The 56,252-nt window shown below is 71.0% G+C and carries 51 protein-coding genes and 4 pseudogenes (2 of these 55 only partly in view); 35 read left to right on the top strand and 20 right to left on the bottom strand.

All coding sequences use genetic code 11. The annotated features are described in order from the left end of the window. The 3 genes from sigJ to LG395_RS01460 all read left to right on the top strand — a co-directional run. On the top strand, positions 1 to 761 hold the 3' portion of the coding sequence (gene sigJ / locus LG395_RS01470) for an RNA polymerase sigma factor SigJ (protein ID WP_225808131.1). Its footprint begins 169 nt before the window's first position; the window shows 761 of its 930 coding nt (coding positions 170–930); the start codon falls outside the window, past its left edge; its stop codon occupies positions 759 to 761. An 84-nt stretch (positions 762 to 845) separates the two neighbouring features. Next, the gene (locus LG395_RS01465; RefSeq protein ID WP_225808130.1) at positions 846 to 1,784 is read left to right on the top strand and encodes an NADP-dependent oxidoreductase; all 939 of its coding nucleotides are present in this window, start codon (positions 846 to 848) and stop codon (positions 1,782 to 1,784) included. Continuing rightward, positions 1,781 to 2,263: a cupin domain-containing protein gene (locus LG395_RS01460; protein WP_225808129.1), complete on the top strand. Its 483-nt coding sequence runs from the start codon at positions 1,781 to 1,783 to the stop codon at positions 2,261 to 2,263. Before LG395_RS01465 ends, LG395_RS01460 begins: the two co-directional genes overlap by 4 nt. A gap of 100 nt (positions 2,264 to 2,363) precedes the next feature. Here the strand turns inward: LG395_RS01460 and LG395_RS01455 are convergent, their stop codons facing one another. The 3 genes from LG395_RS01455 to LG395_RS01445 all read right to left on the bottom strand — a co-directional run bounded on the left by LG395_RS01455 (position 2,364) and on the right by LG395_RS01445 (position 3,823). Continuing rightward, positions 2,364 to 2,630 carry a WhiB family transcriptional regulator gene (locus tag LG395_RS01455; RefSeq protein WP_171151467.1) on the bottom strand — a complete coding sequence of 89 codons (267 nt, stop codon included), beginning with the start codon at positions 2,628 to 2,630 and terminating at the stop codon, positions 2,364 to 2,366. Between the two features lie 74 nt (positions 2,631 to 2,704). After that, positions 2,705 to 3,190 (bottom strand): DUF1269 domain-containing protein, encoded by a 486-nt coding sequence (locus LG395_RS01450; protein WP_225808128.1) that lies wholly within the window; start codon positions 3,188 to 3,190, stop codon positions 2,705 to 2,707. A gap of 282 nt (positions 3,191 to 3,472) precedes the next feature. Continuing rightward, positions 3,473 to 3,823 (bottom strand): UBP-type zinc finger domain-containing protein, encoded by a 351-nt coding sequence (locus LG395_RS01445; protein WP_171151463.1) that lies wholly within the window; start codon positions 3,821 to 3,823, stop codon positions 3,473 to 3,475. A 718-nt stretch (positions 3,824 to 4,541) separates the two neighbouring features. Between LG395_RS01445 and LG395_RS01440 the strand changes: the two genes are divergently transcribed. The 5 genes from LG395_RS01440 (at position 4,542) to LG395_RS01415 (ending at position 9,311) form a co-directional block, all read left to right on the top strand. After that, positions 4,542 to 4,988: a hypothetical protein gene (locus LG395_RS01440; RefSeq protein WP_225808127.1), complete on the top strand. Its 447-nt coding sequence runs from the start codon at positions 4,542 to 4,544 to the stop codon at positions 4,986 to 4,988. 214 nt (positions 4,989 to 5,202) lie between these two features. After that, the gene (locus LG395_RS01435) at positions 5,203 to 6,012 is read left to right on the top strand and encodes a DUF5819 family protein (RefSeq protein WP_225808126.1); all 810 of its coding nucleotides are present in this window, start codon (positions 5,203 to 5,205) and stop codon (positions 6,010 to 6,012) included. 139 nt (positions 6,013 to 6,151) lie between these two features. Continuing rightward, entirely contained in the window at positions 6,152 to 7,300 is a 1,149-nt protein-coding gene (locus LG395_RS01430; RefSeq protein ID WP_225808125.1) for an HTTM domain-containing protein, read from the top strand. A 536-nt stretch (positions 7,301 to 7,836) separates the two neighbouring features. Continuing rightward, complete coding sequence (locus LG395_RS01420; protein WP_225808124.1) at positions 7,837 to 8,325, top strand: GNAT family N-acetyltransferase; 489 nt, start codon at positions 7,837 to 7,839, stop codon at positions 8,323 to 8,325. A gap of 641 nt (positions 8,326 to 8,966) precedes the next feature. Further along, complete coding sequence (locus LG395_RS01415; protein ID WP_171151453.1) at positions 8,967 to 9,311, top strand: MerR family transcriptional regulator; 345 nt, start codon at positions 8,967 to 8,969, stop codon at positions 9,309 to 9,311. A 26-nt stretch (positions 9,312 to 9,337) separates the two neighbouring features. Here LG395_RS01415 and LG395_RS01410 read toward each other — a convergent pair whose 3' ends face one another. Together LG395_RS01410 and LG395_RS01405 are read right to left on the bottom strand one after the other, a co-directional pair. After that, positions 9,338 to 11,023, bottom strand: a complete 1,686-nt coding sequence (locus LG395_RS01410; RefSeq protein ID WP_225808123.1) for a ribonuclease J — start codon at positions 11,021 to 11,023, stop codon at positions 9,338 to 9,340. Between the two features lie 233 nt (positions 11,024 to 11,256). Continuing rightward, the gene (locus tag LG395_RS01405; protein WP_225808122.1) at positions 11,257 to 11,928 is read right to left on the bottom strand and encodes a hypothetical protein; all 672 of its coding nucleotides are present in this window, start codon (positions 11,926 to 11,928) and stop codon (positions 11,257 to 11,259) included. 715 nt (positions 11,929 to 12,643) lie between these two features. On the opposite strand from LG395_RS01405, the gene LG395_RS01400 reads away from it, so the two are divergent. From LG395_RS01400 to LG395_RS01390, 3 genes are read left to right on the top strand one after another with little or no spacing between them, the layout of a single operon-like run. Then, positions 12,644 to 12,970: a PadR family transcriptional regulator gene (locus tag LG395_RS01400; protein ID WP_225808121.1), complete on the top strand. Its 327-nt coding sequence runs from the start codon at positions 12,644 to 12,646 to the stop codon at positions 12,968 to 12,970. Next, positions 12,967 to 13,323: a DUF1048 domain-containing protein gene (locus tag LG395_RS01395; protein WP_171151414.1), complete on the top strand. Its 357-nt coding sequence runs from the start codon at positions 12,967 to 12,969 to the stop codon at positions 13,321 to 13,323. The genes LG395_RS01400 and LG395_RS01395 overlap by 4 nt, the downstream gene beginning before the upstream one ends. A gap of 1 nt (position 13,324) precedes the next feature. Then, positions 13,325 to 13,651 carry a DUF1048 domain-containing protein gene (locus tag LG395_RS01390; protein ID WP_225808120.1) on the top strand — a complete coding sequence of 109 codons (327 nt, stop codon included), beginning with the start codon at positions 13,325 to 13,327 and terminating at the stop codon, positions 13,649 to 13,651. Positions 13,652 to 13,910: 259 nt separating this feature from the next. Here LG395_RS01390 and LG395_RS01385 read toward each other — a convergent pair whose 3' ends face one another. The 3 genes from LG395_RS01385 to LG395_RS01375 form a co-directional block, all read right to left on the bottom strand. Further along, a complete protein-coding gene (locus LG395_RS01385; protein WP_225808119.1) occupies positions 13,911 to 15,863 on the bottom strand; it encodes an APC family permease in 1,953 nt (650 codons plus the stop codon). 162 nt (positions 15,864 to 16,025) lie between these two features. Next, a complete protein-coding gene (locus tag LG395_RS01380) occupies positions 16,026 to 16,229 on the bottom strand; it encodes a hypothetical protein (protein ID WP_225808118.1) in 204 nt (67 codons plus the stop codon). A 352-nt stretch (positions 16,230 to 16,581) separates the two neighbouring features. Next, the gene (locus tag LG395_RS01375; RefSeq protein WP_225808117.1) at positions 16,582 to 18,153 is read right to left on the bottom strand and encodes a Na+/H+ antiporter; all 1,572 of its coding nucleotides are present in this window, start codon (positions 18,151 to 18,153) and stop codon (positions 16,582 to 16,584) included. Positions 18,154 to 18,385: 232 nt separating this feature from the next. Here LG395_RS01375 and LG395_RS01370 point away from each other — a divergent pair, with 232 nt between their 5' ends. The 5 genes from LG395_RS01370 (at position 18,386) to LG395_RS01350 (ending at position 23,676) form a co-directional block, all read left to right on the top strand. After that, entirely contained in the window at positions 18,386 to 18,823 is a 438-nt protein-coding gene (locus LG395_RS01370; RefSeq protein ID WP_225808116.1) for a hypothetical protein, read from the top strand. A 257-nt stretch (positions 18,824 to 19,080) separates the two neighbouring features. Continuing rightward, entirely contained in the window at positions 19,081 to 19,170 is a 90-nt protein-coding gene (gene kdpF / locus LG395_RS01365; protein WP_171151403.1) for a K(+)-transporting ATPase subunit F, read from the top strand. A gap of 8 nt (positions 19,171 to 19,178) precedes the next feature. Beyond that, positions 19,179 to 20,879 carry a potassium-transporting ATPase subunit KdpA gene (gene kdpA, locus LG395_RS01360; protein WP_225808115.1) on the top strand — a complete coding sequence of 567 codons (1,701 nt, stop codon included), beginning with the start codon at positions 19,179 to 19,181 and terminating at the stop codon, positions 20,877 to 20,879. Then, positions 20,876 to 23,002: a potassium-transporting ATPase subunit KdpB gene (kdpB, locus tag LG395_RS01355; protein WP_225808114.1), complete on the top strand. Its 2,127-nt coding sequence runs from the start codon at positions 20,876 to 20,878 to the stop codon at positions 23,000 to 23,002. The genes kdpA and kdpB overlap by 4 nt, the downstream gene beginning before the upstream one ends. A 5-nt stretch (positions 23,003 to 23,007) precedes the next feature. After that, positions 23,008 to 23,676 carry a potassium-transporting ATPase subunit C gene (locus tag LG395_RS01350; RefSeq protein ID WP_225808113.1) on the top strand — a complete coding sequence of 223 codons (669 nt, stop codon included), beginning with the start codon at positions 23,008 to 23,010 and terminating at the stop codon, positions 23,674 to 23,676. A 197-nt stretch (positions 23,677 to 23,873) separates the two neighbouring features. Here the strand turns inward: LG395_RS01350 and rpsN are convergent, their stop codons facing one another. Together rpsN and rpmB are read right to left on the bottom strand one after the other, a co-directional pair. Beyond that, positions 23,874 to 24,179, bottom strand: a complete 306-nt coding sequence (gene rpsN, locus LG395_RS01345; RefSeq protein ID WP_225808112.1) for a 30S ribosomal protein S14 — start codon at positions 24,177 to 24,179, stop codon at positions 23,874 to 23,876. Beyond that, positions 24,179 to 24,415, bottom strand: coding sequence for a 50S ribosomal protein L28 (gene rpmB, locus LG395_RS01340; RefSeq protein WP_225808111.1), 237 nt, complete (start codon positions 24,413 to 24,415; stop codon positions 24,179 to 24,181). The genes rpsN and rpmB overlap by 1 nt, the downstream gene beginning before the upstream one ends. Before the next feature lie 81 nt (positions 24,416 to 24,496). Between rpmB and LG395_RS01335 the strand changes: the two are divergent. Continuing rightward, positions 24,497 to 24,643 (top strand): annotated as a pseudogene (locus LG395_RS01335) (cobalamin biosynthesis protein CobW); the annotation flags it as partial. Between the two features lie 174 nt (positions 24,644 to 24,817). Here the strand turns inward: LG395_RS01335 and LG395_RS01330 are convergent. Both LG395_RS01330 and LG395_RS01325 read right to left on the bottom strand, forming a co-directional pair. Continuing rightward, positions 24,818 to 26,098 (bottom strand): amidohydrolase, encoded by a 1,281-nt coding sequence (locus LG395_RS01330; protein WP_225808110.1) that lies wholly within the window; start codon positions 26,096 to 26,098, stop codon positions 24,818 to 24,820. Positions 26,099 to 26,146: 48 nt separating this feature from the next. Next, positions 26,147 to 26,482 carry a TRIC cation channel family protein gene (locus tag LG395_RS01325; RefSeq protein WP_225808109.1) on the bottom strand — a complete coding sequence of 112 codons (336 nt, stop codon included), beginning with the start codon at positions 26,480 to 26,482 and terminating at the stop codon, positions 26,147 to 26,149. 636 nt (positions 26,483 to 27,118) lie between these two features. Between LG395_RS01325 and LG395_RS01320 the strand changes: the two genes are divergently transcribed. Next, positions 27,119 to 27,292 carry a CsbD family protein gene (locus LG395_RS01320; RefSeq protein ID WP_171151391.1) on the top strand — a complete coding sequence of 58 codons (174 nt, stop codon included), beginning with the start codon at positions 27,119 to 27,121 and terminating at the stop codon, positions 27,290 to 27,292. 42 nt (positions 27,293 to 27,334) lie between these two features. Next, positions 27,335 to 27,526 (top strand): annotated as a pseudogene (locus LG395_RS01315) (sensor protein KdpD); the annotation flags it as partial. A gap of 110 nt (positions 27,527 to 27,636) precedes the next feature. Here LG395_RS01315 and LG395_RS01310 read toward each other — a convergent pair. Together LG395_RS01310 and LG395_RS01305 are read right to left on the bottom strand one after the other, a co-directional pair. Next, on the bottom strand, positions 27,637 to 28,059 hold the full coding sequence (locus LG395_RS01310; RefSeq protein WP_225808108.1) for an STAS domain-containing protein: 423 nt from the start codon (positions 28,057 to 28,059) through the stop codon (positions 27,637 to 27,639). A gap of 82 nt (positions 28,060 to 28,141) precedes the next feature. After that, on the bottom strand, positions 28,142 to 30,250 hold the full coding sequence (locus LG395_RS01305; protein ID WP_225808107.1) for an ATP-binding SpoIIE family protein phosphatase: 2,109 nt from the start codon (positions 30,248 to 30,250) through the stop codon (positions 28,142 to 28,144). 584 nt (positions 30,251 to 30,834) lie between these two features. Here LG395_RS01305 and LG395_RS01300 point away from each other — a divergent pair. Continuing rightward, a complete protein-coding gene (locus LG395_RS01300; RefSeq protein ID WP_225808106.1) occupies positions 30,835 to 31,239 on the top strand; it encodes an ATP-binding protein in 405 nt (134 codons plus the stop codon). Between the two features lie 364 nt (positions 31,240 to 31,603). Here the strand turns inward: LG395_RS01300 and LG395_RS01295 are convergent, their stop codons facing one another. Together LG395_RS01295 and LG395_RS01290 are read right to left on the bottom strand one after the other, a co-directional pair. After that, the gene (locus tag LG395_RS01295) at positions 31,604 to 32,089 is read right to left on the bottom strand and encodes an STAS domain-containing protein (RefSeq protein WP_225808105.1); all 486 of its coding nucleotides are present in this window, start codon (positions 32,087 to 32,089) and stop codon (positions 31,604 to 31,606) included. Continuing rightward, positions 32,089 to 33,570, bottom strand: a complete 1,482-nt coding sequence (locus LG395_RS01290) for a PP2C family protein-serine/threonine phosphatase (protein ID WP_225808104.1) — start codon at positions 33,568 to 33,570, stop codon at positions 32,089 to 32,091. Before LG395_RS01290 ends, LG395_RS01295 begins: the two co-directional genes overlap by 1 nt. Before the next feature lie 841 nt (positions 33,571 to 34,411). On the opposite strand from LG395_RS01290, the pseudogene LG395_RS01285 reads away from it, so the two are divergent. The 6 genes and pseudogenes from LG395_RS01285 to LG395_RS41600 form a co-directional block, all read left to right on the top strand. After that, positions 34,412 to 34,923: pseudogene (locus LG395_RS01285) on the top strand (transposase). 89 nt (positions 34,924 to 35,012) lie between these two features. After that, complete coding sequence (gene pcaDC / locus LG395_RS01280) at positions 35,013 to 36,302, top strand: bifunctional 3-oxoadipate enol-lactonase/4-carboxymuconolactone decarboxylase PcaDC (protein WP_225808103.1); 1,290 nt, start codon at positions 35,013 to 35,015, stop codon at positions 36,300 to 36,302. A 36-nt stretch (positions 36,303 to 36,338) separates the two neighbouring features. Beyond that, entirely contained in the window at positions 36,339 to 36,974 is a 636-nt protein-coding gene (locus tag LG395_RS01275; protein WP_171151357.1) for an MBL fold metallo-hydrolase, read from the top strand. Between the two features lie 44 nt (positions 36,975 to 37,018). Next, a complete protein-coding gene (locus tag LG395_RS01270; protein ID WP_171151355.1) occupies positions 37,019 to 37,798 on the top strand; it encodes an exodeoxyribonuclease III in 780 nt (259 codons plus the stop codon). Between the two features lie 15 nt (positions 37,799 to 37,813). Next, the gene (locus tag LG395_RS01265; RefSeq protein WP_171151353.1) at positions 37,814 to 38,233 is read left to right on the top strand and encodes a DUF6278 family protein; all 420 of its coding nucleotides are present in this window, start codon (positions 37,814 to 37,816) and stop codon (positions 38,231 to 38,233) included. 217 nt (positions 38,234 to 38,450) lie between these two features. Next, positions 38,451 to 38,667: pseudogene (locus LG395_RS41600) on the top strand (amino acid ABC transporter permease); the annotation flags it as partial. 39 nt (positions 38,668 to 38,706) lie between these two features. Here the strand turns inward: LG395_RS41600 and LG395_RS01260 are convergent. Together LG395_RS01260 and LG395_RS01255 are read right to left on the bottom strand one after the other, a co-directional pair. Further along, the gene (locus LG395_RS01260; protein WP_225808102.1) at positions 38,707 to 40,272 is read right to left on the bottom strand and encodes a CocE/NonD family hydrolase; all 1,566 of its coding nucleotides are present in this window, start codon (positions 40,270 to 40,272) and stop codon (positions 38,707 to 38,709) included. A 108-nt stretch (positions 40,273 to 40,380) separates the two neighbouring features. Further along, a complete protein-coding gene (locus tag LG395_RS01255) occupies positions 40,381 to 41,127 on the bottom strand; it encodes a hypothetical protein (protein ID WP_171151350.1) in 747 nt (248 codons plus the stop codon). Positions 41,128 to 41,236: 109 nt separating this feature from the next. Here LG395_RS01255 and ggt point away from each other — a divergent pair, with 109 nt between their 5' ends. Next, positions 41,237 to 43,039: a gamma-glutamyltransferase gene (gene ggt, locus LG395_RS01250; protein ID WP_225808101.1), complete on the top strand. Its 1,803-nt coding sequence runs from the start codon at positions 41,237 to 41,239 to the stop codon at positions 43,037 to 43,039. Positions 43,040 to 43,206: 167 nt separating this feature from the next. Here ggt and LG395_RS01245 read toward each other — a convergent pair whose 3' ends face one another. Together LG395_RS01245 and map are read right to left on the bottom strand one after the other, a co-directional pair. Continuing rightward, a complete protein-coding gene (locus LG395_RS01245; protein WP_225808449.1) occupies positions 43,207 to 45,750 on the bottom strand; it encodes an ATP-dependent Clp protease ATP-binding subunit in 2,544 nt (847 codons plus the stop codon). 200 nt (positions 45,751 to 45,950) lie between these two features. Further along, on the bottom strand, positions 45,951 to 46,727 hold the full coding sequence (gene map, locus LG395_RS01240; protein ID WP_225808100.1) for a type I methionyl aminopeptidase: 777 nt from the start codon (positions 46,725 to 46,727) through the stop codon (positions 45,951 to 45,953). Positions 46,728 to 46,788: 61 nt separating this feature from the next. On the opposite strand from map, the gene LG395_RS01235 reads away from it, so the two are divergent. The 8 genes from LG395_RS01235 to LG395_RS01200 all read left to right on the top strand — a co-directional run. Then, positions 46,789 to 47,040, top strand: coding sequence for a helix-turn-helix domain-containing protein (locus tag LG395_RS01235; RefSeq protein ID WP_225808099.1), 252 nt, complete (start codon positions 46,789 to 46,791; stop codon positions 47,038 to 47,040). Between the two features lie 423 nt (positions 47,041 to 47,463). Continuing rightward, positions 47,464 to 48,306 (top strand): nitrilase-related carbon-nitrogen hydrolase, encoded by an 843-nt coding sequence (locus tag LG395_RS01230; protein WP_225808098.1) that lies wholly within the window; start codon positions 47,464 to 47,466, stop codon positions 48,304 to 48,306. After that, positions 48,303 to 49,586: an aspartate aminotransferase family protein gene (locus tag LG395_RS01225; protein ID WP_225808097.1), complete on the top strand. Its 1,284-nt coding sequence runs from the start codon at positions 48,303 to 48,305 to the stop codon at positions 49,584 to 49,586. Before LG395_RS01230 ends, LG395_RS01225 begins: the two co-directional genes overlap by 4 nt. A gap of 17 nt (positions 49,587 to 49,603) precedes the next feature. After that, positions 49,604 to 51,169, top strand: coding sequence for a PucR family transcriptional regulator (locus LG395_RS01220; RefSeq protein ID WP_171151338.1), 1,566 nt, complete (start codon positions 49,604 to 49,606; stop codon positions 51,167 to 51,169). 155 nt (positions 51,170 to 51,324) lie between these two features. Then, on the top strand, positions 51,325 to 52,167 hold the full coding sequence (locus tag LG395_RS01215; protein WP_225808096.1) for a nitrilase-related carbon-nitrogen hydrolase: 843 nt from the start codon (positions 51,325 to 51,327) through the stop codon (positions 52,165 to 52,167). Positions 52,168 to 52,267: 100 nt separating this feature from the next. Continuing rightward, a complete protein-coding gene (hydA, locus tag LG395_RS01210) occupies positions 52,268 to 53,662 on the top strand; it encodes a dihydropyrimidinase (RefSeq protein ID WP_225808095.1) in 1,395 nt (464 codons plus the stop codon). Between the two features lie 11 nt (positions 53,663 to 53,673). Beyond that, complete coding sequence (locus LG395_RS01205; protein ID WP_171151331.1) at positions 53,674 to 54,693, top strand: TIGR03842 family LLM class F420-dependent oxidoreductase; 1,020 nt, start codon at positions 53,674 to 53,676, stop codon at positions 54,691 to 54,693. 140 nt (positions 54,694 to 54,833) lie between these two features. After that, on the top strand, positions 54,834 to 56,252 hold the 5' portion of the coding sequence (locus LG395_RS01200) for an NCS1 family nucleobase:cation symporter-1 (protein ID WP_225808094.1). It continues 105 nt past the right edge of the window; 1,419 of the gene's 1,524 nt are visible here — the first part of the coding sequence; it begins with the start codon at positions 54,834 to 54,836; its stop codon lies beyond the right edge, outside the window.

Here is a 56,252-nt window from a genome sequence, read left to right as displayed (position 1 = left end):
ATCTGCGGGACATCGGTGATCTGCGGGCCTGGCTGGTGACCGTGGCCGCGCGACGGTCGTACGACCTCCTCAGGAGCGCCCGCTTCCGCCGGGAGACCTATGTCGGACCGTGGCTGCCGGAGCCGCTGCTGACCGGGGCGGACGCCTCGCAGCCGGTACTCGTCGACGAGTCCGTCGGCGCGGCGATGCTCCTGATCATGGAAGAGCTGCGCCCGCCGGAGCGGGTGGCCTTCGTCCTGCACGACGTCTTCGGCCTGGAGTTCGCCCGGATCGCCGACGTACTGGACGTCTCCGTGCCGGCTGCCCGGCAGCTCGCCTCACGGGCACGACGGCGGGTGGCCGGGGCGAGGCAGTCCACGCCGCGGGCGTCGAAGACCGAACGCGAACGCCTCCTCACGGCCTTCCGCGCCGCCTACGAAGCCGGGGACCTGGCCGGCCTGGTCAGGCTCCTCCATCCGGACGCCGTCTACGTCACCGACGGCGGCGGCAAGGTCTCCGCGGCACGCAAACCCATACACGGCGGCGAGCGCGTCGCCCGGGTCATGGTGCGTACCGGGCGCCGGTGGCACCCGGACCGCATCGACGTCGCCGAGGTCGGCGGCGAACCCGCCCTCGTGCTCCACCGGGAGGGCCGGGTCTACTCCGTCGACACGGTCCAGATCGCGGACGGCCTGATCACCGCGTACCGCAGGGTCATCAACCCGGACAAACTCCAGCGCCTTCGGGCTGTCACACCCGAAGAGGCTGCCTCGTCTCCCTGATGAGAAACGCAAGACGGGCGACGGAGGAACGCGCGAGCCGAACGGGCCGCGCGCGGGTCGTCGCCCCTCTCCGTAAGGACCTTTATGCAAGCCATCACAGTTCGGGACCGTGACGCCGGTGTCGGCGGGATGACCCTGACGGACCTGCCCTACCCGCACGCGGCCGAGAACGACGTCATCGTGCGGGTGCACGCCGCCGGCTTCACCCCCGGAGAGCTGGACTGGCCCGCCACGTGGACCGATCGCGCCGGCCGCGACCGGACGCCGAGCGTGCCCGGGCACGAGCTCTCGGGCGTCGTCGTGGAGCTGGGGTACGGCACCACCGGCCTGAGCGTCGGACAGCGGGTGTTCGGCCTGGCCGACTGGGCCCGCGACGGCACCCTCGCCGAGTACACCGCCGTGGAAGCCCGCAACCTCGCCCCGCTGCCCGCCGGCATCGACCACACCCTGGCCGCGGCGCTGCCGATCTCCGGGCTCACCGCCTGGCAGGGCCTGTTCGACCACGGCCGGCTCACCACGGGCCAGACCGTCCTGATCCACGGCGCCGCGGGCGGAGTCGGCTCGATCGCGGTACAGCTCGCCCGCGAGGCCGGCGCCCGCGTCATCGGCACCGGCCGGTCCTCCGCCCGGGAAAGAGCGCTCGCGCTCGGCGTCGACACCTTCATCGACCTGGAGACCGACAAGCTGGAGGAGGCCGGCGAGGCCGACGTCGTGTTCGACGTGATCGGCGGCGACATCCTCGGCCGCTCGGCCGCCCTGGTCCGCCCCGGTGGCACGCTCGTATCCATCGCCGCGCCGCCCACGACCCGGCCCAAAGACGGGCGGGCGGTCTTCTTCGTCGTCGAACCCGACCGCGCCCGGCTCGGCGACCTCGCCGCGCGGCTCGGGGACGGCCGGCTCAAGCCGGTCGTCGGTGCCGTGCGGCCGCTCGCCGAGGCACCCTCCGCGTTCGCCCCCGGCGCCCACGCCCCGGGCAGGACGATCATCCGCGTCACGGACGACCGAACAGGAGACCGATCATGATCGGCATGCGGATCGCCGGCGGTCTGCTGGCCGCCGCCACGCTGGCCGCGGCCACGGCCTGCTCGACGACCGGCCGGCCCGCCCACGCCGTCAGGCCGACCCCGGCCGCGGCATCCCCTGCGGCCCTGGCGTCGACACGCCCCACCGAAACCCTGAAACCGCTGCTCCAGCAGGCGCTTCCGAACGTGAAGGGCAAGACGTTCACCTCGGCGATCGTCGACTTCCCGCCGGGCGCGCTCGCGAAGCCGCACCGGCACGGCCAGGCGTTCGTCTACGCGTACGTCCTCGACGGCACCGTGCGCAGCAGACTGGGGGACAAGCCCGCCCACACCTATCACCAGGGCGAGAACTGGGTCGAGGAGCCGGGCGCCCACCACGTCCTCACCGAGAACACCAGCCAGACCCGGCGCGCCCGGCTCCTGGTCGTCTTCGTCGCCGACACCGGAGCCAAGCTCAAGGTCGACGACCCGACGTCATGACCCTGCTGCGGAGGACGGGGCGGACCACACGAACGGACCGAGGCCGGGGAGGCCGCGCCGCGGCCGGCCCCGCCCCCTTCCCGACCGGCAGCCGCCCGGTTCAGCTGCCGGGGCCGAGGGCGCGGCGCTGCCGTTCGGTGGCGCCGCCCCAGACGCCGTACGCCTGCCGGGAGTTCTCGGCGAAGGACCGGCAGTCGGACTGCACCGGGCAGCCGCGGCAGACGGCGACGGCGCGCGCCTCCCTGCGTCTGCGGGCACCTCCGCGTTCGCCCGCCGGAGAAAAGAACATCGAACTCTTCATGCCGCGGCAAGCGGCTCGGGCCTGCCACTCCCAGAGACGCAGCAGTGGCTTGGTGGTGGATTTCACGAGATTCCTTCCTCTCTTGCTTGGCGCTGCCACAGTTCCCGCCTGCGGAGGACCGGCCCGCCCCTCGGTGGCGTTCAGCCCTCGAAGACCTCGCGCAGCCGGGCTTCCTGATCCCGGTCGAGGTTCGAGCGGATGAGTTCGGCGTGCTCCGTGGGGAACGCCTCCTTGACCCGGTCGAGCACCTCGTCCTGGGTCAGCAGGAACAACGCGGACGTACCGCGGGTCACTTGCGCCTTCACCGACTCGATGAAGTCGTCGTCGATGCCCACGTCGGTCAGCTTGCCGCCCAGGGCGCCGGCGGCGGCGCCCATGGCGGCGCCGAGCAGCGGCATGAGGAAGATGAGGCCGAAGAGCAGCCCCCAGAAGGAACCGGACAGCGCACCCGCCCCGACCAGATCGGTCAGTTGCCTGGTCCTGGGCTTCCTCGCGTTCTCGGGCCAACTGACGGTGGCGGCGTCCACCACGGTGATCAGTTCCTGCTTCTGCAACCCGAGCAATGTCTGCTCCACCTGCTCCGCACTTTCCGGCGTGTCGAATTTCCAGACCGTCAGCGTGGCCATCGATGAACCTTTCCGTTCGTGGCTGTGCGTACCAGTAAAGGTCCGTTCGCGGCGTTTTCCAGGCCCGGCCGTCCCGGTGTGCGGTGTCAGCACACATCGATGCACGCAGAGGCAGAAACGCCGCCGTTCGCCCGCCTGTTGACGGTGAACGCGGACCCGTGAAGGTCGTGCGTGCACGTTCCCCGGCAGGGCTCGCCGCGTACTCGTCGTCCCACGACCGAAGCGATGCAGCCCGGCACGGCGTGGGTCAGGGGCCTGGCGCGAGGACGGCGGCGGCCAGGGTCAGCCCAGCCGGTCCTGCCAGTCGGCCGGCACGCGTCCCGCGGGTCCGGGAACGGGCTGGTCGGCCGGGTGGCTGTGCGGCGGAGCGAGCCGCGGCCCCGTCTCGTACAAGGTCGACGTGCCGTAGTCCCAGAACCAGTCCTCGCCGGGTTCGAAGCTCTGGATGAACGGGTGACCGCTCGTCCGGGCGTGGGCGGTGGCGTGCTTGGAGGGGGAGTCGTCGCAGCAGCCGATGTGACCGCAGCCGGCGCAGCGCCGCAGGTGGAACCACCAGGCGCCGGTGGCTTCGCACTCCACGCAGCCGGTGCCGCTGGGCGGGACGTCGGGGTCGATGCCGTTGGATGTCGTCACTGTCTCTCCACGGGGTGTGGGGCGGGGCGACCCACGCTATGGCCGCTTCCGCGTCCCCTCTTGCGTGCGTGCGCACGCACTCTTACCACCCCGCGCACAACGAGGAGCACGGGCCGGCCGGGCGGGCCAGGCCGTCTGTTCCCAGTGCGGGGGCTCCGACAGCGCCTGGCAGGCAGGCGCGAGGGGGGGACGGTTGGTCTGCACGTGAGCGGAGCTGAGCGTCGTGCCCCGCGGCGAGCACGCCGCCGAAGAGATCCGCACCCTGCTGCCCGACGGGGTGGACGCGGTCGCCGACACGGCCCACCGGCAACCAGGCCGTCGCTCGGCTACGCGACCTCGTGGAACAGGGCGCGGCCGACGGAGCGCGTCACCCGCTCCCGGTCCGGCGGGTGCCGTTGACCGTCAGGGTGACGCGGCCGGCGGGCGCCACCCCGGCGCCGCTCGCCTCCTGCGGATCGGCGAGGGTCGTCCCGCCCCCCACCGTGACCTGAACGGCTCACATTACATCACCCGACCAACGGCCCAACATTTTCATGGAGGTGCGGTTAGGTCGGGCGGGTGAATCTGCAGAGAATATTAAGGCATGTGGGTTAACTTTCCCCGCGTGTTTATCCAGTCGTGCCGTACCTAAAGGCTGCAAGATCTGCACAGTCCTCTTGCACGCAAAGAGCAAGGCAGTTCTCCGGTGAGAGCTTTTCGAGGCCTCGTTGTAGGGGTCATGACCAGCGCCCTGTCTTTGGGAGGAGTGGCGCTCGCGAACCCGTCCGTCCTTCCCGCGCACCGAGTGATCTCGTCCGTCGGCCACACCCTCGGCTACGGCGGAATCGGTGCGGACCAGGGGAGTGGCTCCTCGTCCCTGAACCTGGACCACAACTGCAAGGGCGGCACCTTCGGGTACTGCACTCAGAACGCGACGTTCAGCCCGACGCTGACGCTGACCGTGATTCCCATCGGCCTCATCGGGGGATCCAACGGCGCGAACAACCCCAACAACGCCAACAACGGCAACAACGGGAACAACGGGAACAACGGCAACAACGGGAACAACGGCAACAACGGGAACAACGGCAACAACGGCAACAACCCCAACAACGCCAACAACCCCAACAACGGGAACAACGGCAACAAGGGGAACAACGGCAACAACGCCAACGGCAATGGCTGACCGGGCCGCCTGAAGCAACACGAGCCCCCTGCATCAGGGCGTCCCCGCTGGTGTGACACCGCTCCCTCGATCAGGTGGGCATGCCGGGCAGAGAACGGGAATCCCGGCGTCGCCCCGACGGGTGACGCCGGGGTGCTCATGGTGTGTGAGGCGCCGGACGCGGTGAATCTCCGCCGGTGCGCAGCCAGCGGGAAAGCGGACCACAAGGACCATCATGGAGAAGTTCATGACAGAAACGGGCGACATCGCGCCGCCCCGAAGCCCCGACACGCCGACGCTTTTCCCCGGGGCGGCCGGTCCGGCGACACGGCGCCCGGAAAGCGGACCCTCCGCGCTTCTCGGCGCGGAGGCCCCCGGCCAGGCATCCCTCGCCGACGGAATAGGGGGAGACGCCGCCACGCGTGTCCGGTCCACGGCATCTCTGGCACTTCTTACGGTCGCCGCCGTCGTTCTGCTCGGCGCGGCGTTGTGGCACCTTTGCATGGTTTTCCTGACCCTCTCACCGGCCAGTTCCGTGACCAACAGATACCAGCAGAAGATCAACGGTTATATCTATCCTGAATTCGGTCAGAACTGGCAGATGTTCGCGCCCAATCCGTTGGCCCAGAACGTGTCGGTCGGTGCGCGGGTCCAGACACTGGGACGCCATGGTGCCCGGCACACGTGGGACTGGGAAAACCTCTCGTTCTCGCATCTCGAAGCGATGAAACACAATCCGGTTCCCAGTCATTTGGATCAGAACGTACTGCGCCGTTCCTGGGACTTCTACACGGAAACGCATGACTTGAAGGAAAAGCCTACGAACGGCATGCGCAGCGCCCTTTCCACTGAATACCTGGAGCGGATCGCACTGCAGCGGTTCGGCCGCCAGTGGCACGGGGAGCGCATCATCCGTGTCCAGCTCGCGAGCCGTACCACTGACGTCGCCCCTCCGAAGTGGACGGGGAAGAAGGCGCCGGACACGACGGCCTACAGGATCCTGCCGTGGTGGCCGGTCGAGGAGAAGTTCTACAAGGAGCTGTGACGTGTACGAGAACCGCAACGCGGCGGCGGTCGCCGTTCCGGCGCCGCAACCTCCCGTAGACGCCGTCACCGCACCCCCGCCCTCATCGGCCGCGAATCCCCAGCCGTCGACAACCGGGCATCCTGCCGTTCGGATCGCCGTGCGCGAACGCGTCATCGCGCGGCTTTCGCGCCTCATGGCCTTCGCCGGCCGCACCCACTCCCCGTACCAGGCCGCTGTCATCCGCATCGGCTACGGCTTCTTCTTCGCCTGTTACCTGCTCCGGGAGTGGCCGAACCGCCGCGTGCTGTTCGGTGACCACAACCCGTGGTCGCTGACCATGAACAGGATGCTTACCGCTGACACCCACGCGTTCACCGTGCTCACCTGGTCGGGTGGCCGGTGGTGGTTCGAACTCGTCTACCACGGGGCGATCGCGGCCGCGGTGCTGCTCATGCTGGGCTGGCGCACCCGCGCCACAGCGGTGTTCTTCCTCGTGGGGGTACTCGCGATCGAGAACCGGAGTCCTTTCGCGGGCGACGCAGGCGACGACATCATCCGGATCATGGCGGTGTACCTGGCCTTCACCCGCTGTGGTCAGGTCTGGTCGCTGGACGCGCGCCGCCGTGGACATCGTGCCGACGGCACACGGCCAGACCGGGGCGGGGTGGCACTGTGGTCCGTGCTCGGCCCCGCGCTGCTGTGGGCTTCGTGTGTTCACTGGGACGGCTGGCTCGGAATCTTCTGGGTCATGTGGAGCCTCCAGGGGCTGTGGTTCGCCCTGGACCGATGGGCCCCCCGTCACGAGACGCGCGCCCTGCTTGATTCCGGCGCCGCCATGCTGCACAACTGCGCGATGCTGGTCATCGCGGCTCAGGTCTGTCTGATCTACGCCTCGGCGGGCCTGTACAAGAGCCAAGGGACGAAGTGGCAGGACGGAAGCGCCGTCTACTACGCGATGCAGCTGGATCTCTTCCGTCCCTGGCCGTGGCTGACCGCTCTCGCCTCGGCGAACATGCTGCTGGTCTTCCTGCTGTGCTACGGCACGGTGATCATGCAGATCTCCTTTCCCTTCACCCTCATGTACCGCAAGGTCAAGAACGTGCTGCTTGCCGTCATGATCCTCGAGCACGTCGGGATCGCGGTCATCCTGGGGATCCCCTTCCTGTCGCTCGCCATGATCGTCAGCGACTCCGTCTTCCTGCCGACAGCCCTTCTGCTCTGGACCGGTGGCCGGATCACCACACTGGTGCGGGGAATCCGCGAGCGCCACGGACGATCGGTGGACGGGTGCCTGCAAGGGGCGTGAGCATCCGAAGAACCCCTCTCACCGTGCCGAGGGCCGGCCCGACGGCTTCCGCTGCTTGTCTACGACGGCGATTGCGGCTTCTGCACCGCCTCGGTACGGCCCATCACCCGTCATGTCAGTTTGCTCACGGTCCCCATCCGGTGGCTCACCCACGGCGTCTACAGGCTGGTCGCCGCCCGGCGCCACCAACTGCCGGGCGGCACAGGCGCGTGCCGTGCGGGCGACCATGCGCACCGGTCAGCGCAGCAGCCGCAGTGACGGCACCCGACCGTTCCCTTCTCCGGGGCCGGACGGCGACCGCGCGTGCCGCGCGATCCTGCCGGCGCTCCACGGTCGGGCCCCAGCGCGCTCCTTGAACACCCCCTTCCACGGCTCCGCAGAGGTCCGGGCCCCATGTGCTGTCGGAGCGCGGCCGGTGCGGCGGCAGCGACTCGGTCGACCGGGGCCTGGGCAGACGGTTCCCGGGAGCAGCGCGGGGCTTCCCCGGCAGCCGACCCGCCGCACGTCGGCACGGCCATGTGCGGCATACTCCCCCGATGAGCCCACGCACATCCCCGATCAGCCAGTCGGTCACGATACGGAGGGCACGTGCGCGGGATGCCAGACGGCTCACGCGGCTCGTGCGTGGCTCGGGCGCCTACCAGGGCAAGTACGCGGCCGCAGTCGCGGGCTACCGGGTCGGGCCTGACTACATCGAGGCCCACCGCGCCTTCGTGGCCGTCGGCGCCGACGAGCAGGGAGGCCGGGTCCTCGGGTTCTACTCGCTCGTCCTCGCCCCACCGGAGCTCGACCTGCTGTTCGTCGCGGACGAAGTGCAAGGACGGGGTATCGGACGGCTGCTCGTCGCGCACATGAAGTCCGAGGCCCGTGCCGCCGGGCTCGACCGTGTCAAGGTCGTGTCGCACGTTCCCGCCGAGGACTTCTACCACCGCGCCGGTGCGGTGCGGACCGGGACCGCACTCGCGAACCCGCCCGCCGTTCCGTGGGACCGTCCCGAATTCGAGTTCCGCATCCCTTCGGAATGACGCGCCGTGCCGGTTCGCACGGCGCCGGCGGCTCCTCCGGCCGACTTCCTCGCCTCACCTGCCGCACCCCCTCCCCGTGGCCCCGCCTCTGGGAGCACTCGGCTCGCTGCGGCGGAAGCCGCACCTGTCTCCGGATGTCCGCGTGAGCGGGCACAGCGCCGGACCGCCATCCGAGTGGTGCTCTTCCGGGAGTGCCTGCGCTAGCAGGTCACGTGTACTCCATGGAGAAAAACTGTCGTGGCGGCAGTAGACATTCCGGCACCGCAGGGTTAGCGTTACTGCGTACCCAGAAGTCGAAGTGGGCACAGCAGACACGAACTGCTGTGCAGGCAGACGAGAAGGAAACGGCCCCAGCGGGGCTGTGAGCAGCACCTGTGGTATCCGCGCAATCGAGAGGTAAGGAGCAGAGCGCCATCAGGATCGCCCGGGCGAGGAAGCAGTCCGCCCGGGTACCGCAAGGCCCCGGATTGGAAGGTGGTCCCCGGTCACGCAGTCGCGATCCCCGCAGCCCCGCCCTCCGAGGCGGTCCCTGCGGAACAAGAAGGCCGGCGCTGTGCGCCGGTAGATGGTGTTGAAAGCTCGGGGCCCGGGTGCCGGTACTGCACCCGGGCCCCCCGACGCGTCCCCGAAAGAAGAGGTCTATGCCGCCTGCCGGTTCCCGTCCCGTCGCCCCTCTCGACGATGACGACTACCCCGCCTACACCATGGGCCGGGCCGCCGAGATGCTCGGCACCACACCCGCCTTCCTCCGGGCCCTCGGCGAACACCGCCTGATCGCCCCGCTGCGCTCCGAGGGCGGACATCGCCGCTACTCCCGCTACCAGCTGCGCATCGCCGCCCGCGCCCGCGAACTCGTCGACCAGGGCACTGCCATAGAGGCCGCCTGCCGCATCGTCATCCTCGAAGACCAGCTCGCGGAGGCCCAGCGCATCAACGAACAACTGCGCGCCGAAGGCGGCCGGCCCGAGGCGACGAGGTCAGCCTGACAGGGACGTCGCAGCCGGGCCGTGGCTCAGGCGTCGATGATGACGGGGATGATGAGGGGCTTGCGGCGGTGGGTGCGGAACGCCCAGTTCGCCACGGCGCGGGCGAGGAGCTGTTCGAGTTGGCGCGCGTCCCCGACGCCTTCCTCGGCCGCGGTGGCCAGAGTCTTCTCGATGACGGGGACGACCGGCTCGAAGGTGGTGTCGTCGTGCACGAAGCCGCGGGCCAGGAAGTCGGGGGCCTCCGCGAGGGCGCCGGTGTCCGCGTCGACGATCGCCACCACCGTGACCACGCCTTCGGCGGCGAGGGTGAGGCGGTCCTTGAGGGACGCTTCGGTGGCGCCGCCGACTTCCATGCCGTCCACGTAGACATTGCCGGCGGGGACCTTGCCGGTGATGGACGCGCGCCCGTCGACGAGGTCGACGACGACGCCGTCCTCGGCGATGACGACCCGGTCGGGGTCGACACCGGTGCGGATGGCGAGGTCGGCGTTGGCCCGCAGGTGGCGCCATTCGCCGTGCACGGGCATGACGTTGCGGGGCTTGACGATGTTGTAGCAGTAGACGAGTTCGCCGGCGCTGGCGTGCCCGGAGACGTGTACCTTGGCGTTGCCCTTGTGGACCACGTGGGCGCCCCACCGGGTGAGTCCGTTGATCACCCGGTAGATGGCGTTCTCGTTGCCGGGGATGAGGGAGCTGGCGAGCAGGACGGTGTCGCCCTTGCCGATGCGGATCACGTGGTCGCGGTTGGCCATCCGTGACAGCGCGGCCATCGGTTCGCCCTGGGAGCCGGTGCACACCAGAGTGATCTTGTGGTCCGGGAGCTTCTCCAACTCCTTCGTGCTCACGACCAGACCGGAGGGGACCTTCAGGTAGCCGAGGTCACGGGCGATGCCCATGTTGCGGACCATGGACCGGCCGACGAAGGCGACCTTGCGGCCGTGCTGGTGGGCGGCGTCCAGGACCTGCTGGATACGGTGCACATGGCTGGCGAAGCTGGAGACGATGACCCGGCGCGGCGCGGTGCGCATCACCTGCTCGATCGCCGGGTTCAGCTCTCGCTCGGAGGTGGTGAAGCCGGGCACTTCGGCGTTGGTGGAGTCGGTGAGGAAAAGGTCCACGCCCTCCTCGCCGAGGCGCGCGAAGGCGCGCAGATCGGTGATGCGGTCGTCGAGAGGGAACTGGTCCATCTTGAAGTCGCCGGTGTGCAGCACCATCCCGGCCCGGGTGCGGATCGCGACCGCGAGGCTGTCGGGGATGGAGTGGTTGACCGCCACGAACTCGCAGTCGAAGGGCCCGAAACCACGCCGGTCGCCCTCCCGCACCCGCACCGTGCGCGGCCGGATGCCGTGTTCCTTGAGCTTGGCCTCCAGGAACGCCAGCGTCAGCTTGGAACCGACGACGGGGATGTCGCGCCGTTCGCGCAGGAGGTACGGCACGCCGCCGATGTGGTCCTCGTGGCCATGGGTGAGGACGATGCCCACGACGTCGTCGAGCCGGTCACGGATCGAGGTGAAGTCCGGCAGGATCACGTCCACACCGGGCTGGGTCTCCTCGGGGAACAGCACGCCGCAGTCGACGATGAGCAGCTTGCCCGCGTGCTCGAAGACGGTCATGTTGCGGCCGATCTCACCCAGGCCGCCCAGGGCGATGACCCGCAGCCCCCCTTCGGCAAGGGGCGGGGCGGCTTTCAGTTCGGGGTGCGGATGACTCATGCTCTGACGGTACCCGGAAAGCCGGGCGGGGTGATCCACCGCCTACGGGATCCGAGCGCCCGACACGACGGCAGGCCCCTGCGGACGCGGCCGGCGGGGGAGTCCGAGCGGGTGCGCTCCGGCTCCGCAGGCGATGCCTGCCTCGCTGATCGCCCGTCGTGCCCCTCGATCCGGGACTCGGCGTCAGCCGCTTGTGTCGGCGGCGTCAGCCGCTTGTGCGGGCGTCGCCGTCATCAGGCGGGTGCCCCTGTCTCCTGCCGCCCGGAGGGGAGCCGTCCCCGTGTTCTTCCAGCAGTTCGAGGAGCGGCATCCGCTCTCCTCTGGTCTTCCTTCGTCAGCTCGACCGGTGCGTTGTTGTAAACGGTGTAGCGACCTGGATCGACGATGTTGGCGGCCCTCAAGCTGAACGTCGGCAAGGGCCGCCATCCCTTGCGGTGGCCGACCCGCACCTGTATCTGGGCCTTGTAGTCACGGGCCTTCGGGAGGAATCCGGAAAACGGTGCCTCGAACTCGAGGAAGAGCTGTTGCGCTTCCCTGCCGGGCACGACGAAACCGGCGGGCAGCTTCGCCTCCTCGTCCGGCCCCGGTTGGAGCCGGGACGGGGAGGACACCCACAGGAGCGGCAGATGAGAGGCGGGCTCATCGGGGAAGGTCAGGATGAGGTCCTGCACGACGATCGGCTTGGGACCGGTGTTGTGCAGGACGAGCGGCAGTCGTAGGCGTGCGGTGGAACCGTGGACGATCGCCGCGAAGGAATGAGGTTCCCACGCCTTCAGGCGTCCCTGTCGGGCGTTGAGCCACCAGAACGACGCGACGGTGAAGAACAGCGCGCAGACTGACACCACACTGGCGCCGGTAAGCGAGGAGGACGCGATCTGATCCGCCGCGACCTTCAGCGGAACCACAGAGCCAGTCCGCCAGCCCCGCCGTGGGCCCGCTCACAGGACGGGCGGCCGCCGACAGTCTCCCGGAGCGGGTCCAAGGCCGGCGAGGACTACGGGATACCAGACGACCAGGGCCGCGCATGTCACCGCCGGGAGAAGCTTGGTCAGCCCGTCGCCCTTGCGTACGTGCGCCGTCACGGCACCGGCGAGCAGCGCCGGCAGCCCGGTACCGGCCAGGGCGCCGCACAGCGGTACGGACCGGGCCGAGGGCCACGCCGATGGCGCCCGCCGGCTCCGGGCCGCCGATGACCCGGTGGGCCGCGGTGGTGCAGCCGGCGTGGGCGGCCGGCGCGGGCATCGGACCCAGGGCCAGGATCCCGGCCGCGCCCAGCAGGGCGAAGACCGGCGCGATGAGACGGGTCGGCGAGACGGAAGAGAATCACGAGGTGCCTTCGGGGGTGCGGGGGCGGCGGGCCCGGCGGCGTTCGGCTCCCAGGCCGGCGAAGTAGGCGATCAGACCGGGGTCGTCGACCGCCGAGGGGTTGAGGACCTGCTCGGCGGGCGCGCCCTGGAGGAGGCGCTTGACCCCCGCTGAGAGGGCACCGGGACGCCAGTCGTTGTCAGGTTCAGGGCATCGACGTCAACGGCCCGCCCTTCGGCCCCTTCCGCTACTTGGTGATACGGTATAGCGGTATTTGGTATCACGCAGTACCGGCAGGGCTGAGGAGCACCCGCGATGGACGACCTGACGGAGATGCTGAAGGGCACGCTCGAAGGGTGCGTGCTCGAAATCATCGGCAGTGAGGAAACCTACGGGTACGCCATCACCCGCCGGCTGAACGAGCTCGGCTTCACCGATGTCATCGAGGGCACGGTGTACACCATTTTGCTGCGGCTGGAGAGGAACGGGCTCGTCCAGGTGACGAAACGGCCGTCCGGAGTCGGCCCGCCGCGCAAGTTCTACGCGCTCAACGACGCCGGACGCGAGGAACTCGCGAAGTTCTGGACGAAGTGGCAGTACCTCTCATCACGCATCAACAGGCTAAAGGAAGGCGGGAGATGAACTTCTGGGAGAAGGTCACAGGCAGCGATCTCACCAGGGAATGGAAGGCGTTCGAAGCCCGGGCCGAGGCCCTTCCCGACGACTACCGGGCGGCGTGGGGGCAGATCACCGCCCACCTCTTTCCCTACGGGGACTTCACCGGCCGCAACCTGACGCCGATCCTCGACTCCGCCCTGGGGCTGCTCGAAGTGTCGGCAGCGGACGGGCAGAGCGTCCACGAGGTGCTCGGTGACGACATCCAGGCCTTCTGCGCGGCGCTGGCCGGCGGAGCAGGGGCCCGGACGTATCGCGACCGGTGGCGCGAGCAGCTGAACAGGAACGTCGCGAGGAAACTGAGCCGGCTGGGAGGCTGACGTGAGCATCCAGGACATCATCGAAGGCAAGAAACAGTGGCGGGCGCACCTGGCCCGGGTCAAGGCACTCCCGCCGGACTACCAGATCGTCTACAAGGAGTTGCAGAAGTACCTGTTCAAGGTCGGACCGGTCAGCCTGTCCGACGGAACCCTCCTCCCCGGCATCGTCGACTTCTTCGAGGAGGGCGTCGGCGCGGGCAAGGGAGTGCTGGAACTCATCGGCACCGACGTCGCCGCGTTCTGCGACGGCCTGATCAAGGACTGCCCCACCTACGCGGATGCCTACCAGGAATCCATCAGCGGGGAACCCGGCACGGCCGGGAAGTGACAGCCGCCGGACCGGTTGGCGGCGCGGAGCCGGCGGGCGTGCTTGTCGGTCCGGGCGATGTCGGCGCAGGCGGGCATGGGGTGATCGAGGCGGGGGAGGGCCGGTGGCCCGTGCGGTGGCGGAGCGCGGTGTCGGCTTCGCAGACAATGGCATCGACGCCAGGCAGGCGTACCGGGTCCGGCGACCGTTGCCTACGGGGTCTTGGCGACATGTGGCTCCATGGTGACGCGGTTCCTACACGGCCGCCGGAGCCGAGCCCTCAGCCGGTGTGGACGCGGGGGCGGCGGGCGCGGTCGGGCTCCGCCTCGCGCAGGACCTCCCGGGTCACGGGAGCGACCTCGCCCTGCCCGAAGAGGAAGAAGCGCAGGAAGTTGGCGAACGGGTTGCCCTCGGTCCATTCGAAGTACATGTGCGGGGTGCAGCGGGTGGTGTCGCGGACGTGGAGGAGAAGGGCTGCGAGGGCATTGGGGATGGAGGTGGACTCCATCGTCAGGACCCGGTAGCGGTCGTGCAGGACCTCGCCGTGCACGGTCAGGCCCGCCTCGAACTCGGACGGGTCGGTGACCGTGACCTCGACGAAGACGAAGTCCTCCTGCTGGGGCAAATCGTTGTCGGCGCGGATCTGCTCGATCTTGTCACGGTACTCGGCCTTGTCCCGCAGCCCCGGTTTGTTGGCGAGGAACCGTACCTTGCGACTGGCGATGTCCCGGATGAATCGTTCCGCCATCGGATCGAGGGTCACGCTGGTCACGCGCAGCTCGAAGGCGCGGGCGAGCCGGGAGAGGAACGAGACCAGCATGATGCCGACGATGAAGCAGACGCCGATCTTCACGCCGTCCGGGCGTTCGATGACGTTGGCGACGGTCACGTAGAGCAGGACCGCCGCCACGGTGGCGAAGCCGATGGTCCAGCCGCGCTGCGCGGCCCTGCGCGCGGCGATGGTCACCGCGATCGCCGCGGAGGACATCAGGACCAGGACGCCGGTGGCGTAGGCGCCGCCCTGCTTGTCGACGTTGGCGTCGAAGATCCAGGTGACCAGGAAGGCGATGAGCGTGAAGACGATGACCATGGGGCGCACGGCGCGGGCCCAGTGCGGGGCCATGCCGTAGCGGGGCAGGTAGCGCGGCATCAGGTTCAGCAGGCCGGCCATGGCGGACGCGCCCGCGAACCACAGGATGGCGATGGTGGAGAGGTCGTAGACGGTGCCGAAGGTGTTGCCCAGGTACTCGTGGGCGAGGTAGGCGAGTGCACGCCCGTTGGCCTGTCCGCCGGTCTTGAACTCGTTCGCCGGGATGAGCACCGTCGTGATGAAGCTCGTCGTGATCAGGAAGGCGCTCATGACGAGGGCGGCCGTGGTGAGCAGCTTCTTGGTGTCCCGGATCCGGCCCGTCGGCCTCTCCTCGGTGTCGCCGGGGTCGCCCTGGACGTGCGGCATGACGGCGACGCCGGTCTCGAAGCCGGAGAGGCCGAGGGCGAGCTTGGGGAAGACCAGCAGGGAGACGCCGATCATGGCGAAGACGTTGCCGTGCTGGGTGGTCAGGGCGCCGGCCCAGTCGGTGATCACGTGCTCGGCGGTGAACACGTGCCGCAGTCCGGCCACCACGACCACGGCGTTCAGGGCGAGATAGACCGCCACCAGGGCGAACGCGACACCGATCGCCTCCAGGAAGCCCTTGAGGAACACCGCGCCCAGGAGGGCCACCAGCAACAGGGTGATGATCATCTGCTGCCCGTGCAGCGCGTGGGTCAGGTGCGGGTTCTCGATGAGGTGGGTGGAGGCGTCCGCCGCCGACAGGGTGATGGTGATCAGGAAGTCGGTGGCGGCGAAGCCCAGCAGGGTCAGGACGAACAGCTTGCCCTTCCAGAAGGACAGCAGCCGCTCCAGCATGGCGATCGAACCCTCGCCGTGGGGGCTTTCCTCGGCCACCCTGCGGTACACCGGGAGGGCGCCCGCCAGTGTGACGAGGACGAGGACGAGGGTGGCGACAGGGGAGAGCAGGCCGGCCGCGAGGGCGGCGATGCCGGGCTGGTAGCCGAGGGTGGAGAAGTAGTCGACACCGGTCAGGCACATCACCCGGTACCAGCGCTGGCCCTTGTGGGGTGCCTCCGCGTGGGCGTAAGGCCCCTGCTGGTGCCCCGCCATGTCGGACAGGCCCTCCAGCATCCACGTCCGCAGTCGGCTCGGCGGCGGGTGTTCGGTGGTGGCAGCCATCGTCGTGCTCTCCTGATGTGCGGCTCAGCGTGGGGTTCCGGCCATCACACGGACGGGGGCACCAGCGTAAGCAGGAGGTGCTCCACAGGCGCACGGGCGAATGCTCTGAACGCGTCAAGACGGCGTTAAGGCCCGTTGGCATGGCGGCGCACGCGCGGGGAGTCAGTCCCGGACAACCAGTGTCGTGTCGTACGACGTCTCCTCGCCACCTCGCAGCCAGGTGATGTGCAGCCGCAGGCTGCTCGCGTCCCGGTGCGGGGCCGGATGCCCGCTGAGGCTGCCGTCGGTGCGGGTGCCGTCCGGACGGGTACCGGAGGCGCCGCCGCGGTCCTCGTACCCGTTGCCGAGGCCATCCACCGCGCCCACTTCACATCCTCGGTGCGGGAGGGCCGCTCGGCGGTGAGCGACCTGCTGGCCTGGACGGGCTGCCCGCTCCTCGCGGCCACGGCGCTCACCGCGCCGGGGTGGCGACTGCGGCCGGCCGGGTTCCGCTGAGCGGGCAGTCCCCGGTCGGCTGGGTCCGGGAGGTCCGGACGGCCGCGACCGCCGGGATCCCGGCGAGCGTCCGGAAGCCCCAGGGCCAGGCCGGGCAGCCCGTCGGGCGGCTCGCTGCACGCCTCCATCAGCCGCGCGACGTCCCCGACGTCCGCACGTGATCGCGAGCAGGGCGAGCACCGGCGCCGGCCGGATCCGCTCGGAACGGACCGGCCAGTTCCCCTCAGCCGTCCGCCAGTCGTGTCTCTTCCAGGTCCAGGGACCGCTGGAGGCGGCGGCGGGTGGTGTCGCTGATGCGGTGGGTGTCGTACAGGTTCTGCAGCTCCGACGTCTCCACGGCGATCAGGTCGCGGCGCAGCCGGCGGTAGACGAGGTCGGCCGAGTCGGTGGCTGCGGCGGTGCCGTCGCTCTCGGCGAGGCGGTCGCGGGCGTCCTCCAGCCGGGCGTTCAGTCCGCGTCGCAGCCGGTCGAGGACGATGTCCGGTACGGCCTCCAGTTCGGCGAGTTCCTCCAGGCGCGCCAGGCCGGCGTGGGCCAGGTGGGAGCGGGCCTCTGTCTCCTCGCGTTCGGTGTGGGCGGGCTCGAGGGCGATGCCTGAGGCGCGGACGACCGGAGCGAGGGTGAAGCCCTGTCCGACGAGGGTGACGACCACGACCGAGGTGGTCAGGACCAGGACCAGCGGTCGGTCGGTGAGAGGGGTGCCATTCCTGGCGAGCTCGGGGATCGACAGGGCGGCTGCCAGCGGCATCACCCCGCGCGTCCCGGCCCAGGTCAGCACCATCGGCACCCGCCAGTTCATGCGGTGGAAGCCGCCCCTGCGCTGGACGACCGCCGACAGCGGCGCGATCCACAGAAGGCGAACGGTGATGAGGGTCGCGGCGACGGCGAGTGCGTACAGCGGCCAGGCCCGGTCGCCGGCCAGGGCCCGCACCTCGCCGGGCAGCGCCAGCCCGATCAGCGAGAAGACCACGCTCTCCAGCAGGAACACCACCGTGCCGTAGACGGCGTGCAGCTGGAGCCTGATGCGGGCGTTGGTGAGCCGGTCGCCCCGGCCGCCGAGGATCACCCCGGCCACCACGCAGGACGTCACCCCGGAGGTGTGCGCGGCCTCCGCGAGGAGGTAGGAGGCGTAGGGGGTGACCAGCGCGATCACCGTCTCCAGAACCGGGTCCTCGGTGCGGCGCCGGATCAGCATGATCACTCCGGCCACCGCCGCCCCGATCACCGTGCCGCCGCCGGCCAGCACCAGGAACCGGCCGCCCGCCGCTCCCCAGTTCGCCGCCGTCGAGGCGACCGCGATGCCTGCCGCGACCCGGACCAGCACCAGCGAGGTGGCGTCGTTGAAAAGGCTCTCCGCCTGTACGAGGACCTGCACCTTCGGCGGCAGGGCGAGCCTGCGGCCGAGCGCGGTCACGGCCACCGGGTCGGTGCTGGCCAGTACCGCGCCCAGCACGAACGCCATCTGCCAGGACAGCGGGGTGACCAGGGCGGCCACCGCGGCGACGGCCGCGGCCGACGCGAGGACCAGCCCTATCGCGAGGATCCCGACCGGTTTCCACACCGCGCGCAGCTCCCGCCAGGGCATGTCCTCGGCGCTCGCGTACAGCAGCGGCGGGAGCACGACGAGGCCGATGATCTGGGGGTTGATCTCGATCTGGGGGGTGCCCGGCAGCAGCGCCACCGCGAGGCCGGCGACGACCAGCAGGGAGGGGGCGGGGATGCGCCAGCGGCGGGCGAAGGTCGCCACCACGGTGGCCAGGACGACCAACGCGAGTACCGTGCCGACGCTCCGCATGCCGTCTCCCTGGGCTGAGAAGGGAGCCACCCCGGCTCCCCTGCCGACCAGACTTCCCGGCACACCGCCTTCACCCTATCGGGCCAGGTCACGCCAAGACAGTGTCAAGGTCACCGGGATCGACGCCAAGGAAGCGCTGAGACGCGCCCCGGACAGCCCCCGGAAGAGCTTCCTTGAAGCAGCCCCCTCGCGAAGGGGGAAGTTGATCCACTGAGCGAGCGCGTCGGCAGCGATGAGTGGCGTACGGCCCGGACGGCTGAAGGTCTACGTCGGGGCAGCCCCGGGGGTCGGCAAGACCTACCGGATGCTCGACGGGGGGCGGCGCCGTGCCGCCCGCGGGGCGGACGTCCGCGCGGTGACCGTGTGCTACCCGGAACCCGGGGACCGGGCCCAGCTGCACGCCCTGGAGCGCGCCTGGGCGCAGTGGGACCCGGGGGTGGAGCTGGTGCGGCCGGCGTGCGAGCGGCGCAGACTGGGCCGCCTCATCGCCGCGTACGTCCGTGAGGTGGCCGCGGCCGAACCCGGCACCCGGGTCACCGTGCCGATTCCGGAGGCGGAGCCGGAGCGGCTGTGGCAGCGGCTGCTGCAAAACCAGCGGGGCGCGGTCGTGGCGCACGCCGTGCGGCGGGAGACGGACGCGGTGATCGGCCGGCTTCGCTTCCGGCTGTGACCCAGGTCACCGGCTGTCACACCTGCCTGTCGACCGGTACGGGGCGGGTGGCCGTAAGAGTCGCGTCAAAGGCACCGCGACGGCCGTATGAGGGCCGTCAACGAGCGACCGGATCAGGCCGGAGAGGCGCTTTCCTCTAAACGTCCGTTGAACCGAACCTCACTCCAGGAGTCAGCGATGGCCGATCTGGCCTTCGTGGTCACCGTGCTCGCCGGTTTCGTGCTGGTGGCCCTCGTCGCCAAGGGGGTGACGAAGCTGTGAGCGTCGAAAACATCGTCGGCCTGATCGTGGCCGTCGCCCTGCTGGGCTATCTCGTCCTCGCCCTGATCTTTCCGGAGAGGTTCTGAGAACAGACATGAGTCCCGCACTCGCCGGCGTGCTCCAGTTGCTCGCCCTGATCGGCGCGTTGGCACTCGCCTACGTTCCCGTCGGCACCTACATGGCCAAGGTCTACGACTCGCGCAAGCACCTGCGCGTCGAGAAGTGGATCTACAAGGCCATCGGTGCCGACCCTGACACCGAGATGACCTGGCCCGCGTACCTGCGCGGTGTGCTGGCCTTCTCGGCCGTCAGTGTCCTCTTCCTCTACCTGCTGCAGCGGCTGCAGGGCCTGCTGCCCGGCTCGATGCACTTCTCGTCGGTCAACCCCGCGCAGTCGTTCAACACAGCCGTGTCGTTCGTGACGAACACCAACTGGCAGTCGTACTACGGCGAGCAGACCATGGGTCACGTCGTGCAGACCGCCGGGCTGGCCGTGCAGAACTTCGTCTCGGCGGCCGTGGGCATGGCCGTCGCCGTGGCGCTGGTGCGTGGCTTCGCCCGCCCCCACGCTCGGCTTCGCTCGCACGGGGGGACCTCCATGCGCACCGGTGAGCTGGGCAACTTCTGGGCCGACCTGGTGCGCGGCACGCTGCGGATCCTGGTGCCGGGCGCCGCGGTCGCCGCCGTGATCCTGGTGGCGTGTGGTGCGATCCAGAACTTCTCCGGCATCCACGAGGTCGGCCAGTTCATGGGCGGCTCGCAGCAGTGGAACGGCGGCGCGGTCGCCTCCCAGGAGGCCATCAAGGAGCTGGGCACGAACGGCGGCGGCTACTTCAACGCCAACTCCGCTTACCCGTTCGAGAACCCGACGCCTTTCACCAACCTCCTCGAGATCTTCCTGATCCTCGTCATCCCGTTCTCGCTGACCCGCACGTTCGGTGTGATGGTCGGCAGTGTGAAGCAGGGCTACGCGATCCTCGCGACGATGTTCACCATCTGGCTGGGCTTCGTCGCCCTGATGATGTGGACGGAGTTCGCCCACCACGGAGCGGCGCTGCAGGCCGCGGGCGGGGCGATGGAGGGCAAGGAGGTCCGCTTCGGTATCGGCGGCTCCTCGATCTTCGCCGTCTCCACGACGCTGACGTCGACCGGTGCGGTGGACTCCTTCCACTCCTCCTTCACCGGGCTCGGCGGCGGCATCACGATGCTGAGCATGATGCTGGGCGAGATCGCGCCCGGTGGTACCGGTTCCGGCCTCTACGGCATCCTGATCATGGCCGTGATCGCGGTGTTCATCGCCGGCCTGATGGTGGGACGCACCCCCGAGTATCTGGGCAAGAAGATCGGCGGCCGGGAGATGAAGCTCGCCGCCTGCTACATCCTGATCACCCCCGCCCTGGTGCTGGTGTTCACGGCCGCGTCGATGGCACTGCCGACCCCGCCGCACTCCATGCTCAACACCGGCGCGCACGGCTTCTCCGAGGTGTTGTACGCGTTCACCTCCGCGGCCAACAACAACGGCTCGGCCTTCGCCGGCCTGAACGCGAACACCGACTGGTACAACACCATGACCGGGCTCGCCATGCTGTTCGGCCGCTTCCTGCCCATGGTCTTCGTCCTGGCGCTGGCCGGCTCCCTCGCCGGACAGAAGCCGGTGCCGGTCACCGCGGGCACCCTGCGCACCGAGAAACCGCTGTTCACCAGCCTGCTGGTCGGCGCGATCCTGATCATCACCGGTCTCACGTACTTCCCGGCCCTCGCGCTGGGCCCGCTGGCCGAGGGGCTGGCGTCATGAGCACCGACACCCACAAGCACGAGGACTCCATGTCCACTCCCACCCTTGCGCCCCACCGGGACGCGCCGACCGGGCACAAGCCCGCCGAAAGCCGTGTCGGAGCGGGCCTCTTCGACCCCAAGCAGCTTCTCAGGTCACTGCCGGAGGCCCTCCGTAAGCTCGACCCCCGGGTGATGGCCAAGTCCCCGGTGATGTTCGTGGTGTGGATCGGTTCCGTGCTGACCACCGTCTTCTCCTTCCAGCACGCGGGCGACTGGTTCGGCTGGACGATCAGCGCCTGGCTCTGGCTGACCGTGGTCTTCGCCAATCTGGCGGAGGCGGTCGCCGAGGGCCGCGGCAAGGCGCAGGCCGACACCCTGCGCAAGGCGAAGACCGACACCGTCGCCCGCCGCCTGGTGAACGGCTTCGAGGAGCAGGTCCCGGGCACCGCGCTGACGATCGGCGATCTGGTGGTCTGCGAGGCCGGCGACATCATTCCCGGTGACGGTGACGTGATCGAGGGCGTCGCCTCGGTGGACGAGTCGGCGATCACCGGTGAGTCCGCTCCGGTCATCCGCGAGTCCGGCGGCGACCGCAGCGCGGTGACCGGCGGCACGAAGGTCCTCTCCGACCGCATCGTCATCAAGATCACGACGAAGCCCGGCGAGACCTTCATCGACCGGATGATCAATCTGGTCGAGGGCGCCGCCCGGCAGAAGACGCCCAACGAGATCGCCCTCAACATCCTCCTGGCGTCACTGACGATCGTCTTCCTGCTCGCGTGCGCCACACTGCCGCCGTTCGCCGACTACGCGGGCACCCACCTGACGTTGGTCGTGCTGGTCGCCCTGCTGGTCTGTCTGATCCCGACCACCATCGGCGCGCTGCTCTCCGCGATCGGCATCGCGGGCATGGACCGCCTCGTCCAGCGCAACGTACTGGCCATGTCCGGGCGTGCGGTCGAGGCCGCCGGTGACGTCTCCACCCTGCTGCTGGACAAGACCGGCACCATCACGCTCGGCAACCGTCAGGCCGCCGGGTTCGTTCCGGTGACCGGCACCACGGAGGCGGAGGTGGCCGACGCGGCCCAGCTGTCGTCGCTGGCGGACGAGACGCCCGAGGGCCGCTCCATCGTCGTGCTGGCGAAGGAGAGGTACGGACTGCGCGAACGCCACCAGGGCGAGCTGGCGCACGCCGAATGGATCGCCTTCACCGCCCAGACGCGCATGTCGGGTGTGGATGTGGACGGTCGCAGGATCCGCAAGGGCGCCACCGCCTCGGTCATCGCCTGGGTGAAGGGGCACGGCGGCACGGTAGCTGCGGACGCCGACGTGATCGCCGACCGCATCTCCGAGGCGGGAGGCACCCCGCTGCTCGTCGCGGTCGACGACGAGCGGGGCGCCCGCGTCCTCGGCGTCATCCACCTGAAGGACGTCGTCAAGGACGGCATGCGCGAGCGGTTCGAGGAACTGCGCCGCATGGGCATCAAGACCGTCATGATCACGGGTGACAACCCGCTGACCGCCAAGGCGATCGCCGAGGAGGCGGGCGTCGACGACTTCCTCGCCGAGGCCACTCCCGAGGACAAGATGGCCCTCATCAAGCGGGAGCAGGCCGGCGGCAAGCTGGTCGCGATGACCGGCGACGGCACCAACGACGCGCCCGCGCTGGCGCAGGCGGACGTCGGCGTGGCCATGAACACCGGTACGTCGGCCGCCAAGGAGGCCGGCAACATGGTCGACCTCGACTCCAACCCGACCAAGCTCATCGAGATCGTCGAGATCGGCAAACAACTCCTCATCACCCGCGGCGCGCTGACGACGTTCTCCATCGCCAACGACGTCGCGAAGTACTTCGCGATCATCCCCGCGCTGTTCGCGGCGGTCTACCCCGGCCTGGACAAGCTGAACATCATGCGGCTGTCCTCGCCCGACTCCGCGATCCTCTCGGCCGTCGTCTTCAACGCGCTGATCATCATCGCGCTGGTGCCCCTGTCCCTGAAGGGCGTGCGGTACCGGCCGATGAGCGCGGACAAGATGCTGCGCCGCAACCTCGGGATCTACGGCCTCGGCGGCCTGATCGCCCCGTTCGTCGGCATCAAGCTCATCGACCTGCTCATCTCCCTCATCCCCGGAATCGGCTGATCGCCATGAACAACTCAGTGACCAACACCGTCCGGTTGCTCGGAGCGGGCCTGCGCGCCCTCCTCGCGCTGACCCTGGTGACGGGCGTCATCTACCCGCTGGTCGTGACCGGCATCGCCCAGGGGCTGTTCAGCGACAAGGCGAACGGCTCCGAGATCAAGGCGGACGGCAAGGTCGTCGGCTCGTCCCTGATCGGGCAGTCGTACAACCTGCCGCTGAAGAAGGGGCAGCAGACCCCGGAGCCGGACCTGAAGTGGTTCCAGGGCCGCCCCGCCAACGGACTCGGCGGCAACAGCGTCAACACGCGGTACAAGCTGATCCTGTCCGGCGCCACCAACCTCGCCGCCGACAGCAAGGTGCTCCTCAAGCAGGTACAGGACGCCAAGGCCGCCGTGGTCAAGGACAACTCCGTGCCCGGATACACGGTCAAGCCGTCGGACGTTCCGGCGGACGCGGTGACCTCCTCCGGCTCCGGCCTGGACCCTGCGATCTCCCCGGCCTACGCCGAACTCCAGGTGCACCGGGTCGCCGAGAGGAACGGACTGCCCACCGCCCAGGTGGAGAAGCTGGTCGAGGACCACACCCAGGGCCGCACCCTCGGCTTCATGGGCGAGCCCCGGGTCAACGTCCTGGAGCTCAACATCGCGCTCAAGGGCCTGGTAGCGAGGCGGTGACGGGTTCGCACGGCCCACAGGGGCCGGCGGCCCGGGAGCCATCCCGGGCCGCCGGCCCCGGTCGGACCTGGCCAGCATCTCCAGCCTGCACGCCGCTGCGAGCCTGGTCTTCGAAGCGGCGGTAGGCGCGTTCGGAACTGGGTACGGACGCGGGCCGCGTCGCCGGCGCGCCCGCTGGGCGCCCCTGGCGTGCCGGGTTACCAACTGCTTTTGGTCACGCCAGGGAGCTCGCCCGCGTGGGCCATCTCGCGTACGCGGATGCGGGACAGGCCGAAGGTACGCAGGCAGCCGCGGGGCCGTCCGTCCACGGAGTCGCGATTGCGCAGGCGGGTGGCGCTGGCGTCGCGAGGCTGCCGGGGCAGTTCCCGCCGGGCGGCGGCGCGGTCCTCGTCGGAGCTTCCGGGGAACGCGGTGATCGCCTTCAACGCGGCGCGGCGCGCGGCGTACCGGGCCACGACGAGCCGCCGCTGCTCATTCTTCGCGATCTTGCTCTTCTTCGCCATCAGACCTTCCCTCCACGGGCGCGGATGCGGGCCACCGCGGCCTCGATGCCGATCGTGTCGACCGTCTTGATGCCCTTGGCCGAGAGCGTGAGCCGGACGTGGCGGCCTTCGCTCGGCAGCCAGTAGCGCTTGCTCTGGACGTTGGGGTCGAAACGGCGCTTGCTCCGCCGGTGCGAGCGGGAGATGTGGTGCCCGAAGCCGGGCTGCCGGCCGGTGAGTTGGCAGTGGGCGGACATGGCTGTTCCTCCTCGGGGTGGATGCGGCAGCACACTAGCGTCAGATGAAAATGAAAACCAAACCCATGTATGGTGCCGTCCACCTTCACCTCGCCCGGCCTGGACCGCGACGGCCTCTCGGGCCTGCTCGACTCGTGCCTGCTCACCGACGACGAGTACGCGGCGGGCAGGGACCACTGGAGGCAACTCCCGCACGCCTTCGACGGCTTGCTCAACCCCGTGACCTGAAGGGAGGACCGGCCTCACCATGACCCGACGCACCGGCATCCGGCGTCGGACCGCCAAGCGTCAGCGCACCGACCCGCTGGACGCAGCCGGCGCGCCTGCTGCTGCGGCGGGTTGGGCCTCCGCCGCGGGTGCCGTCCAGCAGCATGTGGACGTCGCGCACCGGCGCCGGAAGGCTCATCGGCTCGTGCGGTCCGGTTTCCCGAGTTGGGTGAGTGCGGCCGTGACCAGGGCCTGGACGCCGGTGTCCAGGGTGGGCTGCAGGACCGGTGCGAAGCGGGGGCTGTGGTTGACCGCGATCTCCTGGGCCACGGTGCCGCGTTGCCGGGCTGCCTGGTAGGCGTCCGGATCGACGCAGCCCAGGGCCCAGTAGGTGTACGGGGTGCCGAAGGCGTCCGGGATCCGGCTGAAGTCCTCGCTGGCGCTCTGCACCTCGACGGTGACCGCGCGCTCCCCGAACACCGCGGTGAAAGCGTCGGAGACCTCGCGGGTCACCACGTCGTCGTTGACGGTCGGCGGAAAGCGGGTGCCCTCCTCGATCCGCGGGGCGCGGGTCGCCCCGGATGCGTCGCACTCGGCATGGACGATGCGCCGCAGGGCGGCCAGGACGGTCTGCCGGGTCTCGTCGTCGTACGTGCGCACGTTCACCAGCAGTTCGGCCGACTCCGGAATCACGTTGCCGCTCGTGCCCGCCTGGACGGAGCCCACCGTGACCACGGCCGGCTGGGTGGCGGCCAGCTCGCGCGCGACGATCGTCTGGAGGCGGACGACGATCATCGAGGCGATCACCACGGGGTCGATGGCGGCCTGCGGTGCCGAGCCGTGGGCGCCCCGGCCATAGACAGTGATCTCCAGGTTGTCCGCCGCGGAGAGGAAGGCACCGGCGCGTGTGCCGACCTGCCCGGCAGGATGGGGAAGCACATGCTGGGCGAAGGCTGCGTCCGGGCGCGGAACACGGTCGGTCAGCCCGTCGGTGAGCATCCGCTCGGCGCCGTCCCCGAGCTCTTCAGCCGGCTGGAACAAGGCCACCAGGGTGCCCTGCCAAGCCTCCGGCGCGGCGGCCATGAGCTGTGCCGCTCCCAGCAGGCAGGTGACGTGCATATCGTGACCGCAGGCATGCGCCACGGGCACCCGCCGGCCGGAGGCGTCCGTGGTTTCGGCCGTGCCGGCGTAGGGCAGACCGGTCTCCTCACGGACCGGCAGGGCGTCCATGTCGGCCCGCAGCAGAACGGTCGGCCCCCCGCCGTTGGCCAGCACACCGACCACACCGGTGCCGCCGATCCCCTCGTGCACCCGGTAGCCGCAGTTCCGCAGGCGGTCCGCCACACCGGCCGCGGTGCGGTGCTCGTGATGTCCCAACTCGGGGTGGACGTGCAAGTCCTTGTAGACCTCTTCGAGCTCGGACCGGACGGCACCGAGCCCGGCCAGCACGGCATCCGCGGAGTCCTTGACCGTCATGGCCGTGCACTCCTCACTCTCGGCCGGTGGTCCCGGCGCCGGTTCATGTCAGGGCCCCCGGCCCTTGGCCGGCCCCGGCCGCCAGTCGCGGCTGCCCGGCAGCATCCAGCCCCAGTGGAGCGCGGCCAGCCGCAACGCGATGCCGACCGCGATTCCGGCCAGGACACCTACGGTGGGTGCGCCGAGCCGGCTGCAGACAATCCTCACCACGCTCACCGGCACCGCGACGGTCGCGTACAACGGGGTGCCACCGAGGATGGAAGGCGTGCGAGCCGGAAGCAGGCCCCGGATGGCCCCGCCGCCGACCACTGTGATCGTGCCCGGCAGCACGGCCGGCAGCCAGCCCAAGCCGACGGTGAGTGTCTTCCCTTCGTCCTTCCCCATCGAAGCAGCCGAAGACGCCGCGCGCCCGCCGGGCAGTGCATGCGAGGCAGCGGTCCGGGCAGCGCCGCCGCTTCAGCACGGGGCGGCTGACAGGCCGGCTGCGGTCGCTCGCGTTCGAGCCGTGCCGCCGGTGCGGCGAGCCGGACCCGCTCGATGCCGGGAACGCGGTCCGGGCGGTGCCGAGCGGGCGGGCGCGTGTCCGGGCCAAGCCGGGCGATGGGCCGGTGGAGGTCGCCCGGCTCCACAAGCCGGCCAAGCGCTTGGCGAGCCGCGAGATCAGCCGAGGCCCCAGGCGATGTGCCGCCCGCGAGGTCTTCAACCTGGTCAGGACCGCGCCCGGCGTCCCCCCGTTATAGGGGCGTCCGTTCGATTTCAAGCCCCTGCAAAAGCGACCGGCGGGGGATCCGGAGTGGGTGCGCCGCAGCTCCAGCCGCGGCACCGTACCCCTTGGGTTCTCCTGGAACGTGGTGGTGCGCGGTCCTCGGCCGGCGGCCATTCGGCATAGCAAGACATCGGCAAAGTGCTTGGCCAGGATTTCCCTTTTTTCGAGATCAGCACCTTGTTTATCAAGGGGAAGCAGGGGCACGAGCCGGTTACCGCGACTGCGGTCCCCAAGCTGCGAGGAGGCGTTGTTCTGTGACTGCCAACGAGAAGGCTAAGGCGAAGACCGAGCAGGCCAAGGGTAAGGCCAAGGAGGCTCTGGGAGGCGCCGTCGGAAACGACCGTATGGCCGCCGAGGGTCAGGCGGAGAAGAGCACCGGAGACGCCCGCGAAGCCAAGGAAAAGGCCAAGGACGCTTTCAAGCACTGACCTCCCCGAACCGGAAAGAGGCCCCCTGCGGGGGCCTCTTTCCGGTTCGGCGGCCCGCGCGCCAACGAGGTCGGACTCGGCCTCGCGGTCGTCCGCGGCTTTACCGAGGCCACCGGCGGCGCCTTGCGCGCCGAGGACACGCCCGGCGGTGGACTCACCATGGTGCTCGCCGTGCCGACGGCTCCGGCGCGGCGTCCGGAGGAGTCGGACCTGCCGGCCACCGCTGCCCACTGAGGAGGTCAGGCGCCGGGCGCACGGCATGCTGACGACCTGCGGCAACCCCCTTTGTCGGCCGTGCCCCTCGGCTGGGCGGCAACCTTCATTCCTCGCCGGCGGATGGGGAGTCAGTCTTCGGAGAGGACGTCCTCGGCCGTATCGTGCAGCGGCAGCACGGACGCGAGACGGGTGAGCTCGAGGATGCGTCTGACCTCGGCTTGTATACCGATCAACGCGAACCGGTGCCCTGCGGCCGCACGGCGGCGGTGGATGTCGACGAAGGCTCCCAGAGCGCTGGAGTCGCAGAAGTCCACGCGGGTCAGGTCGAGGATCAGCAGGGGCACATTCTGGATCTCGGTGGTGGTGAGATGTCCCAGCAGCTGGGGCGCGCTGTGGTAGTCGATGGGGCCGTCGACGGCGACGACCGTGTGTTGTGGACCGCGGTGCGAAGCGAGGCTCAGCGTCGGGCCGGGCGGGACCAGACTCCGGGAGCCGACCGGTGGCGAGCTGTCGGAGGGCTTGCCAGCCCCGGGGCCGGGGGCGGAGGTCATCGAGGGCGTCTCTTCCGTGTCCGGGGCGGGCGGGTCGGCTGGTTGTTCCTGTGCCGGCCCAGGAATCGGCCGGGGTGAGTCGTCACGAGGTCTTGATCTCCGCCCACACCACTTTCCCTCCGTCGATCCAGCGGGTGCCCCATCGTGTGGCGATGGCGTCGATCAGGAATATGCCCCGGTGCCCGAACTCGCCGGGTTGGGACACGATGAGACGTGGCTCCTCAGGGCTGCTGTCAGTGACCTCCAGGACGATGCGTTCACCGGCTCGCCGCAGCTCGACGCGCAGCGGTGTCCTGGCGTGGCGGACGGCGTTGGCGACCATTTCATCCGCGATGAGCATCATGTCGTTCGCCAGATGCCGCAGGCCCCACTGGCGCATGACGTCGGCCACCAGGTCGCGGGCGTCGGGGACGGCGCTGGAGACCGGGGCGTAGTCCCGTACGACCGTCACCACCTGGTGCGACACGTCCTCCGGCCGGTGCAGGTACAGCAGGGCGATGTCGTCGTCGTGCTGCCCGCCGGCCAGGGCGTCCAGCCACGAGTCGCAGTCCGCCTCGATCTCGCCCACAGGCCCGGCCAACAGCTCCCGCAACTGCCGCAGGCCGTCGTCGATGGGGCGCCCGCGGCGTTCGACCAGGCCGTCCGTGTACAGCAGCAACCGTGCTCCGGGCGGCAGCGGGACCTCCTGCTCCGTGTAGCGGTGCCTGCCCACGCCCAGGGGCGGTCCGACCTGCTCGTCCATGAACGTGACGGTGCCTTCCTGGTCGCGCCGGGCCGGTGGCAGGTGCCCCGCGACGGCGGCGCGCAGCCGGTCCCGGTGTGTGTCGAGCACCGCGTAGACGCAGGTGGCGATGGAGCCGGGGGCGATGTCGTCCACCAGGACGCTCAGCTGCTCCAGCACGTCGGCGGGGGCGAGACCGAGCTGCGCGTAGGCACGGCAGGCGGTGCGGATCTGGCCCATGACCGCCGCTGCCCTGACGCCCTTGCCCATCACGTCACCGACGACCAGCGCCACTTCGCCGTCCGGGAGCGGTATGAGGTCCACCCAGTCACCGCCGGCACCGCGATCCCGCGCGGCGGGCAGGTATCGCCACGTACTGGCCACCCCGTCGACGCGTGGCAGCGTCGGCAGCAAATGGCGTTGCAGTTCTGTGGCCGCCTCCCGTTCCTGGCGGTACGTCTGCGCGTTCTGCAGCGCCACGGCGGTCTGCGCGGCGACACCGGTGATCAGGCGCTCGTGTCGCTCCTTGAAGATCCCCCGCTCGGGATGGCCGAAGAAGAACCCGCCGAGCACGGTCCCACGGGACATCACCGGAACGGCCAGGTAGCTCCGCACCGGCAGGTGCCCTTCCGGCATCCCGTGGTGCGGTGCGTTGTGCCCGTACCGCGGGTCCTGCGTGATGTCGTCGGACCGCACCACGCTGAGGCCCCGGAAGGTCTGCTCGAACACCCGTGTGTTGCGCGGCATGGGGAACTTGTCGAAGGCCGACCGGTTGACGCCGGAGATCACGTAGAGCAGGTACGACTCTCCTGTCTCGCCCAGGACGTTGTAGAAGAAGGCGCCGAACGCCGCCCCGGCCAGGCGGGTGGCGGCGTCGACCGCGTGCTGGACCAGCGCGTCGAGGTCGAGTTCCGCCGCCAGGAGGCTGCCGACCTCCTGCAGCAGCTCGACGATCGCCGCCTCCTCGCGGAGTTCGTGTTCCCGCCGCTCCAGCTCCTTCTGAGATCGTCGCAGCTCCGTCGTGGCCGAGCGCAGCTGCGCCACCACCGTCTGCAGGTGCCCGGCCCTCTGGTCGACCAATTGCTCCATGCTCTCCAGGACGGAACGGGCCGCGTCCGCCTCCACGGTGGGCGACGGATGCCCGGCGGACAGCAGTGCCAGGCGCGTGCTGCCGGTGACAGTGCGGAACAGCGTGGCGACCTCGGCGGACAACGCAACCCGGGAGAACAGCACCACCGCGAACCGCTCGCCCGGCGCCAGGGTTCCCCCGAAGACGAGTGTGGAACGGACATCCTGCCCCGGGAGAAGTTCCTCCAGCCGGTCCACCTGGCTGCCGGGCAGGTGCACGACGTCGACGTCCCTCACGGGAGGTACTGCGCCGTTCACGTCCTCGGCCGTGACTCTCAGGCGTTCGACCAGCCGGTACACCGACGGCGCCTTCTCGAAGGTGTCGGGCGACAGCGCGGGCACGTCCGTCGGGCCGGCACCCTCCGCGCCGGGCGAGCGGGCGCACGGTCCGCGGAATCCAGCCAGAAACATATGCCGTCGTGGACGCTCAGCCGCGGTGGCGGCCTCCCGGGGCCCGTCAAGGAAGACGCCTACCGCAGCACAGGCGCGTCCGGCCCGCCCGTCGACCAGACTGTCGTAGAAGAAGTCGGCGATCGCTTGTGCCGCCGTGTCCTGGGAGGGCACACGCGCGACGGACGTCCGCAAGTGGGCAGTACACCGGGCTACCTCACTGAGACCGAAGGCCGACAGGTCGATCCGGACGTCCTGCACGCTGAGCACACCTCGATACCTCAAGTGGGGGCCAGGGACGAGTACCGGGACCACGGGCATCAAGGGTAGCCCCTGGCCGATTCCCGATCGTCCCGATCCGCGTCGCCGTCCCTGTACCCGGCCGTCTCTCGGCGGATGACCCTTCACAGAATCCGACGGTCCCCCTGCCGACACAGATGGTTCACCAGGGCAGGCGCAGGCAACCCGACAGATGGCTGCCACCGGCTGCGCACCGCACCTGCCGGCGGCGGCGCCACGCACGCTGGAGGAAGCTCATGAGAGGCGAAGTGATCACCCCATCCTGCGAGTCGCGTTTTCCCGCCGTCACGGCGAGCATCGCGGTCGCTCGGCACTGGGTCCGCGACTGTGTGGAAGGTTTCGGCGAGTCGCTGCGTCGGCACCCGGTGATCCAGACCGCCGAGCTGCTTGTCTCGGAGCTGATCACCAACGCCATCCGTCACGGCGTCGGCCCTCCCGTCATCCGGCTCACCTGGAACGGGCGACTGCTGCGCCTCGCGGTCAGCGATGACATCGACCGCCAGCCCCGCATCCGCGCCACTGCGAACACCGAGCCCGGCGGCTTCGGCATGCAGCTCCTCGAACGACTCGCCGTACGCTGGGGCGTCATCCCACGCCACCCCGGCAAAACGGTCTGGGCGGAACTCAGCCTCGACTCCTGAACGCGCCCCCTCCCACGGGGCGCATTCGCAAGCCCCCCGATCCTGCTACGCGTCGGTGGCCGGCCGGCAACCCCGCCCGAGGGCATCAGGGCCGATTTCGTCCACAGCACAGGCATCATCCGACACTCGCAGAACTTTGCCGTCCACCAGTCCCACTGCCCAGCCTGTGAGCCGATCTCATTCCGAAATGATTGGTAAGGAAGAAGAACGCCGGCTGCGTGTCCAAGGCGCCGATGCTGCCTATCGCTCTTGGGCCGCCGCGGCACACGGGGGACCGGACAGCCGGCGAGGGAGTACTGCGGTAGGAGCGCCGGGCTCGATCGCTGGTGCAGATGCCCCGTCGTGGCGCGTCCGCGCGATCAGCTCAGGTTCGCGGAGGGGTACGAGCGCTGTCGCAGGCCGTGTGTTCCCCTTCGGCCGGCGCACCCGCCCCGCCGGCGGTGCTCATACGGTCGACGGAGCCCTGCGGCCCTGCGCTGGTGGGCTCGTCGGCGATCATGGTGGTGACTGCTTCGCTCGTGGTGGCATGAACCGGCAGGATCGCGTCGACACCGGTGAGGACGAGCATCCGCATCAGGCGGTCGGGGACGGCGGCAAGTCTGATCGCACCGCCCACCGCCTGGGCGGCGTGCCAGAGACCGATGAGCGCGCTCAGACCGGCGGAGTCGCAGAAGCCGACCTGTGACAGGTCCAGAACCAGGTGCGGGCGCCCTCGCTCGATGATCATCGAGGCGTCGCGGCGCAGGGTTTCCGCGGTGCGCGTGTCCACGTCCCCGGCGACCGTGGCGATCGCGAGGCCGGGACGGGGGTGCTGGACGGTCAGGTACAGCGTGTCGGTCACGTCGGTCATCACTCCTGGCCGAAGTGTTCGGGCGCGGCGGCGGTGTGGGCGGTGGCAGCGACACTGCCGTCGGGCATGGTGTGAGGGTAGGGGACGGACAGGGCCAGCAGGGCCACGTCGTCGCCGGCTCCGTCGGGCAGCGAGGCCAGCAGGGTGATGCTGTCCTCGACCAGGGAGGTGGCGGTGACGGGCCCGGTGCGCTGGTGGAGGAAGCCGGTCAGGCCGTCGTCACCGAGCATGGCGCCCTCGGTGGTGCGGGCTTCGATCAGCCCGTCGGTGTAGAGGAACAGGCTTTCCCCGGCCGTCAGGGAGAACGTGGTCCGGGCGAAGGGCGCCTGCGGAAAGGCGCCGACGAGCATCCCGCCCTTGGGGCGTACGGCCCGCACCCAGACGGCGCCGCTGTCGTCGGGGCGCACGTGGTAGGCCGGCGGGTGGCCACCGGTGGCGACGGTGACGGTGAAGCCGCCGGCCTCCCGGGGCTCCAGGAGGCCGAAGACCACGGTGCAGAAGCGGCGGCCGGCGGTGACGTCGGTGAGCAGCATGGTGTTGAGCGCGCTCAGCACGGTGACGGGGGCGGCGTCGATCTGAGCCGCGGTACGCAGGGTGTGGCGGGCCAGGGCGGTGACGGTCGCCGCCTCGGGGCCTTTGCCGCACACGTCACCGAGGACGAACGCCCACCGGTCGCCGTCCAGTGGGAAGACGTCGTAGAAGTCGCCGCCCACGTCGTGGGCGGAGGCGGTGCGGTAGTGGCAGGCGAGTTCCAGGCCCGGCACCACGGGAAGGGCCGGGGGCAGCAGGGTGCGCTGGAGAGTGGAGGCGAACGCGGCGATGACGGCCTTGTCCTGCTCCGCCTTCTCCCGCGCCGCCCGTTCCGCCTCCGCCCGCGCCCGTTCCGCCTCGGCGTGCTGCCTCTCCGCCTCCCGGCGAGCCTGCTCGTCGCGCAGGGCGCGCAGCGCCGACAGCCGCAGCTCCATCTCGTCCAGCACGATCGCGGCGAGATCGGCAAGAGTGGCCGTGTCCTCCTCGGTGATCGAGCGCGGCCGGGTGTCGAGGACGTTGACCGTGCCCAGCTTGTGCCCGTCGGGGGTGATGATCGGTGCGGCGGCGTAGAAGCGCACCCCCATCTCCCCAGCGACCAGCGGATTGTCCACGGCTATGGGATCGAGGAGAGTGTCGGGGATGACCATCGCGTCATCGCGCAGGATCGCCGAACCGCACAGGCCCGGATCACGACCGATCTCCGCGACACCCTCCAGGCCGTGGGCGGCCTTGAACCAGATGCGGTCGGTGTCCACAATGGTGACGGTCGCCACCGGCACATCGAAGAGCCGGGCGGCCATCGCCGCCACCCGGTCGAACGCCCCGTCGGGCGGAGTGTCGAGGATGTCGTAGCGGCGCACCGCCGCCATCCGGGCCGTCTCCGCATCCGGGTCGGGGACCAGCTCGGGGCGGCGCCCGGGAGCCGGGTCGGTGGCCGATGCCTGCTGCATTGTCGGCTTGCCTCTCCGTCGATGGGCTGCCGCCGTGAACGGCACGAACCGACGCAGCCTAAATCGCCCACACGCCCGAACGCCAATGCCGTCGTCAACCGGGCTCCCGCAGCGGCGCCCCGCGCCTGCTCCCCTCGTTGAACGGTGGGACAACGCTTCAGGCACCGGCCTCAGGGTCGGGTGACGGGAGGATGACCTCCGTGATGCCGACAGGAGACGGTCTACGGCCCCAAGGCACCCGCGTGGGACGGGCCCGCCGTACTGGGCGGCCACCGTGCATGGGCCCGACGCCGACCCGCCACCGGCTCCCCTGCTCCTCGGCGACCCACTACGGGACCACCGCATCCTGTCACCCCTCGCCGATGACGCTGCGCTCCTCGCCACGGCCGTAGCGCCGACCCTCGCCGGACTCCATCAGCTTCTCGACGCGACGCTCGCCCATGCCGTTGGCATGGGGTGGCCCGCGTGACAGCGACCGAACGCATCGCCGGTCCAGTGGAGCCGTCCTTCCAGCGCGGTCCGTGGAAGTGCAGGCAAGGGCCGGATCCGTAACGCTCCTTCGACGCTCCAGGAGATGATCGATGAGGGGCGACCGCAAGGCAGACCGGACGGCTGTCCGTCATTGCCGGTCACGGGGGGCGGGAATTGAACACATTCTCAGCCTGCTCCAGCCGGGTTGGGCACTGGTCCGAGCGAAGCCATCCGGCTGTGGTCGGGACGTGCCGATGCACCGGGAACAGGGGCCTTGCCGAGTTCCAGGCGCCATCACGGTTCAGACCGCCCCAGCAGGCCGGTGCCGTCCACCCCAGCCAGTACGTCATTACGTGGGAGGCCGACCATCATGGCGACCCGACCGCGCAGTACCTCCTCCACCAGCACGGATCCGCCCGTTCGGCGCGAGGTCGTCCTGGGCGTGGATACGCACGGCGAGGTGCATGTCACCGCCGTGATCTCCCCGCTCGGGAAGATCCTGGGAACGGAGTCCTTTCCCGCGACGGCGGCCGGCTACCGGCAGTTGCCCGTGTGGGCCCGCAAGCGGGGTACGGTGCGCCGGACCGGTGTGGAGGGCACCGGCACCTTCGGCGCGGGCCTGTCCCGCTACCTGCCGGCCCACCGAACCGGTGGGCATCGGCCCGGACAGCGCCGTCACCTTGCTGATCACCATGGGAGACAACCCCGACCGGCTGAACACCGAGGCGTCCTTGCTGCCCTTTGCGGAGTCAGCCCCATCGTGTACTCCTCCGGCCGGCGGAGCACGCACCGGCTCAACTACGGCGGCGACCGGCGTACTACGAACGCCGCACCCAGGAGGGCAAGACCCGGCGCGAGATCATCCGATGCCTCGAACGGTAAGCCGCCCGCGAGGTCTTCAACCTGGTCAGAACGGTATCCGGCGTTCCCCCGTTATAGGGGCGTCCGTGAGACGTGAGAGGGTCTGGTGCGTGAGTGAGACACCACCGAACACCCTGCAATACCGCTTTGACGGGCCAGAAGACGCTCCGGTCCTGATCTTGGGTCCCTCACTGGGTACCACATGGCACATGTGGGACCGCCAGGTGCCGGAGCTGGCCAAGCAGTGGCGCGTCTTCCGGTTCGATCTGCCCGGTCACGGCGGCGCCCCGGCGTACCCGGCCGGATCGGTCGCCGAGCTGAGCGCCCGGCTGCTGGCGACGCTGGACGCGCTCGGCGTGCAGCGGTTCGGCTACGCGGGCTGCGCGCTGGGCGGCGCGATCGGCATCGAGCTGGCCCTGCGCCACCCCGCGCGGCTCGCCTCCCTCGCCGTGGTCGCGGCCTCGCCCCGGTTCGGCACCGCCGACGAGTTCCGCCAGCGCGGGGTGGTCGTGCGCACCAACGGGCTCGACCCGATCGCGCGGAGCGCGCCCGACCGCTGGTTCACCGCAGGGTTCGCCGCCGCGCAGCCCGCGATCACCGAGTGGGCCGTGCAGATGGTCCGCACCACCGACCCCGGCTGCTACATCGCCGCCTGCGAGGCCCTGGCCGCCTTCGACGTACGGCCCGAGCTGGGCCGGGTCGGGGTGCCGACGCTGGTGCTGGTCGGCTCGGACGACCAGGTCACCGGCCCGGCCGAGGCCCGCACCCTGGTCGCCGGTATCCCGGACGCCCGGCTCGCGGTCGTCCCCGGCGCCTCCCACCTGGTGCCGGTCGAGCAGCCGGCCGCCGTCACCGACCTGCTCGTCCACCACTTCGCCACCGCCTGGCAGCAGCCCTACGAGACCGGCCAGACCGTCCTGCCGGGCATGCCGGCCGTCCCGGTCCCGGCCGCCGCGCCGCAGCCCGCACCGGTCGCCGAAATCGCCCCGGCGGCCGTACCGGAGCGGTCCGACGGGCAGCCGGACCGGTACCGGACCGGGCTGAAGGTCCGCCGCGAGGTGCTGGGCGACGCCCACGTGGACCGGGCACTGGCGCAGGCCGGCGAGTTCTCCGGGGACTTCCAGGAGTTCGTGACCCGCTACGCCTGGGGCGAGATCTGGGACCGGCCGGGCCTGGACCGCCGTACCCGCAGCTGCGTCACGCTCACCGCGCTGGTGGCGGGCGGCCACCTGGAGGAGCTGGCCTTCCACACCAGGGCGGCGCTGCGCAACGGGCTCACCCCGGACGAGATCAAGGAAGTGCTGCTCCAGACGGCCGTCTACTGCGGGGTGCCGGCCGCGAACAGCGCGTTCCGGGTCGCCCAGCAGGTGATCCGGGAGGAGACCACGCCCGACGAGTAGGGCCCCGGGCGGCCGCAGACGGCAGGATGGGGAGACATGAAGCTCACGAAGAAGTCCCACGCCTGCGTCCGCCTGGAGAAAGAGGGGCAGACGCTCGTCATCGACCCGGGCGGGTTCTCCGAGGAGGACGCCGCCCTCGGCGCGGACGCGATCCTGGTCACGCACGAGCACCCGGACCACTTCGACGAGTTCCGGCTGCGGGCCGCCATGGAGAACAACCCGGCCGCCCACATCTGGACGCTGAAGTCGGTCGCCGGCCAGGTCGAGGCGGCCTTCCCGGGCCGGGTGCACACCGTCGGCCACGGCGACGCCTTCACCGCCGCCGGCTTCGACGTCCAGGTCCACGGCGAGCTGCACGCGGTGATCCACCCGGACATCCCGCGCGTCACCAACGTCGGCTATCTGATCGACGGCGGGAAGGTCTTCCACCCCGGCGACGCCCTCACCGTGCCCGGCGAGGCGGTCGAGACGCTGCTGGTGCCGGTGATGGCCCCCTGGAACAAGATCTCGGAAGTGATCGACTACCTCCGCGAGGTGCGCCCGCGGCGCGCCTACGACGTCCACGACGCCCTGCTCACCGACCTCGCCCTGCCGCTCTACGAGGGCCACCTCGGCCGCCTGGGCGGCACGGAGCACCAGCGGCTGCACCCCGGGGCGTGGACCGAGGTCTGACGCGCGGACCGGCGTTGTCGGACCCGCCGGGTAGGTTGTGAGGCATGCGCATCGCTACCTGGAACGTGAACTCGATCACCGCACGCCTTCCCCGGCTGCTGGCCTGGCTGGAGAGCAGCGGCACCGACGTGCTCTGCCTCCAGGAGGCCAAGGTCGCCGAGGAGCAGTTCCCGTTCGACCGGCTCCGTGAGCTGGGCTACGAGGCCGCGGTCCACGCGACCGGCCGGTGGAACGGCGTGGCGGTGCTCTCCCGCGTCGGCATCGAGGACGTGGTCAAGGGCCTGCCCGGCGACCCGGGCTATGACGGCGTGACCGAGCCGCGGGCCCTCGCGGCGACCTGCGGCCCGGTCCGCGTCTGGTCGGTGTACGTGCCGAACGGCCGCGAGGTCGGCCACCCGCACTACGCGTACAAGCTCCAGTGGTTCGAGGCGCTGAGAGCGGCCGTGCACGGCGACGCGCAGGGCAGCCGCCCGTTCGCGGTGCTGGGCGACTACAACGTCGCGCCGACGGACGACGACGTCTACGACCCGGCCGCCTTCGAGGGCTCCACCCATGTCACCCCGGCCGAGCGCGCCGCGCTGGCCGCCCTGCGCGAGGCGGGCCTGGACGACGTCGTGCCGCGCCCGCTGAAGTACGACCGCCCCTTCACCTACTGGGACTACCGCCAGCTCTGCTTCCCGAAGAACCGCGGCATGCGCATCGACCTGGTGTACGGCAACCGGCCGTTCGCCGACGCCGTCAAGGACGCCTACGTCGACCGCGAGGAGCGCAAGGGCAAGGGCGCCTCCGACCACGCGCCGGTGGTGGTCGACCTCGACGTGTGATGCCACGCTGGGTCCATGAACCTTCCGTTCCTGGGCCCCCGGCACGCGAAGAAGGCCGGAGCGGCGCGCCGCGCAGACCCCGAGGCGGTCGCCGCGCTGCTGTCCGAGTGCGAGCTGCTGCGCTCGCAGGCGGCTCGGGCGGGCGTCCTCCTCGACGACACCCCGGCCTCCCTGGAGGCCCTGGACCAGATGGTCCCGCGCTGGCGGGACGACCCGGAGATCCTGCCCTGGCTGGGTCACGACGCCGGGCTGTACCTGGGCACGGTCGTCGTGCGCACCGTACCCGGCGCCGGCTGGCGGATCCGGCCCGACGGCGAGCCCGTCGTACGCCTCGCCTCCGGCCGTGCGGTGGAGGTGGTGCCGGCCGGGGAGGAGTGGGCGGTGAGCGGGGTTCCCGAGCTGTCCCAGCTGTACGCGGAGATCGCCGAGACCTGACGCCGGTGCCGGCGCCGGTCGCCCCGTGCCGGTTCCCGGGCACCGCGTGGGCCACCGTGCCGCCCGACGGGGCGCCGCCCTGGGGCATCGACACCGTTCCCCTGTCGTCCCGTTCGCCGTCGGCGCACCGCCACCGCCCGGGCCCCGCGGCACCGACGCCCCCCGAACGCGGCCGGAGCGGGGCCCCGTTCGCACCCGCCATCCGCGAGCCGCCGACGAGGAGTTCCGCCACGCGGGGAACTCATCGCCTCCAACCTCGACTACGATTTGCGGTTCATCCCTGTGGTGATGGTGATGTCGCCGATCCGCATCGGATGTGCGTGCTGCTCTCCCGGTTCGCCGACCGGGTGTCCCGGCGGGAGCGGCGCGGCCCCAGGACCGAGGGGACGGCGCTCGCCGCTCCCGGGTCCGGGGCGCTGCCGCCAGGGGGGCGGCGGTTCAACGGGCCAGGCTCGTCCGGCGGCAGCCGGAGATCACTGCTCGCCGAGCGGGACGGACACGTACGACGGGTCGTCCGGGGGCGAGGAGAAGGTCAGCTGCGCGCCGGACGGGTTGTGCTCGGCGTAGAGCGGGTCGACCGTGTCGACCACCAGCGCGAGGCGGTGCCCGGCGGGGACGTCGTAGGCCGTGGAGTACAGGTCCACGTCGACGGCGAACGGCTCGCCGGGCGTCCGCCCGTGCCACGTCCAGGGCGCGTGCGTGACGAGCTTGCCGATGCCGAGCGGGCCCACGTCGTACAGGTAGGCGATGAACGTGCCGCTCTCCGCGGTCGGGGTGAGCGTGGTGTGCACGGTGGCCGTGCCGCGCACCCGCTGGGCGGTGCCGTACCGCTCCGACTGCCACACGGCCGCCCAGCGGCGCGGCAGCGGCGGCAGCGAGGCGGTGGGCGGCAGTTGGGCGACCTGGTCCAGGATGCTGGAGAGGAAGACGATCCCGCCGTCCGCGCCGGAGTCGACGTTCGCGTGGATGGTGGGCGAGCCGGTGAGCGCGAGCTCGCGCCGGGTCGCGGTGACCGACTTCCAGTCCGGGTACCCCTCGTACGCCCCCGCGGTACGGGACTTGAGCCGGACCGGCTGCTCGCGGTCGACGCCGTTGTCGGCGCCCGCGAGGTAGTGGTCGAACCAGCGCCGGGTGTCCGTCCACACGTCGTTGGGCAGTCCGAACAGACCGGTGAGCTCGGGTGTCGCGTGGTCTCCGGGGCGCAGTTCCAGCCGTTTCGGGACGGTCAGCTTCTCGTAGAAGGAGGCGTACTGGTTCGCCGGGAACACCGTGTCGCCCCAGGCGTTGGCCAGCATGACGGCGGCGCCGTTCCTGTTGAGCTGGTCCACATAGGTCATGGCGGAACGCTTCCGCCCCCAGTCGATCATGTCCTGTTCCTTCGACAGGTCCGAGGCGTACAGGTTGTCGAAGATGGCGCGCAGTTCGGCGCTCTCGCGGCCGGTGAGGCCGGCCGCGCCGTCCAGCACGGCCGCCGCCTGGAGGTGCTGGGTGCGGCCCGAGTAGACGGAGTCGATCAGGTCGGCCCACCCGCTGAGCGCGGCCACGGCCCTGACGCGCTTGTCGTGCGCGGCGGTGAGCAGGCTGATCCCGGCGCCGTACGACACCCCGGCCATGCCGATGTGCTCCGGGTCGGCCGGGGTGTGGGCGAGGGCCCAGTCGATGACCCTGGAGGCGTCCGCCGTGTCGGGCGGGCCGGCCACTTCTATCCGGCCGCCGGACTGCCAGAACCCGCGCACGTTGTAGGTGAGCACCACATAGCCGGAGTCGGCCAGTCTCCGGGCCTGGGCCAGGTATTCCACCTGCGGCAGGCCCCAGCTGGTGGGCAGCACGACGAGCGGGTAGCGGCGTGAGCCGTCGGCGCCCTCGGGGGTGAGGACGTGGGCCTTCAGTACGGTGCCGCCGTCGCCGGCGATGTCGACGAACCGGACGCCGGGGGCGGCCTCGGCGGCCGGTGCCAGACCGACGACCGAGCCGGCGAGCAGGGCCGCCGAGACGGCTCCGGCGGCGGAGGCGCGCAGCGCGGTGCGTCCGTGTCCCATGGGTCACTCCTTCACTCGTGTCCGTGCAAAGTGACCCGACGGTAACCGCGCTCTCTTACCGCAAGTAACCCGTCGGTAAGTTACGTGCCGGTAAAGGTTGTTGAAGTGTCACTCGGCGGTACTGGGAGCGGGCTCCGGCAGCGGTGTCCGCGCCGCCCGCGTCACGTCCGCCACCAGCTCCACCACATCCGGGCCGTACGCCTGGGAGTTGACCACCTTCAGCAGCAACACGAAGGAACCGCCGCCGTACTTGCGGGCCAGCCGCTCGTGGTGGCGGGCGAGGTAGCGGGTCGCCGCCTGGTTGGTGATCGCCCGCTGGCCGCAGAAGAGGAACACGGGGCGGGTGTCCGGGCCGCCGTCCGCGGTGAGCCGGGCGAGCAGCACGTACTCGCTGCGGCCGCCGTCCATGCGGTACTCCTCACCGCCGATCCGGATGGCGCCGACCTCCGGGCCCGTCGCGGCCTCCGCGTTCATCCGCACGCCCGGCAGCAGCGAGGAGAGGTGGGCCTCCATCCGGCGGTTCGAGGCGGGACCGCCGAGGCAGAACTCCGTGCGCTCGCCGAACCCCTGCTGGGCCGCGTCGTGCGCGACCACCCGCGCGTGGGCGTTGCAGTCCTTGATGAGGGCGGACAGTTCCAGCAGGGCGAACACGTCGTGCCGCATCACCGACAGCTCCGGCCCGCCCGCGTTGCGGTTGACCACCAGCAGCGACTCGGCGTGGTCCGGCAGCCCGAAGAAGGCCTGCTTGCGGCGCAGCCGGCGCCTCCACAGGTACGTACGGGCGACCCAGCCCAGCGCGGCCGAGACGCCCGCGGCTATGACTCCGAGGGCGATGTTGCGCACGTCGTCGTTCATGGCCGCGCATGGTAGCGGGCCCGGGCGACGGCCACGGTGCGCAGGCGTACTGTCGGTAGTACCGGTCATCCGGTTACGCTGCGCGGACTTGTCCCGACGGGAGGTACGGATGGGTCGTCCAGGCACGCGGAAACTGTCGGTTCTGGCGGTCTCGGCCGCCGTGGTGTCGGTGGGGGCCGTGGCGCCGCCCGCCGCCACGGCGGACAGAACGCCGGCGAAGGTCCCCGTGGCGGTCGGCTACGGCGGCGCCGTCGCCAGCGTCGACGCCGACGCCTCCGCCGCCGGCATCGAAGTGCTCAAGCACGGCGGCAACGCGGTCGACGCGGCCGTCGCCACCGCCGCCGCGCTCGGCGTCACCGAGCCCTACTCGGCCGGCATCGGAGGAGGCGGCTACTTCGTCTACTACGACGCCAAGTCCCGCACGGTGCACACCATCGACGGGCGCGAGACCGCGCCGCTGAGCGCCGACGCCGACCTGTTCACGGAGAACGGCAAGCCGCTCGCCTTCGCCGACGCCGTCAGCAGCGGCCTGAGCGTCGGCACCCCGGGCACGCCCGCCACCTGGCAGCAGGCGCTGGAGGCGTGGGGCAGCAAGCGGCTCGGCACCCTGCTGAAGCCCGCCGAGCGCATCGCCCGCGACGGCTTCACGGTGGACGACACCTTCCGCGCGCAGACGGCGTCCAACGAGACCCGGTTCCGCTACTTCCCGGACACCGCCAAGCTGTTCCTGCCGAACGGACGGCTGCCCGTCGTCGGTTCCACGTTCAAGAACCCCGAACTCGCCCGGACCTACGAGCAGCTGGGCCGGCAGGGCGTCGGCGCCGTCTACCGCGGTGACATCGGCGACGACATCGTCAAGACGGTCGAACACCCGCCCGTGGACCCCGCCTCCGGCTGGAACGCCCGCCCCGGCAAGCTGGCCGAGAAGGACTTCGCCGTCTACCGCGCGAAACTCCAGGCGCCCACCAGGACGTCGTACCGCGGCCTGAACGTGTACTCCATCGCGCCCTCCTCCTCCGGCGGCACCACCGTCGGCGAGGCACTGAACATCCTGGAGAACACGGATCTGTCGAAGGCGAGCGAGGTGCAGTACCTGCACCACTTCATCGAGGCCAGCCGCATCGCCTTCGCCGACCGCGGGCGCTGGGTCGGCGACCCCGCCTTCGAGGACGTGCCGACGAAGGAGCTGCTGTCCCAGCGGTACGCCGACTCCCGCGCCTGCCTGATCAAGGACGACGCGGTCCTCGGCAGCCCGCTCGCCCCCGGCGACCCCCGGCACCCGGCGTCCTGCGGCCAGGGCGGTACGGCGGCCCCGACCACCTACGAGGGCGAGAACACCACTCACCTCACCGTGGCCGACAAGTGGGGCAACGTCGTCGCCTACACGCTCACCATCGAGCAGACCGGCGGCAGCGGCATCACCGTCCCGGGCCGGGGCTTCCTGCTCAACAACGAGCTGACCGACTTCTCCTTCGCCCCGGCCAACCCCGCCGTGCACGACCCGAACCTGCCGGGCCCCGGCAAGCGGCCGCGCTCCTCCATCTCCCCGACGATCGTCCTGGACCGGCACAACAGGCCGGTCGTGGCGCTCGGTTCACCCGGCGGCGCGACCATCATCACCACCGTGCTGCAGACGCTCACCGGGTTCCTGGACCGGAAGCTGCCCCTGGTGGACGCGATCGCCGCACCGCGCGCCAGCCAGCGCAACGCGGCCCGGACGGAGCTGGAACCCGGGCTGTACGACAGCGACCTGCGCAAGCGGCTGGAGGCCATCGGGCACTCCTTCAGCCTCAACCCGGAGATCGGGGCGGCCACGGGCGTGCAGCGGCTGCCGGACGGCAAGTGGCTGGCCGCAGCCGAGAAGGTACGGCGCGGCGGCGGCTCGGCGATGGTGGTCCGCCCGGCGCGCTGAGGCCGAGCCGGCCGCGGTGCGCCGCATCGCGTCGCGGGCGGGCCGACGGACGGGGCTCGGGGCCGGCGCCCCGACCGACAGCCCGGCCCCGGCGCGACACCAGCCGGCCGGGGCCGCGACGCGCCGGTGGCACCCGTCGGCGGCCGGGGTGGTCCCCGGCCGCCGGATCAGAGTTCGGGTGCGGGCGGCTGGGCGGCTTCCGCGCGGAAGTCCAGCCGCCCGTCCCGCGCGTCCACGATCACCCGGCTGCCCTCGGAGATCGTGCCGTCGAGCAGCAGCCGCGACAGCTGGTTGTCCACCTCCCGCTGGATGGTGCGGCGCAGCGGCCGGGCGCCGTACTCGGGCTGGTAGCCGCGCTCGGCGAGCCAGTCGACGGCCGCGTCCGTGAACTCCACCGAGACGCCCTGCCCGTCCAGCAGCCGCCGGGTCGTCTCCAGCAGCAGACCGGTGATCTGCCGCAGCTGCTCGCTCGTCAGCTGCCGGAACACCACGATCTCGTCGATCCGGTTCAGGAACTCCGGCCGGAAGTGCTCGCGCAGCGGCCGCAGGATCTGCTCGCGCCGCGCCTCCTCGGCGGCCTCCGCGCCGCCCGGCCCGAACCCGATCCCGGCACCGCGCCGGGTGATGGCCTCCGAGCCCAGGTTGCTGGTCATCACGATGACCGTGTTGGTGAAGTCCACGGTCCGGCCCTGCGAGTCGGTGAGCCGGCCGTCGTCGAGCACCTGGAGCAGGATGTTGAAGACGTCCGGGTGCGCCTTCTCCACCTCGTCCAGCAGCAGCAGCGAGTACGGGTGCCGGCGCACCACCTCGGTGAGCTGGCCGGCCTCCTCGTGGCCGACGTACCCGGGCGGGGCGCCCACCAGCCGGGAGACGGTGTGCCGCTCCTGGTACTCGCTCATGTCCAGCCGGACCATCCGGTCCTCGCTGCCGAACAGCGCCTCCGCCAGCGCCCGCGCCAGCTCGGTCTTGCCGACGCCGGTCGGGCCGAGGAAGAGGAAGCTGCCGATGGGCCGGTTCGGGCTCGCCAGGCCGGCGCGGGAGCGCAGCACCGCCTCGGACACCACGGCGACCGCCTCCTCCTGGCCCACCACCCGCTGGTGCAGGTGCCGCTCCAGGCCGAGCAGCCGTTCCTTCTCCTCCTGGGTCAGCCGGCTGACGGGGATGCCGGTCTGCCGGGACACCACCTCGGCGATGGCCTCCGCCGTCACCTCCAGGTCCTGGCCCTCGTCGGCCTTGTCGCCGCCGGTCACCTGGGCGATCCGCTGCTTCAGCTCGCCGATCCGGTCGCGCAGCTGCTTCGCCTGCTCGTAGTCCTCGTCCGCGACCGCCTGGTCCTTGTCCCGCACCAGCTGCTCGATCTCGCGCTCCAGCGCGCGCACGTCCGTGCCCTTCGTCCGGGCGCCGAGCCGGACCCGCGCGCCCGCCTGGTCGATCAGGTCGATCGCCTTGTCCGGCAGCCGCCGGTCGGTGAGGTACCGGTCCGACAGCTCCACGGCGGCGACCAGCGCCTCGTCGGAGTAGCGGACCTGGTGGTGGGCCTCGTACCGGTCCCGCAGCCCGCGCAGGATCTCGATCGTGTCCGCGGCCGTCGGCTCGGGCACCAGGACCGGCTGGAACCGGCGGGCCAGCGCCGCGTCCTTCTCGATCCGGCGGAACTCCTCCAGCGTGGTCGCGCCCACGATGTGCAGCTCGCCCCGGGCCAGCGCGGGCTTGAGGATGTTCCCGGCGTCCAGCGTGCCGCCCTCGCCGCCGGAGCCCGCGCCCACGACGGTGTGCAGCTCGTCGATGAACACGATCAGCCGGTCGGAATGGGCGCGGATCTCCTCCACGATGTTGTTGAGGCGCTCCTCGAAGTCGCCCCGGTAGCGGGTGCCGGCCACCACCCCGGTGAGGTCCAGGGCCACCACCCGGCGCCCCGCCAGGACGTCGGGGACCTCGCCGTCCGCGATCCGCTGGGCCAGGCCCTCCACGATGGCCGTCTTGCCGACGCCCGCGTCGCCGATGAGCACCGGGTTGTTCTTGCCGCGCCGCGACAGCACCTCGATGGTCTGCTCGATCTCCGTCTCCCGGCCGATCACCGGGTCGATCCGGCCCTGCCGGGCCATGTCGGTCAGATCACGGCCGTACTTGTCCAGGGTCGGCGTGCCGGTGGGCCGCTGGCGCTGCCGCTCCGGGCGGGACGGCGCGCTCTCCTGGGTCTCGGGCGGCAGACCGCCCGCCGAGAACCGGGCCGCGTGCAGGATGTGCCCGGCGGCCGAGTCCGGGTTCGCCGCCAGCGCGCTCAGCACGTGCTCCGGGCCGATGTACCCGGCGCCGCTGGCCCGCGCCATGTCGTGCGCGTCCAGCAGGGCGCGTTTGACCGCCGGGGTCAGCGACAGCGAGGTCGGCGGCGGTGCCTCGCCGGGCGGGTGCTGGACGGGGCCGGCCCGGTCGTCGATCTCCGTCGCGAGCGAGTCCGGGTCCGCGCCCGCCCGGCTCAGCAGGCTCCGGGTGGGCTCCGTCGACACGGCCGCGCGCAGCAGGTGCTGGGTGTCCAGGTCCCGGCTGCCGTGTTCGGCCGCGTACTGGGCGGCCCCTCTGACCAGCTCCCGGGCCGGCTGGCTGAGCAGGCGGCCGATGTCGATGTGGCGGGGCCCGGGGGCTCCGCCGGAGCCGCCGAAGAAGCGGGCCAGGAATTCACCGAAGGGGTCAGGAGGGTAGCCGTTGGTCATCGCGTGGGTTCCTTCGCTGACGACATGCGGAGCGGCCGGGTAACCCGGGGGCGGGTTGCTCATGCCCACGATGACACGATCCGTGGGGGTGGGCATGTTCGCCCAGTGGGGTGCGGGACCGGTCCGGCACGTGCGCCGAAGCGCGTCGTGGCCGCTCGCGCCCGGGGGCGCGGCCGTCCGAGCGGCAGGCCCCGCGTCGCTCAGGGAAGCTCGCGGGCCGTCAGGACCCGGGGACCGTCTTCCGTGACCGCGACCGTGTGCTCGCAGTGGGCCGCGCGGGAGCCGTCGGAGGTGCGCAGGGTCCAGCCGTCGGCCGCCGGGTAGTAGGCGGCGCTGCCGCTCGCGATCACCATGGGTTCGACGGCGAGGACCATGCCCGGGCGCAGCGGCAGGCCGCGGCCCGGGCGGCCCTCGTTGGGGACGTCGGGCTCCTCGTGCATACGGCGGCCCACGCCGTACCCCCCGAAGCCGTCCGGGATGCCGTAACCGGCCCCACGGCAGACCCGGCCGACGGCGTGCGCGATGTCGCCGACGCGGTTGCCGGCCACCGCCGCCTCGATGCCCGCGGCCGGCGCCCGCTCGGCGGTCTCGATCAGCCGGAGGTCCGCGGGGCGCGGGCGGCCCACCGTGAAGCTGATCGCCGAGTCGCCGGCCCAGCCGTCCAGCAGCGCGCCGCAGTCGACGGAGAGCAGGTCGCCGTCGCGGAGCCGGTACCTGGTGGGGATGCCGTGGACGATCGCGTCGTTCACCGAGGCGCAGATCACCGCGGGGAACGGGGTCGGGGCGAAGAAGGGGCGGTAGCCGAGGAACGGCGAGGTCGCGCCCGCCTCGCGCAGCACCTCCCGGGCCACCTCGTCCAGCTCCAGCAGGCGGACGCCGACGTGCGCTGCCTCGCGTACGGCCGTCAGGGCGCGGCCGACGACCCGGCCCGTCGCGTGCATCGCGTCGATCGACGTGTCCGTCTTCAGTTCCACCATGCCAATTACTATACCGGTATTTGAATGGGGTTGAGGGTGGGGTGGTATTAGAATGGGCCGCATGGTGCGCACCCCCCTCACCCCCGAAGAGCGTGAACGCGGCGAGCGGCTCGGGCAGTTGCTGCGGGCGGCGCGTGGCGAACGCAGCATGGTCGACGTCGCCGCCGAGGCGGGCGTCTCGGCCGAGACCCTGCGCAAGATCGAGACGGGGCGGGCGCCGACGCCGGCGTTCTTCACCGTGGCCGCGCTGGCGCGCGTGCTGGGTCTGTCGATGGACGAGCTGGTCGCCCGGTGTGCCCTGGTGGCCGCCTGAAGGGACCCGTACGACGGCGCCGGGCCCGCCACGGCCGAGGTTCCGCGTGAGCGCCGGCGCGCTGCCGGAAAACTCGCGGTAGCGGGCTCGTAACACCACTGGTGTTGGCTGGGGCGCGCCCGGCAGCCGCCCACGTCCGCGTCCATGCGCCCGGCGAGGCCGCCCGGCGGCACCGGGGCCCCGTGCACGCGCCGCGTGCCGCCGGGTGCGTCGCGTGACGGCCCGGGGTGGGCAGTGTCCCGGTGTGTCACGATCCACGCCCCGGGGCGGGCCGGCGGCTCACCCACAGGGGTGCCAATCGAGATCGACTCAGCGGGTTGACGGCGATGGTCTTGGCAAGGGCCGCCCGGAGGCTTACTTTCGTCCCTCTACGGCCTGCTCTACGGGCGTAGAGGCTCTGACGTCGTGTCGAAGGAGCAGCTCATGACCAACGTCGTCCGCGCCGCTCTGGTCCAGGCCACCTGGACCGGCGACACCGAGTCCATGGTCGCGAAGCACGAGGAGCACGCCCGCGAGGCGGCCCGCCGGGGCGCGCGGATCATCGGGTTCCAGGAGGTCTTCAACGCCCCCTACTTCTGCCAGGTCCAGGAGCCGGAGCACTACCGCTGGGCCGAGCCCGTGCCCGACGGGCCGACCGTACGCCGGATGCGGGAACTGGCGCGCGAGACCGGCATGGTGATCGTCGTGCCGGTGTTCGAGGTCGAGCAGTCCGGCTTCTACTACAACACCGCCGCCGTGATCGACGCCGACGGCAGCTACCTCGGCAAGTACCGCAAGCACCACATCCCGCAGGTCAGGGGCTTCTGGGAGAAGTACTACTTCAAACCCGGCAACCTCGGCTGGCCCGTCTTCGACACCGCCGTCGGCAAGGTCGGCGTCTACATCTGCTACGACCGCCACTTCCCGGAGGGCTGGCGGCAACTCGGACTCAACGGCGCCCAGTTGGTCTACAACCCGTCCGCCACCCACCGGGGCCTGTCCGCCTACCTGTGGCAGCTGGAGCAGCCCGCCGCGGCCGTCGCCAACGAGTACTACATCGCCGCCATCAACCGGGTCGGGCAGGAGGGGTACGGCGACAACGACTTCTACGGCACGTCGTACTTCGTCGATCCGCGCGGACGGTTCGTGGGTGAGGTCGCGAGCGACAAGAGCGAGGAACTCCTCGTCCGGGACCTGGACTTCGACCTCATCGAGGAAGTGCGGCGGCAGTGGGCCTTCTACCGCGACCGCCGCCCCGACGCCTACGAAGGGCTGGTGCAGCCGTGAACGACCTCTACTCCCGCCACCGCAGGGTCCTGCCCGACTGGCTCGCCCTCTACTACGACGACCCGATCGAGATCAGCCACGGCGAGGGACGCCACGTCTGGGACACCGCCGGCCGGCGGTACCTGGACTTCTTCGGCGGCATCCTGACCACGCTGACCGCGCACGCCCTGCCCGAGGTGACCAAGGCGGTCAGCGAGCAGGCCGGCCGGATCATCCACTCCTCGACCCTCTACCTCAACCGGCCGATGGTCGAACTCGCCGAGCGGATCGCCCAGGTCAGCGGCATCCCGGACGCGCGGGTGTTCTTCACGACCTCCGGAACCGAGGCCAACGACACCGCCCTGCTGCTCGCCACCACCTACCGGCGCAGCAACACCGTCCTCGCCATGCGGAACAGCTACCACGGCCGGTCCTTCAGCGCGATCGGCGTCACCGGCAACCGCGGCTGGTCCCCGACCTCCCTCTCCCCGCTCCAGACCCTGTACGTCCACGGCGGCGTGCGCACCCGGGGGCCGTTCGCCCACCTCGACGACCGCGCCTTCATCGACGCCTGTGTCGCCGACCTGAAGGACGTCCTCGGCCACACCCGGCCGCCGGCCGCGCTGATCGCCGAACCCGTCCAGGGCGTCGGCGGGTTCACCTCCCCGCCGGACACCCTCTACGCCTCCTTCCGGGAGGTGCTGAAGGAGCACGGCGTGCTGTGGATCTTTGACGAGGTGCAGACCGGCTGGGGCCGCACCGGCGACCACTTCTGGGGCTGGCAGGCGCACGCCCGCAGCGGCCCGCCGGACATCGTCACCTTCGCCAAGGGCATCGGCAACGGCATGTCCATCGGCGGGGTCATCGCCCGCTCCGAGATCATGAATTGCCTGGACGCCAACAGCATCTCCACCTTCGGCGGCACCCAGATCACCATGGCCGCCGGCCTCGCCAACCTCACCTACCTGCTCGAACACGACCTCCAGGGCAACGCCCGGCGCGTCGGCGGCCTGCTCCTCGAGCGGCTGCGCGCGGTCGGCGCGCAACTGCCCGGGGTGCGGGAGGTACGCGGCCGGGGGCTGATGATCGGCGTCGAGCTGGTCAGACCGGGCACGGACGAGGCCGACCCGCAGGCCGTCGCGGCGGTGCTGGAGGCGGCCCGGGAGGGCGGACTGCTCCTCGGCAAGGGCGGCGGGCACGACACCAGCGCCCTGCGGATCAGCCCGCCGCTGTCGCTGACGGTCGCCGAGGCCGAGGAGGGCGCGGCGATCCTGGAACAGGCGCTGAGGAGCACGTACTAGAGAACAGGTGTACGGCCATGAGCATCACCTCGGAATCCCGGCACGTGCAGGAACCCGCCCTCTCCGTGCGCCAGGTGCTGACCCTGGAGCGCGTGCTCGCCGGGGAGCCCGAGGTGGTGGCCGGCGCCGCGCAGCTCGACCGGCCGGTGCGCTGGGTGCACGTCGCCGAGGCCGCCGACGTCGGCGTCATGCTCAGCGGCGGGGAGATGGTCCTCACCACCGGTGTGCTGCTCGCCGGGGACGAGGCCCGGCAGGCCGAGTACGTCCAGTCGCTGCACCGGGCGGAGGCGGCGGCCGTCGTCCTCGGTCTCGGCCGGGCCTTCCCCGCGCCGCCCGAGGTGATGCGCCGGGCCGCCGAGCGGTGCGGGCTGCCCATGGTCGTACTGCACCGGCCGTTCCCCTTCGCCGAGCTCACCGAGGAGGTCCAGTCCCGGCTCGTGCGGCGCAAGTTCGCCGCGATCAGCCTGTCGGAGAGCGTGCGCACCGCCCTGACCGGGCTGATCACGGCCGGGGCGCCGCTGCAACGGCTGCTCGACGAGGTCGCCCGGCACGCCGGCTGCCCGGTCGTCGTCACCAACCTCGCCCACCGCGTCCTCGGCACGGCGGGGGAGCGGTCCGCGGTGGACGACGTGCTGCGCGACTGGGAACGGATCGCCCGGCAGGCCGGCGGCGCCGCCGGCGACGGCTGGGTCCGCGCCGAGCTGGGCGGGCGCGGGGAGCGGTGGGGCCGGCTGCTGCTGTGCGGTTACCGGGGCGACGCGGCCACCGGGCGGCTGCTCGCGGACCGGGCCGCCGAGGCCCTGGTGCTGCACCGGATGCTCGGCGGCGCCCCCGCGCACAGCTGGGAGGAGCAGTCCGCGCAGGGCCTGCTGACCGACCTGGTCTCCGGGGTCGTACCGGCCCGGCAGCTGCTGCCGCGGGCACGGGCGGCGGGGCTGCCGGTCAACCGCCGCACCTTCGTGCCGCTCGTCGTCCAGGGCCGCACGGCCGGGCAGCTCGACCGCGTGCTGCGCCTGCTGGGGCTGCCCGGCCTCGTCGCCGAGCTCGCCGACGGCGCCGCCACCGTGCTGCTCAGCCTCGCCCGCGACCAGGACGCCGAGGCCCTCACCGCGCACTTCGCGAACCGGCTGCGTGCCGCGTCCCCGGCCGTGGTCGCCGCCGCCGGTGCCCGCACCGCGTGGGACGACGTGCCCGCCGGGCTGCGCGAGGCCCGGCACGTCGCCGACGCCGTCGCCGGCTCCGCCGCCGCCCTCGGCCTGCCGGCCGTCGTCCGTCTCAAGGACGTCCACCTGCGCGGCCTGATCCGTCTGCTGCGCGACGATCCGCAGGTGCAGTCCTTCGCCGAGCGCGAGCTGGACGGGCTGCTGTGCGACGCCGAACCGGAACTGCTGAACGTCCTGCGGACCTATCTGGCGACGGGCCGCAACAAGTCCCGCACCGCCCAGCTCCACCACGTCTCCCGGCCGGCCCTCTACCGCCGCCTGGAGGCCATACAGGCGCGCCTCGGAATCGACCTGGACGACTTCGAACAGGCGGCCTCGGTGCACATCGCGCTCCTCGCGCACGACGCGCAACAGGGGTGAAACATGCGACGACCTGCGACAACGGCGGTGAAACATGGGACCGGGGACGCGTGACACGGTGGCACGCCGACCACCCGCGGACGTGACACGCTGCCCGTCGAACCGGCCGTCCGGGCTTCCTACGCTCACCGCACACCGAGCTACCGGAGGTCCCGATGAGCCGAGTGATCCGTGCCGCCCTCTTCCAGACCGCCTGGACCGGCGACAAGGAGTCCATGATCCGGGTGCACGAGCAGGCGGCCCGCGACGCCGCCGCCCAGGGCGCCCAAGTCCTCTGCTTCCAGGAGCTGTTCTACGGCCCCTACTTCTGCCAGGTGCAGGACAAGGCGTTCTACGAGTACGCCGAACGGATCCCCGAGGGCCCGACCGTCCGGCGCTTCCAGTCCCTCGCCCGCGAGCTGGGCATGGTCCTGGTCCTGCCCATGTACGAGGAGGAGCAGCCGGGCGTCCTGTACAACACGGCCGCCGTGATCGACGCGGACGGCTCCTACCTCGGCAAGTACCGCAAGACCCACATCCCGCAGGTCCAGGGCTTCTGGGAGAAGTTCTACTTCCGCCCCGGCAACAGCGGCTGGCCCGTCTTCGACACCGCCGCCGGCCGGATCGGCGTCTACATCTGCTACGACCGCCACTTCCCGGAGGGCTGGCGGGCGCTGGGCCTCGCCGGCGCCGAGATCGTCTTCAACCCGTCGGCCACCTCGCGCGGCCTGTCCCGCTACCTCTGGCAGCTGGAGCAGCCGGCGGCGGCCGTCGCCAACGAGTACTTCGTCGGCGCGATCAACCGGGTCGGCGTGGAGGACCTGGGCGACAACGACTTCTACGGCACCACCTACTTCGTGGACCCGGAGGCCCGGTTCGTCGGCGAGGTCGCGAGCGACAAGGAGACCGAACTCGTCGTGCGCGACCTGGACCTGGCCAAGCTCCGCGAGGTCCGCGACCGCTGGCAGTTCTACCGGGACCGGGCGCCGGGGGCGTACGACCCGCTGACGGCGCCGTAAGGCACGCCCGGGGCGCGGGGCCGTATCCGGGTGCGGTTCCGCCGCGTGGGCGCCACCAGCCACAGACGACCCGCAGACGGCCACGAGAGAGAGGCAGCCCATGACCACGCGCACCGTCATCCGCGGTGGCCTAGTCATCACCGCGTCCGACGAGATCCACGCCGACGTCCTCATCGAGGACTCCCGCGTCGTCGCCCTCGCCGCGCCCGGTTCACAGGACTGGACCGCGGACCGCACGATCGACGCCACCGGGAAGTACGTCATCCCGGGCGGCGTCGACGCCCACACCCACATGGAGCTGCCGTTCGGCGGCACCTTCGCCTCCGACACCTTCGAGACCGGCACCCGCGCCGCCGCCTGGGGCGGTACGACGACCATCGTGGACTTCGCGGTGCAGAGCGTCGGCCACACCCTGCGCGAGGGCCTGGACACCTGGCACGCCAAGGCCGAGGGCACCTGCGCGATCGACTACGCCTTCCACATGATCGTCTCCGATGTGAACCAGGAGACGCTCAAGGAGATGGACCTGCTGATCGAGGAGGGGGTGACCAGCTTCAAGCAGTTCATGGCCTACCCCGGGGTCTTCTACAGCGACGACGGGCAGATCCTGCGCGCCATGCAGCGCTCCGCCGAGAACGGCGGGCTGATCATGATGCACGCCGAGAACGGCATCGCCATCGACGTCCTGGTCGAGCAGGCGCTCGCCCGGGGCGAGACCGACCCGCGCCACCACGGCGAGGTGCGCAAGGCCCTGCTGGAGGCGGAGGCCACCCACCGGGCCATCAAGCTCGCCCAGGTGGCCGGCGCGCCCCTGTACGTCGTCCACGTCTCCGCGATGGAGGCCGTCGCGGAGCTGGCGCGGGCGCGCGACGAGGGGCTGAACGTCTTCGGCGAGACCTGCCCGCAGTACCTGTTCCTGTCCACCGACAACCTGGCCGAGCCCGGCTTCGAGGGCGCCAAGTACGTGTGCAGCACGCCCCTGAGGCCGAAGGAGCACCAGGCCAGGCTGTGGCAGGGCCTGAGGACCAACGACCTCCAGGTCGTCTCCACCGACCACTGCCCCTTCTGCTTCACCGGCCAGAAGGACCTCGGCCGCGGCGACTTCTCCAAGATCCCCAACGGGCTGCCGGGCGTGGAGAACCGCATGGACCTGCTCCACCAGGCGGTCGTGGACGGGCACATCTCCCGCCGCCGCTGGATCGAGATCGCCTGCGCCGCCCCGGCCCGGATGTTCGGCCTGTACCCGAAGAAGGGAACCATCGCCCCGGGCGCCGACGCGGACATCGTCATCTACGACCCGCACGCGCAGCAGGTGATGTCCGCCGAGACCCACCACATGAACGTCGACTACTCGGCGTACGAGGGCAAGCGGGTCACCGGCCGCGTCGAGACGGTCCTGTCCCGCGGCGAACCCGTCATCGACCAGCGGGAGTACACCGGACGCGCCGGACACGGCGTCTTCACCCCGCGCTCCACCTGTCAGTACCTCGCCTAGGAGTGGCGCCCATGGACTTCGGACTCGTCCTCCAGACCGACCCGCCCGCCTCCCGGGTCGTCAGCCTGATGAAACGGGCCGAGCGCAACGGCTTCCGCTACGGCTGGACCTTCGACTCCGCCGTGCTCTGGCAGGAACCGTTCGTGATCTACAGTCAGATCCTGGCGAACACGCAGAAACTGAAGGTCGGGCCGATGGTCACCAACCCCGGCACCCGCACCTGGGAGGTCACCGCCTCCACCTTCGCCACCCTCAACGACATGTTCGGCAACCGCACCGTCTGCGGCATCGGCCGCGGCGACTCCGCGATGCGCGTCGCGGGCCGCAAACCCAACACCCTCGCCCGGATCAGCGAGGCCATGAAGGTCATCCGCGCCCTCGGCCGGGGCGAGGAGGCCGACCTCGGCGGCACCAGGATCCGGTTCCCGTGGATCAAGGAGGGCGCCGAACTCCCGGTCTGGATGGCCGCGTACGGGCCGAAGGCGCTGAAGATGACCGGAGAGGAGGCCGACGGGTTCATCCTCCAGCTCGCCGACCTGTACCTGACCGAGTACATGGTGAAGGCCGTCAAGGACGCGGCGGCCGCGGCCGGCCGAGACCCGTCCGAGGTGACGATCTGCGTCGCCGCCCCGGCGTACGTCACCGAGGACGACTCGCCCGAGGCCCTGGCGCACGCCCGCGACCAGTGCCGCTGGTTCGGCGGCATGGTCGGCAACCACGTCGCCGACCTCGTCGCCCGGTACGGCGAGCACTCCTCGCGGGTCCCAGGGGAACTCACCGACTACATCAAGGCCCGGCAGGGCTACGACTACGCCCACCACGGACGCAGCGGCAACCCGGACACCGCGTTCGTGCCCGACGAGATCGTGGACCGGTTCTGCGTCATCGGCCCGGTCGAAAAGCACGTCGAGAAACTGACCGCGCTGCGCGCCCTGGGCGTCGACCAGTTCGCGGTGTACGACATGCACGACGCGCAGGAGGCCACCATCGAGGCCTACGGCCACCACGTCATCCCCGCCGTCAACTCCTGATCCTCCGTCAACTCCCGACCGCCGCCCACGCCTTCCGATTCCCCCCACGCCCCGCTTGGTCTCCCCTCCCCGCCGTCATCGGGGAGGGGGCTGGTGCCCGCACGGCCATCCCGATCCGCCTCTCCCCGATTGGCCAGCCCATGACCGACACCGCTCCTCCGGCCAGACCGATATCCGGCCAGGTCACCCTCCCCGACGGGCGCGTGGAACTCGCCCCCGGCACACCGCAGCCCAGCGGCCCCTACGCCAACCAGGACCTGCTCCCGGTCCCCGTGGCCGGGCGCACCTGGACGACGTACAACTTCTCCGCCCTGTGGGTCGGCATGGCCCACAACACCGCCTCCTGGACCCTCGCCTCCGGGCTGATCGCGGTGGGCATGGACTGGAAGCAGGCGGTGTTCACCATCGCCCTCGCCAACCTGATCGTGCTGGTGCCGATGCTGCTGACCGGGCACGCGGGCCCCAAGTACGGCATCCCCTTCCCGGTCTTCGCCCGCGCCTCCTTCGGCGTGCGCGGCGCCAACCTGCCCGCCGTCGTCCGGGCGCTGGTGGCGTGCGGCTGGTTCGGCATCCAGACCTGGATCGGCGGTGAGGCGATCTACTTCCTCGCCGGGAAGCTGATCGGCGACGGCTGGAGGAACGCGGGGCACATCGGCGGCCACGCCTGGACGATGTGGCTGTCCTTCGCGGTCTTCTGGGCGATCCAGGTGGCCATCATCCACCGGGGCATGGAGACCATCCGCCGCTTCGAGAACTGGGCCGCGCCGTTCGTCCTGGTCGGCGCCCTCGTGATGCTGTGGTGGATGAGTAGCAAGGCAGGCGGTGTCGGACCGCTCTTCGACCAGCCGTCCAAGCTCGGCTGGGGCGGCGGCTTCTGGAAGCTGTTCTGGCCCTCCCTCATGGGCATGATCGGCTTCTGGTCGACGCTGTCGCTCAACATCCCCGACTTCACCCGCTACGGCAGGAGCCAGCGCGCGCAGACCTGGGGCCAGGCCCTCGGCCTGCCGACCACCATGACCCTGTTCGCGTTCCTGTCCGTACTGGTCACCTCCGGCTCGCAGGCCGTGTACGGCGAACCGGTCTGGGACCCGGTGCAGCTGGCGGCGAAGACGGACAACGCGGCCGGTCTGCTCTACGCGCTGGTGACCGTCCTGGTGGCCACCCTGTCGGTGAACATCGCCGCCAACCTGGTCTCCCCGGCCTTCGACTTCGCCAACGTCGCGCCACGGAAGGTCAGTTTCCGCACCGGCGCCCTGATCACCGCCGTCCTCGCCGTACTGATCTGCCCGTGGAAGCTCTACTCCGACCCGCAGGGCTACATCTTCACCTGGCTCGGCCTGGTCGGCGGCCTGCTCGGCACGGTCGCCGGCATCCTCGTCGCCGACTACTGGCTGCTGCGCCGTACCCGCCTGGACCTCGGCGACCTCTACCGCCCGGGCGGCCGGTACTGGTACGCGGGCGGCTGGAACTGGCGGGCGGTCGTCGCCTTCCTGGCGGGCGGTGTCCTCGCGATCGGCGGCGCGAGCCTCGAACCCCTGACCGACGGCCGCCCGATCCCG

It is taken from the genome of Streptomyces spinosus, from assembly GCF_020400655.1.
Taxonomy (GTDB): domain Bacteria; phylum Actinomycetota; class Actinomycetes; order Streptomycetales; family Streptomycetaceae; genus Streptomyces; species Streptomyces argyrophylli.
This window is presented reverse-complemented; position numbering and strand designations above follow the sequence as displayed.

Coding starts and splice junctions, on each gene's coding strand:
- LG395_RS01435 (WP_225808126.1), top strand. CDS start 5,203: ATGGAGAAGTTCATGACAGAAACGGGCGACATCGCGCCGCCCCGAAGC.
- LG395_RS01325 (WP_225808109.1), bottom strand. CDS start 26,482: ATGGGGAAGGACGAAGGGAAGACACTCACCGTCGGCTTGGGCTGGCTG.
- LG395_RS01235 (WP_225808099.1), top strand. CDS start 46,789: ATGGTGCGCACCCCCCTCACCCCCGAAGAGCGTGAACGCGGCGAGCGG.
- LG395_RS01400 (WP_225808121.1), top strand. CDS start 12,644: ATGGACGACCTGACGGAGATGCTGAAGGGCACGCTCGAAGGGTGCGTG.
- LG395_RS01220 (WP_171151338.1), top strand. CDS start 49,604: ATGAGCATCACCTCGGAATCCCGGCACGTGCAGGAACCCGCCCTCTCC.
- LG395_RS01290 (WP_225808104.1), bottom strand. CDS start 33,570: ATGCAGCAGGCATCGGCCACCGACCCGGCTCCCGGGCGCCGCCCCGAG.
- LG395_RS01385 (WP_225808119.1), bottom strand. CDS start 15,863: ATGGCTGCCACCACCGAACACCCGCCGCCGAGCCGACTGCGGACGTGG.
- LG395_RS01245 (WP_225808449.1), bottom strand. CDS start 45,750: ATGACCAACGGCTACCCTCCTGACCCCTTCGGTGAATTCCTGGCCCGC.
- LG395_RS01415 (WP_171151453.1), top strand. CDS start 8,967: ATGCCGCCTGCCGGTTCCCGTCCCGTCGCCCCTCTCGACGATGACGAC.
- rpsN (WP_225808112.1), bottom strand. CDS start 24,179: ATGGCGAAGAAGAGCAAGATCGCGAAGAATGAGCAGCGGCGGCTCGTC.
- LG395_RS01420 (WP_225808124.1), top strand. CDS start 7,837: ATGAGCCCACGCACATCCCCGATCAGCCAGTCGGTCACGATACGGAGG.
- LG395_RS01395 (WP_171151414.1), top strand. CDS start 12,967: ATGAACTTCTGGGAGAAGGTCACAGGCAGCGATCTCACCAGGGAATGG.
- LG395_RS01270 (WP_171151355.1), top strand. CDS start 37,019: ATGCGCATCGCTACCTGGAACGTGAACTCGATCACCGCACGCCTTCCC.
- LG395_RS01375 (WP_225808117.1), bottom strand. CDS start 18,153: ATGCGGAGCGTCGGCACGGTACTCGCGTTGGTCGTCCTGGCCACCGTG.
- LG395_RS01460 (WP_225808129.1), top strand. CDS start 1,781: ATGATCGGCATGCGGATCGCCGGCGGTCTGCTGGCCGCCGCCACGCTG.
- LG395_RS01205 (WP_171151331.1), top strand. CDS start 53,674: ATGGACTTCGGACTCGTCCTCCAGACCGACCCGCCCGCCTCCCGGGTC.
- map (WP_225808100.1), bottom strand. CDS start 46,727: ATGGTGGAACTGAAGACGGACACGTCGATCGACGCGATGCACGCGACG.
- LG395_RS01275 (WP_171151357.1), top strand. CDS start 36,339: ATGAAGCTCACGAAGAAGTCCCACGCCTGCGTCCGCCTGGAGAAAGAG.
- kdpB (WP_225808114.1), top strand. CDS start 20,876: ATGAGCACCGACACCCACAAGCACGAGGACTCCATGTCCACTCCCACC.
- ggt (WP_225808101.1), top strand. CDS start 41,237: ATGGGTCGTCCAGGCACGCGGAAACTGTCGGTTCTGGCGGTCTCGGCC.
- LG395_RS01330 (WP_225808110.1), bottom strand. CDS start 26,098: ATGACGGTCAAGGACTCCGCGGATGCCGTGCTGGCCGGGCTCGGTGCC.
- LG395_RS01265 (WP_171151353.1), top strand. CDS start 37,814: ATGAACCTTCCGTTCCTGGGCCCCCGGCACGCGAAGAAGGCCGGAGCG.
- LG395_RS01350 (WP_225808113.1), top strand. CDS start 23,008: ATGAACAACTCAGTGACCAACACCGTCCGGTTGCTCGGAGCGGGCCTG.
- hydA (WP_225808095.1), top strand. CDS start 52,268: ATGACCACGCGCACCGTCATCCGCGGTGGCCTAGTCATCACCGCGTCC.
- LG395_RS01440 (WP_225808127.1), top strand. CDS start 4,542: ATGACCAGCGCCCTGTCTTTGGGAGGAGTGGCGCTCGCGAACCCGTCC.
- LG395_RS01300 (WP_225808106.1), top strand. CDS start 30,835: ATGAGAGGCGAAGTGATCACCCCATCCTGCGAGTCGCGTTTTCCCGCC.
- rpmB (WP_225808111.1), bottom strand. CDS start 24,415: ATGTCCGCCCACTGCCAACTCACCGGCCGGCAGCCCGGCTTCGGGCAC.
- LG395_RS01215 (WP_225808096.1), top strand. CDS start 51,325: ATGAGCCGAGTGATCCGTGCCGCCCTCTTCCAGACCGCCTGGACCGGC.
- LG395_RS01260 (WP_225808102.1), bottom strand. CDS start 40,272: ATGGGACACGGACGCACCGCGCTGCGCGCCTCCGCCGCCGGAGCCGTC.
- LG395_RS01370 (WP_225808116.1), top strand. CDS start 18,386: ATGAGTGGCGTACGGCCCGGACGGCTGAAGGTCTACGTCGGGGCAGCC.
- LG395_RS01465 (WP_225808130.1), top strand. CDS start 846: ATGCAAGCCATCACAGTTCGGGACCGTGACGCCGGTGTCGGCGGGATG.
- LG395_RS01450 (WP_225808128.1), bottom strand. CDS start 3,190: ATGGCCACGCTGACGGTCTGGAAATTCGACACGCCGGAAAGTGCGGAG.
- LG395_RS01410 (WP_225808123.1), bottom strand. CDS start 11,023: ATGAGTCATCCGCACCCCGAACTGAAAGCCGCCCCGCCCCTTGCCGAA.
- LG395_RS01230 (WP_225808098.1), top strand. CDS start 47,464: ATGACCAACGTCGTCCGCGCCGCTCTGGTCCAGGCCACCTGGACCGGC.
- LG395_RS01310 (WP_225808108.1), bottom strand. CDS start 28,059: ATGACCTCCGCCCCCGGCCCCGGGGCTGGCAAGCCCTCCGACAGCTCG.
- LG395_RS01295 (WP_225808105.1), bottom strand. CDS start 32,089: ATGACCGACGTGACCGACACGCTGTACCTGACCGTCCAGCACCCCCGT.
- LG395_RS01255 (WP_171151350.1), bottom strand. CDS start 41,127: ATGAACGACGACGTGCGCAACATCGCCCTCGGAGTCATAGCCGCGGGC.
- kdpA (WP_225808115.1), top strand. CDS start 19,179: ATGAGTCCCGCACTCGCCGGCGTGCTCCAGTTGCTCGCCCTGATCGGC.